This window comes from Microvirga ossetica (assembly GCF_002741015.1).
Lineage (GTDB): Bacteria > Pseudomonadota > Alphaproteobacteria > Rhizobiales > Beijerinckiaceae > Microvirga > Microvirga ossetica.
Window position 1 is genome coordinate 288,357 of record NZ_CP016618.1, and the last position, 57,671, is coordinate 346,027.

Here is a 57,671-nt window from a genome sequence, read left to right on the forward strand (position 1 = left end):
CTTCATCCCTCACATATGTCAGGATCCCGTCACCTCCGGGTTAAATTGACGGTGCCCCCTGTCGTCGTGGCGCTCCCATGGAGAACCTGGCCCATAGATGGAGTATTCGGCCTGCCATCCCATGGCTTGGGCTAGAAAGGCGCGCGCCGCGGGACGATGATGAAACCTGGTCTGTTGGATCAAGCACAAGCATCAGGAAAGGAAGCCTAGCATGAAGCACTATGCTGGACTGGACGTCTCGGTGAAAGAGACGTCGGTGTGCGTTGTGGATGAAACGGGTAGGATCTGTCGCGAGACAAAGGTGCCGAGCCACCCAGACGATCTCGCGCAAGTCCTCCACGATCCTGCTTGGCGGCTCGAGCGGATCGGCCTTGAGGCTGGCCCTTTGTCGCAATGGCTGTTCAGTGGGCTTGCAGAAGCCGGTCTGCCTATCGTCTGCATCGAGACCCGCCATACGAAGGCATTCCTCAAGGCACAGGTGAACAAGAGTGACCGCAACGACGCACGTGGCATTGCGCAGATGATGCGGGTGAATCTGTTCCGACCGGTTCATGTAAAAACCCTGACCAGCCAAAAGCGGCGCGCCCTCCTGACCGCCCGCAAGTTGCTGCAGGAGAAGGCGATTGCATTTGAGAATGATATTCGCGGCCTGCTGCGCAACTTCGGCCTCAAAGTCGGCATCGTTGGCGCAGCCAAATTCGACATCCGCATTCGCGAACTCCTTGACTGTCTGCCTGACCTGGCAGAGATCATAGAGCCGCTGCTGGCCAGCCGGCGAAAGCTTCGAGAGGAGTTCGAGCGTCTTCATCGAAAGCTGCTATCGATTGTCCGCGACGACGGTGTTTGTCGACGCCTGATGACCATTCCAGGGGTCGGTCCCGTTGTCGCTTTAGCCTATGCCAGTACTATCGACGTTCCGGCTCGCTTCCGGAACTCCAAAGCCGTGGGTGCCTCCCTGGGGTTAACGCCGGTGCTTCATCAGTCGGGTGAGAGCAACCGGATCGGCCGCGTCTCCCTCTGCGGGGATGGCATGATGCGAACGCTGTTGTACGAAGCCGCTCAAGTCATGCTGACGAATGTTCACGTGAAGTGGTCGTGGTTGAAAGCATGGGCGATGAATATCGCCAAACGGCGTGGTGGGCGAAAAGCCATTGTTGCGCTGGCCCGGCGTCTGGGCGTGATCATGCACCGCATCTGGAGCGATGGCACCGTATTCCGCTGGACGAGGGAAAGCATACCCGCAGCTGTCTAAGATGCCATACCGGAACGGGCAATGAGATAACTCGAATTCCGCCAGAAGGCGGAAGAAAGACGTCCTTCGCAGGACGATGGATCAGGCGAGCTCGTGGATGCGCTTGTATCGGCCGCGCTGCCGCGGCCAGAACGCCCCATAGATTGAGCCACCTCATCCTACGAATCCCATGGTGGGAGGGCAAATGTGCCGATCCCGGAGAGAAGCAAGGCCCTGCGAGAGACGACTGCCTGGAGGTGGGATGGCCGATGCCTTAAAAGCGCTTGACTTGGAGGGGCCGAATAGAGAAGCGCATCCCTCCATTCCGGCGATAAGAATGCACCATCAAACCCTGGGATCAAACATCTAGCCATGGCGCTGCAGCCTAAGCTTGGCACCATCTAAGATAAGACATTCATGAGCCACTGGAGTATGATGAGTATGGGCTGGATTTGAGCAACCCGCGAGCGTGGCAAGACGCACAGACTGGTAGTCACATGGGCAATCCCATTGTGCGCAGACGATTGGCCGCCATCCTCGCAGCAGATGTAGTGACCTATAGCCGCCTCATGGACTTGGATGAAACAGGCACTCATGCGGCATGGAAGTCCCATCGCGCAGAACTGATCGACGCCAAAATCACCGAGCATGAGGGCCGTACCGTGAAGCTCGTTGGTGACGGTTTTCTGGCGGAGTTTCCAAGCGTCGTGAATGCAGTTGCTTGTGCGGCTGCGGTTCAACACGGCATGAGGGAACGCAATGCGGGGTTGCCGCGAGACCGCCGGATGGAGCTTCGCATTGGCATCAACCTCGGCGACGTGATTGTCGAGGGCGACGATATCTACGGCGATGGCGTCAATGTGGCGGCACGGCTTGAAGGCATTGCCGCGCCGGGCGGGATCGTGGTCTCTGGAGCTGTGCGGGACAATGTCGGCAATCGGCTCGATCTGCGGTTTGAAGACATCGGCGAGCAGAGGCTCAAGAATATCGATAGGCCAGTGCGCGCTTATAGCGTCCTGCTCGACATTCCCTCAGCACTCATAACGAGCCGGTTGGATGTAGGCTCACAGAAGACTTGGAGCATTGAGAAGCCGTCCATCGTCGTCTTGCCCTTCAACAACATGAGCGGCGACCCCGAGCAGGAGTATTTCGGTGACGGGATCACCGAAGACCTTATCACCGACCTGTCGAAGATCTCCGGCCTGTTCGTTGTCGCACGCAACACATCCTTCACCTACAAGGGCAAACCTGTGAAGGCGCAGCAGGTGAGCCAGGATCTCAGGATCAACTTTATACTGGAAGGCGGTGTCCGGAAAGTCGGCTCGCGCGTGCGCGTCACCGCGCAGCTTGTCGACGGCAGAGATGGCGGTCATCTCTGGGCTGACCGATACGACCGTGACCTCACCGACATCTTCGCCATTCAAGACGAGATCACTCATTCCATCATTGAGCAGCTGAGAATCAAGCTGCTGCCGGAGGAGAAGGAGATCATCAGCCGGATGCCGACGGAGAACGTGGAGGCGTATGGATATTACCTGAGCTGGAGTTTGGCCCTTTCAGGTGGGGAAGCATGCAGCCTCGGTAAGGCGATTGAGCAGAGCCCGTGGGATTTTTACCTGGTCCCGGTCCTGTCGAGACGTTTCAAAACTGGTGCTCCACAGTTTGGCCCGTACAACCGCCAGAGCATCGCTGAAGGTCAGGCGCGATTTCGCATACCAGGCGGCCTGCCGTGGCTTCCAGCCATCCTTGAGAGCCTCATTGGACCACACCGTCACCAACGAGAACAGGCCGAGCAACGCAGGCGTGGTGCGGGCAATCGCTCTGTCCGACCACTGGCGCTGCGTTTCCACTCCGAGATGGCGGCGCACTTCCGCGAACGTCACCTCGACCGACCAGCGCCGCACAAACCACCGCAGCACATCCACCGGATTCGCCGTCAGATCCGTGCACAGGAGAGCCCGCGGCTCGAACGCGCCCGCTTCATCCCGCACCAGCACCCAGCGGATCGGCACACTCTTGCCCGGGTGGTACCAGAGCGCCGTGCCGGAGGCGATCGCCAGCCGTCGATCCTGTCCTCCGTACCAGTGTGGGACAGTGATCCGCCGCCAGCGCGTGGTCGGATCGCTCAGTCGCTGCGCCAGGGTGGGCTGGCGAGGGCCCGAGACCCGCGGCCGTCCCTTCTGGCCGGGCGGGCGCACCGGGGGCGGATCGAATAGGCGCGCATCGAGCCGCAAGCGGGTGATCACCGTCAGGTGCCGCCGCACCGCTTCGAGCAACTCGATGGCCGCATAACTCATATCAGCCACAACGATGACCTGTCGCTCAGGCAGCCAACGGGCGACCTGGAGCAGCAGCTGGCGCGCCCAGTCCGTCAACAGCTTGTGCCGATGCCGCCTCTCGTGGGCATAGCGTTCCGAGGGCGCCAGGATGGTGAGGAACGGCAGTGCCCACACGCGGCCAGCCCAGGGGATCGGCGCCAGGAGCATGAGGCTGATCCAGCGCAGGCCCGACGTCTTGACGAAATGACCATGGGAAGAGCGGACCGGATCGCGATAGATGCCACGCGCCCGGATCCGGGCACCCCAGCGCCGCTCGATGGTCTCGTCGATGGCGATCACCACGGGTCCTTCGGGCACGAAGGTGGTGATGAGCTGATGCAGCAGCCGACGGGCGAGATCGCGCGGCGCCCAGCGGTTGCGGTTGAGCACGCGATGGAAGGTTGTAAAGGTGGCAATCTCGCGCAGGCCCAGGATGCTCAAGGCGGACGTGACGGTCCGCCGGCCGGGAGCCAGGATGGCGCCGGTCATCAGGATGAGCACGCCCCGCAAGGTCGGCGCCGTAAAGGCACTCGCGAAGGGTGCGAACCAGCCGGTGAGGACAGGAGCGGGTGCGGGAGGTATCATGGCGCGCTCTGACGGACGTGATGACCGACAGATCAACGCCTTTCTGCGGAGCTGGCCTGTTCATGGGACAACGCGATCGCATCCTGGAGGGGCTCGAAACCCTCTGCCAGGCCCATGATGTTGTGGTGGAGAAGCGAGGCCGCGGCTACTCGTTGCTGAGCCGACGCACCGGGGCGCCGGTGGCACGGCTGCGTCCGACCGACGATCCCGAGAAGGTTCAGGTGTTGTGGTGGAATGGCGAGCGCTGGAAGGACCCTGGTCCGTTCGGCAGGCTGACGATGCCGGTCGACCAAGCCGTCGAGTACATCGCCTCAGAGCCCGCTTTCTGGATCCATGTCTGATCCTCCAGCACCCTCAAAAATGGCCAAACTCAAGCTGAGAGGCCGACAGTTTCTGCACCGGCATTCAAAATCTTACTACGTTCTCGCAAAGCGCATGTTCGCTAAGGCGGTCGAACTCGATCCGCTGTATGCGCGGGCTTATGCCGGATTAGCAGACTGTGATTCCTTTCTCTTTTTGCACTATAACGCAGACGTCTCGACCGACGACATTCTGGCGGCGAGCGCCAAGGCGCTGGATCTGGAAGGCGGCCTCGCCGAAGCCCATGCGTCGCGGCTTGGCGCTCTCATTGCGTGAGCGGTATCCAGAGGCAGTGGCAGAGTTCGATCAGGCGATCGCATGCGATTCCAATCTGTTTGAGGCGCATTATTTCTATGCCCGCGCCTGCTTTGCTCAAGGGAGGCTTGAGGAAGCGGCCCGGCTTTTCCAGCGTGCGGCAGAGCTTAAGCCAGACGATTATCAGGCCTTGCTTGTACTCACCGGGATATACCGATCGCTCGGGCGCGAGCAGGAAATGAAGGGGGCGGCACGGGAGGGGGTTGAGCGTGCCGAGCGCGAGCTCATGTTACATCCGGGAAACCCGAGACCTGCCTACTTGGGAGCTGTGGGACTCGCGGTTCTTGGCGAGTTTGCTCGGGCCAAAGAATGGGCGGAACGGGCTCTGGTGATTGATCCTGACGACGGCCTGACAAAGTACAATGTGGCCTGCGTCTGTTCTCTCTTGGGTGAGCATGAGCGAGCCATCGACTTACTGGTGGACCTTCTCCCAAGCGCCACTCAGGAAAGAAAAAGGTGGGTGGAACACGACTCCGATCTCGATCCGATCCGCAGTCATCCGCGCTTCCCGGAAGTGCTTGAACTTCTTATCTAGGAGGTGCTGATCTGGACACCGGGTGTTCCGCTGCATCGTCATGCATTATCCTATCCTCGCTCAGTCTTGCCGACTTTCTTCCATACCAAGCCTTCGATTACGAGCAATTTTGCGCTCTCCATCTGGGAGACAATCTCCGAGTACACGATGAACGCAAATCGTCCAAAGGCATTGGGGTGGCCTTTGCTAAAGATTTATTATTCAGGCTTTTTCGCTGGTCACGCATTGATGCGGGCGGTGGGCCAAGCGATCATTCGTGTTGAGCCTCGCCAAGCAAAACGATTGACCGAAATAGGACAGCTATTCTGCGGGAATTCCTTCTCCGTCTCGCCAGGAAATTATGAGCTTCGAACAGAGCAAGCCTCTGATCGGTATTGTCAACTTGACGCCCGATCGGCACAGCTGCCGCAAGTGCTGCCCTCAAGCCCGTCCAGATCAGCCTACGAGGGCAGCCCCGGTTGCATCGCGCCAAGAAATGAAAGCGCAATCGCGGGCCACGCGGTACTCACTGGCGGAAAGACGGTGACGGCGGAGTTGGAAGTGGTTGTGGATCGGCGTGTGAGTAGCGAGGAATTGCTGTGCGTGCCGGACGGACTTGAACCGCCTCATGTGACGCTCGCGCCTTCGCGTGGGCTGGTGCGAGACCTCACAGCGATTGTTGAGATACCGGCTCTGGCGATGTTCAACGCCCGGCAGGATCTCGCGTTTGGCGGCGCCATAGGATCCGAGTTTATCGGTCACAATCACCCTGGGCACATAGCACAATTCAGTAGCTTACGGAAGAAGCGCTTGGCGGCCGTCTTGCTGCGGCGACTCTGGACCAGGATGTCGAGCACGTTGCCATGCTGATCAACGGCTCGCCAGAGATAATGCAGTTTGCCTCGGATGCGAACGAACACCTCGTCCAGAAACCATTTGTCACCGGGCTGCGGCCGCCTCCGCTTCAGGGTCCTGGCGTAGGTGCGTCCGAAGCGCAGGCTCCGCTCGCGGATCGTCTCGTAGCTCACCACAGCTCCTCGCGCTGCGAGGATCAGCTCGACTTCGCGCAAGCTCAGGCTGAAGCTGTGATACAACCAGACGGCCTGATTGATGATCTCGGCCGGATAGCGGAAGCCCCGGTAGGGATTGGACGTTGTGCTCATGCCTAAGACCGTGCCACAGATCGCCGCCTCTCGCCAACGTGACAGTACCCCGTCGACACCCTGGTCATGTGACCTCAGGGGGGCAACCTCGCGGTTGGAGCGCCGTGCCGTCTGGTTGCGTCACTGATAGATGGGGGCTGGCGTCCTTGCGCGTCAGGAAACATTCGGACAAGTTAACCGAGCATTAGTCCTTCGCGTGCCGCAGTGGAGGGCGACACCGCCGATTGCCCGCTTCACTGCCTGTTCAAACGGCATCATGGGAGGACTGGACGATGCGGCAAGGTCTGCTCTTCGCTGTTGCCTACGGCATTCTCGGCTTCGCCATGGCAATGGGACAGGAGGCTGTCGCTAAAACGACCTGCACGGTACCGCCCAATTCCAATAATGGTGTGGTGCAGAACGGGCCGCCACCTTGCATGGTCGGAGACGTGACGGTCGGGTATGGCACTGCGGTGACGGCGAGGAGCGGTGCTGATGTGACCGTTAACGGGGCGGTCACCGCTCATGGTTATGGCACCGGTGTCGATGCCAACACGAACTCGCTCGTGATCATCAACAACTCGGTCAGGACGACGGTCGTCGGCGTGACCGGGCCGATCACGGCAAGTGGATTAGGACTCAGCGCAAGCTCCTCAGCACGAATCGAGGCCAACGGAATCAGACTGAGCAATGACGGTGGCGGAGGAGCGGTGGCACTGAAGGCCGACAACGGCACAATTGTCGCACGCGCGATCACAATCGACTGGCCGAACGGCGGGGGGCAGAGCCTGATTCAATCGCTGAATGGCGGCCTGATCCAGTTCACACCCGGCTCTTCGATCAGCAACGCGAACGGTGGCGTCCCGTCGGCCCTCCTGGCCGATGGGATCGGAAGCCGCATTGAGGCGGTTGGACTGATCACGTCGATGGGCAGCGCCGGCGGCATCACCGGCGCGAAGGCGCAAAATGGTGGCAGTATTACCTTCTCCAGCGCGAGCTCGATCTCGTTCACAGGTGGCGGCGGCAACACGGGGGTGTCGGTTTCCGGATCGGGAAGCGTCGTTTCCACCGATGGCCTGGTCATCACGGCGACAAACGGTGGCGGCAATGATGTCGGCGTCAATGCGGATAACGGGGGCCGCGCCGTTCTCACTGGTGGCAGCATTAATATTGCCGGAGCGGGCGGTGGCGAGCGGGGCCTTCGGGCGACAGGCACAGGCAGTGTCATCGCCGCGACCGGCACGGCGATCACTGTCACGGGGCGAAGCGGCAACGCCGGCGTGAACGCGCTCAATGGCGGGCGGATCGAGACATCCGGTGGGTCGGTGTCCGTAACGAACGGCGCAGGCGGCCTGTTGCAGAGTGGCAGCACCACCATCATGACTGGCACGAACGTGACCGCCTCCGGCACGGATGGCATTGGCTTCCAGTTCAATAACGGCGGCAGCAACACGCTCGACTACCAAGGCGCGACGATCGAGGCCAACGCCGCCTCGTTCTCCGTCCAGGGCGCGATCGCGAATATCGATTTGACCGACACGACAGCCGTCGCCAACAACAATACGTTGCTGGAAACCCGCAATGGCGGAAACACAACGTACAACGCCCGTAACTCGAACCTACAAGGCGTCGTCACCACCCCTGCCGGCAGCACCAGCGCGTTGTCGCTCACGCAGGGTACCGTCTGGACGATGACCGGCAATTCGAAGGCGACATCGGTCGCAAACGACGCCAGCCAGATCATCTACACCGCACCACTTGCGGACCCATCGCAGCTCGCGAGTTACAAGACCTTGACGGTCACAAATTATGTCGGCCGCGGCGGCTCCGTTGCGCTCAACACCTATCTCGGAGCGGATGGCTCGCCCTCGGACCGCCTTGTGATCGACGGCGGCAGCGCCAGCGGCCGTTCGGGTCTGCGCATCACCAACACCACCGGACCGGGCGACTTGACGCTCGGCGACGGCATTCTCGTCGTTGAGGCGATGAATTGAGGCACAACGCAAAACGGCGCCTTCGGCCTGAGCGGGATCGTGGCGGCGGGTCCTTACGAATACCTGCTCTATCGCGGCGGCTACTCGGCCGGCACGCAGAACAATTTCTATCTACGCAACGCCCTCGGCCCCGATCCAGATCCCGACCCGGATCCGGGTCCCGAGCCCCCAGCCGCCGATCCCCGATCCGCAGCCACCGGTGCCGGGACCCGTCCCGCCGGCGCCCGTTCCTCCCGCTCCGGTCCCGCCCGGCCCTGCGCCGATCCCGTTCTACCGGCCGGAGGCGGTGGTCTATGCCGGGCTGTCGGGGCTCGCCCGCTTCATCGGCCTGGAGATCCTCGGCACCTTCCACGAGCGCCAGGGCGAGCAGAGCCTGCTGACCAAGAACGGTGGCTTTCCCATCGCCTGGGGCCGGGCCTTCGGCTCGAAGACCGAGTTCCGCCGCGGCGGGCCGCTGGCGCCGGAATTCGACGGCCATCTCTTCGGCTTCCAGGCCGGCATGGATCTCGGCGCGGCCGAAACCTGGCAGGGCCACCGCGACCATTTCGGTCTCTTCGTCGGCCATGCCGAGGCGGACGGCGACGTGCGCGGCTTCGCCATCGGCCAGCGCCGGGCGGCGAGCGGCTCGGTGCCGATGGACGCCACCAGCCTCGGCCTCTACTGGACCCATGTCGGGCCACAGGGCTGGTACCTCGACGGCGTGCTGATGCATTCGTGGCTCGACGGCGAACCGCGCTCGAACCGTGGCGTCGGGCTCGATCTGGAGGGCCATGCCGCCACCGCTTCGCTGGAGGGCGGCTATCTGTTCTGGCTCACGGAGAAGATCTCGCTCGAGCCGCAGGCGCAGATCATCTGGCAGCATGTGGCGTTCGATCCGACGCAGGACCGCTTCTCCTCGGTCTCATTCGACGCCGACGATGCCTGGACCGGTCGCCTCGGGGCTCGCTTGCAAGGTACCTTCCAGGATGATTCAACGACATGGCGCCCGTATCTCAAGGTCAACCTCTGGCACGGCTTCGATGCCACCGACTGGACGCGGTTAGCCACGGTGGCGCTGCCGGCCTCGTTCGGGGCGACCTCGCTCGAGGTCGGAGCCGGCGTGGTGGCGACCCTGTCGGAGAATGTGAGCCTGTTCGCCGTCGCCGATTACACGACCAGCCTCAATGGGCCGCACCGCGAGACGATCGAAGGCAATCTAGGCATGCGGATCACATGGTGAGTGGTCCCATCCGCGAGGATCCCGACCGCTTCCGACGGGTTGCCGAACGGGCACGGATGACAGACATCGAGATGTAGAAGCATTTGGTAAGCGGGGCAGATTGGGAGCGAGGATCAAGTGTATCAAACGATCCCGGGATAATTAACGAATCCTTTGAAAATGCCGTCGAACCGGACCTCGCGCCGACCGTTTCCCCCTAGCGCTCGTGTCCTCACGGATGAAGGCCGATGAACTGGACGTCGAAGCAGAACGGGATCGTCCCGGTTCCCCCTGCGCAGCACATCCTGGACGCCCTCACGGGCCCGGTAGCGGTCCTCGACCAAACCGGCGCCATCATCGCTGTCAACGAGGCCTGGCGCACCTTCGGCGAGGCCAACCAGGCCAAGGAGGTATCGTCCGTTGGGGTCAATTACCTCGACGTCTGCGACCGCGCCACCGGAGGGGACGCCGCCTGCGCGCGCGCGGCGGCTGCGGGAATCCGCTCGGTGCTCGCGGGCACGGGCAGCTTCTCGCTCGAATATCCCTGCCATTCGCCTTCCGAGAAGCGCTGGTTCCAGCTGCGCGCCTCCCGTCTCGACCATGAGGGCGCGATCTATGCGGTCGTGGCCCATCACGACATCACGGACCGCATCCTGGTCGAACAGGAGCGGCAGGGGCGGCTGGCGCGGGCGCACCGGCACCAGGAACAGCTGAAGGCGCTTGCTGCCACCTGCACGCGCATCGCCGCGGTGGGTCTGCCCGAGATCATCTTTCGCGAAATCACCGAGCAGGCCCGCCTGATCATCGGCGCCCATTGGGCCTTGACCCACACGATTCCCTACGTCCTGTGGCCAGAGAACCCCGTCATCGTGTCGGTGTCGGATAAGTATCGCGAGTTCCCCACATCGGCGATTGCGCAGAGCGGCACCGGCGTCTACACGCACGTGGTTCAGACCGGCCAACCCGTGCGGCTGACGGCGGCGGAGCTGAGCCGGCTTCCGGACCTCCAGGGCGTGCGCAATGCAGCGTCCGACCTTCTCGTGATCGAGGGGCTGCTCGCGGTGCCGATCACCGGCGTGCAGGGCGGCCTGCTCGGCGTGCTCATGCTGTCGGACAAGGATCACGGCGCGTTCACGCCCGACGATGAGGCCATCCTCGCCCAACTCGCCCAGATTGCCGCCGTCGCGGCGGAGAATGCCGTCCAGACCCGGGCCGAGCGGGAAAGCCGAGAGCGCCTGTGGACCACCCACGAGCACGCCAGCGTTGGCATCGGCGAGACCAACGAGCATGGGAAGTTCGTGACGGTGAACAAGGGCCTGTCATCGATCACCGGCTATTCGCGCCACGAATTGCTGGGCCTGAGCCTGTTCGATCTCATTCCGCCGGACGACCTCGAGACCGAGAAGGCCCTGTACGAGCGGCAGATCGCCGGCGCGTTGAAGACCTATTCGCTGGAGCGGCGCTCCATCCGCAAGGACGGAGCGAGCGCTTGGCTGCAGATGTCATCAACAGCGGTGTTCAACAGCGAGGGCCGGTTCCAGTACAGCGTGCGGGTCATCCAAAACATCGACCAGCGCAAGCGGTTCGAGCAGCGGCAGGCGCTGCTCGTGCGGGAACTGCACCACCGGGTGCGCAACACGCTCGCGGTCGTCGAGGCCCTGGCCGGCGCCACGGCCCGGGCGACGGCCAGCGTTCGGGACTTCAAGCGCACCTTCTCGTCGCGCATTGCGACGCTCGCCAAAACGCAGACGCTGCTGACGGAGGATTACTGGCAGACCGCACTCCTGCGCGAGATGCTGCTGTGCGAGCTCCAGCCGTTCCACAACAAGCGGCATCAGCGCTTCACTCTGGAGGGGCCGGAGGTGAACCTGACGGCCGATCTCGCGATTCCGCTCAGCATGGCGCTTCACGAACTGACCGCCAATGCGGCGCGGTATGGCGCGCTCTCCGTCCGTAAGGGTTGCGTCGCCGCGACGTGGGATGTGGTGACGACCGACGGCAAGCGCGCGCTTCACCTGCAATGGCGTGAACGCAACGGACCGCCTGTCGACACACCGACGCACCACGGCTTCGGCGTCACCCTGCTTGAGCGGGTTCTTCAGACCCAGTGCCAGGCGCAGGTGCGCCTCGCCTTCGATCCGGCAGGGCTGCAGGTCGAGATCGAACTCCCTCTGATGACACACCGCCTCTTGCCCGATTATTGAGACGCTTTCCGGAGGGCATCGTCAACTTAACGGCTTGAGACAAGCTGACCTTCCCTGAACCGTCAAATCAGAAATCCGCAGCGACGCCAGTCACCTCAGCCCAGGCCACAAAGGCCGACGCTCGGGTCTCTCTATGCTCAGCGGCGTTGGTGTTGGCGGGACGGCGGAAGAGATCTGCAACCTGGCCGTGAACTGAAAGAAAACGTTGCGCCTGCCCGGCTGATTTGAAGCGCTTCATGATGCGCTCCCTTCGTCGGGTCGGCTGATGAGAGTTTTCCGCGCGATTGTTTAAGCCCGGATGTTGGCGATGCTCCGCCCTCTGCCGGACAGCTCTCTAGCTCGCTACCGCCCGCAGCTCGACTGGCCTGCCATGCGACTGCAGCCGATGCACCATCACGCTCCCAGACGGAAGGGTACTGAACGCCGCATCCAACACGTGGCGGTGATGGGTGAAGAGGATGACCTGTGTTGACCGCCCGAGCTCCGCCAGGGCGGCAAGTCCTGGCACAACGCGCTCGTCATCGCTGGTGATGAAAAGATCGTCGGCAAGGAAGGGGAGTGCCTCGTTCTCAGCCACGTGCCGCTCAATGGTTGCAATGCGCAGGGCCAGGTAAAGCTGATCACGGGTGCCCTCGCTCATTCCTTCGATGTCGCATTCGGATCCGTCGGCCCGGAGGCCGATCAGCGCCGGCGCATCACCATCCCGGTAGCGGACGGCCAGCCGCGCGAACGGATTGGCACCGGTCCCGGCCACCAGACCGAAGATCTCGCTCGCCCGGCGGACCAGCGGGTGCTCGTTGGCGGCGCGGTAGCGCTCCATCGCCCGCTCCAGAATGCGCCGGGCTGCCTCCAGGCGCATCCAGCGCTCGGCGCAGACGCCGATGCCGAGGGCGGCGTTCTGGGCCTCCTGGGCTGCTTCCGCAGCGCCTTTCCGCCCGGCAAGATCGCGAAGCAGCCGGTCGGCCTCGGTTTCGGCCTGGGCGGCAGCCTGGCTGTCGCCGACGAGGCGCTCCTCGTCCTGCTCCAGCGCCAAGAGTTCGGCAGCGTTCTCATCGGGGGAGATGGAATCCGCCTCCTGACGCAGCGCCTCTTCACCAAGTCCGTCACCGGCCCGGGCGAGTTCGTTCCGCTTCTCGGCCAACTCGCCAACGATCATGCGACGGTCCCGCGCCTCCGCAGCGGCGGCAAGCGGATCGGCAGCCGCATCCAACCCGTACTGCCGCAACAGATGCTCCATCCGCTCATTCGCGACACGAGTGGTCTCAACCGCGTCGGTGTGGGAATGGCGCGCATTCTCGACGCGGCGGGCAAGCTCCGCGAGCTTTTCGGTCTGGAGCATGTCATCCCGGAGCCGCTCGTACAGCATCCGAACTGCCTTCTCCGGGTCGGCCGTTTCAAGGTCAGCCGCTATCACGCCGAGCGAGGCGTGCAGAGAGTGCAATCCATCGCGGAACTGCTGCAGATCCTTCCGCAGCCCGTCGAGCCGGCGCATCGTTTGGGACCGGTTTGTCGAACGGTCCCGGATCGAATCCCAGATCGACAAGGCGGCTTCCGCCTCCGCGGGCGAAGCGTCGGCAGGGAGCTGCAGGCGGGTGACGGCCTCCCCCCATTGCTCAAGCCAGCCTGCGCGCTCGGCAGCGGCGCGGACCACATCTTTCTCCAGACGGGCAACGCGGTGCTGCATGTCCTGCAGGGACGTGACGAGGGCTTGGCGCTCCGTCCATGTCTTCAGGGCTGACGCGTGAGCCTGTCGTACTCTGCGGAGAAGTGCGGAGAAGGCCTCATCATCGCTGACGGATACGCCGAGCAATCCTGCCGCCTCGGTCACATGACAGTGCGCAGTTGTGGAGATGGCGCGCGCCTGGTCCAGAGCCTGTTCGCTCTTTCGCGAGGCCGTCAGCAAGCGGATAACATCATCCCGCTGCCTGAGCCAGATCAGCATTTCAGTCGGCGTGCCTGGATCGGTGTCGCAGTCGGCCCAGAGCGCGGTCCATCGGTCCTTGAGCGAGCATAGTTCCGCCTGTGCACGCTCCTCGTCTATCCGCAAGGCATCCAACGCGACGGTAAGCCTCTCCTTCTGTGCGGAAAGGTCGGCGAGGCGCACCACACGGTGCCCCTCGTGTTCACGCCGGTCGACGAGTTCATCCGCGTGGCGCAGCGCAGTCTCAAAGGAGCCAGCAAGATCGCCACTCGGGGCAAAGGCGGTCAGATCATCAATGACCGAATCACGCCCGTCAACAAGGCGCGTACGAACCAGCCGCCAACCGATGTCACGATGGTCGCGGGCGGCTTTGACGGCAGCCGGGGAGGGCACTTCGCCGGTGGCCGCCAGTCCGATGATCTCGGCCTTGACCTGCTGCAGCTCGTTGTCGGTCTCAGCCAGCTCGCGCTCTGCAGACCTATGGTCGTCGACGGCCTTGCGCCAGGCCTGCTCATACTGCGAAACGAGTTCGATCGCCGGAACGGGCCGTGCTGCCAGATCGTCGGCCGTCCCGGTCCAGCGGGGAACCCGGCTCAGGGCCTCAGTGAGATCCCGTTTGGCGTTCGCATTGGCTGCTTCCGCCTGGCTAAGCAAGCTCGAGACATCTCCTTGCTGGAGGACCTCGTTCAAGATCTCAGTCGCCTCAGCAGGATCGACCGTCGAACCGGAGAGGGTCTGGAGCTTTTGTTGCGCGGCCTCGCAGGCTTCCCGGGCCTCCTTGAGATCGACTTCCAGCCCCTCCAGTCTGCTCAGGACGGCTTGCCCGCCACGAGCCAATTCGCGCAGCCTGGCGATGAGCGGAACTGAGGGCATCTGTGTCTCAACAGCGGCAGGATCTAGGGCCAGCCCGAGCTGTTGCAGATGCCCGGCGATTTGGCTGTCGTCATTGGTCTTATCGCGTATGAGCTTTGGCTCATCCGCGACCTTCTTGCGGTAATCTCCCAATGCCTCGTTGAGGGCGGTTATCTCGTCGGCGTGTGCCAGAAGACCCCTGGGCTTCGGCTCCGCAGCGATCTCCGTTTCAAGCTGCCGAAGGAGATCCTCTGCCCGCTTTGCTCCGGCGGCGGCCTCGCGCACGGCACTGTCAAGACTGCGCCACTCCCGTTCGAAGCTCTCAGGCAGCATCGCCGCTGTCGGACTGAACGTCGTCAGCCGATCTTCCCGCTGCTGCATGGCCGCCAGGATCGGACTGATGCGACGAATGCGCTCCAGCTGCGATCTTTTCCGCCGCAACTGGGTCATGGCCTCGTCGAGACTGTCTCGCCTCTCACGGGCGGCCGCCAGGGCAGCCTCGGCCTGCCGCCACTCTTCGGTCCTAAGGGCGTCGGATCGCACGGCCTGCTGCGCCTTCGTGAAACGGTCGATCTGCTGCCAGATCGGCTTGCCCGCCGACTTGCGCTGATCGAGAGCTCCGAGTTTGCCGATCTCCTCTTCGATCCGCCGGAGGGCATCGCCGACCCGTGTGAGGCCGCTGCCGGCCTCGAACAGGCTGGTCGTCAGATCGCCGCCGTTCTCCAGCATCTTCTTGCCGCCTGCACGCAGCCGCTGGTGGTCAAGACCGAACATCCGCTCGAACAGCTCCCGGTCGGCCGCTCCGAGAAAGCGGGTGAGAGCATGATCGGGGAGCGTTGCCTCTTGTTCCGACAGGAGCGTCCCGGAGGTGCCTCTGCCTTTTCGGCGTTTGAACGAGAGACGGTCGCCGGCAGCGTTGGCGATGGTCGCTCCGACGCGCATCTGGCTGTAATCGAACCGAAACCCGTAAGGGGATCGCAGCGGGATGCCGAACAGCAGGTCGGCAACCGAGGACAGCAAGGTCGACTTGCCGGCCTCGTTCGGGCCGAACACGATGTGCAGTCGAACATCGTTTCCGGTCAGATCAAGGGTCAGGTCTTCGAAGCGCCCATATCGCTCCAGGGTGAGCGTCTCAAGTTTCATGGCTGAACCGGCTCGCTCGTGAGGTGATGCAGGAGCAGCGCTTCCGCATCGGCGAGGATGCGTGCCATCTGTTCGGGAGCAAGGTCATCAAGGCCTGACTTCGAGCGGGCGCCCGCGGGAAGCTTTCCAAGGCCCTGCTCGAGAGCGTCCCGGATCACGGCGCACTCGTCGGGATCGGTCCTGACCTCGTGCAGAAGTTGGACGAGATCGTTGAACCCTTCGCTTGGGGCGTGCGCTGCCTCGGGGAGTACTGTCTCGACTTCTACGCGCTCGATCCAGACGTCGCCCTGTGCCTGAAGGGCGAGGGAGGAGCACTCGGCTTCGAGGCGCTCCGGATCACCGGCGAGAACCCGGTGCGCCGGACTGGCGCCGGTCAGGACGAGGCGGATGGCGAGCATCCGGCCATCCGCCTCGTCAACTGCTGCTTTCAGGGCACGTCCGATCAGCGGGCAGGTATCATTCAGGGTCGATGCGGACGACACGTCGATGGTGACGCGGGCCCAACGCACGACGTCGACCGGGATCGGCTCGACCTGGCTGACGCGCCCACCCTCGACGGTCACGAGGGTAAAGCCCTTGGCTCCCGGCTCATTGACATGCCGGCCCTGCAGATTTCCCGGGAAGATCACGTGCGGTGCCTCGCACAGCACCTCGCGGGTGTGCACATGGCCGAGGGCCCAGTAGTCGTAGCCTTTAGCGACGAGATCGCGCAGCTCGCAGGGCGCGTAGGTGTCATGCCCCGGACGGCCCATCGCGGAGGTGTGGAGGAGGCCGATGTTGAAAAGACCGGGGACCGGCTCCGGATAACCGGCCGCCAGATTCTGCGGGATCGCACGGTCGGCAAAGCTCTGCCCGTGGATGGCCACATTGAGGTCGGGGAACGTCCAGGTCTCAGGTGTCCGGCTCGAGAACTCGCGGACATTGCCCGGCCAGCTCAGCCTCCGGCTGATGACGCTGGCAGCATCGTGGTTGCCTCGGATCATGGCGACCGGGATGCCGGCGGCGTTGAGGCGAGCGAGCGTCTTCACGAAGAACAGGCCCGTGCCATGGTCGGGCCAATCGCCATCGAACACGTCACCAGCAATGACAACCAGGTCGACGCGCTCATCGACAGCGAAGTCGACCAGCTTCTCGAACGCGCGCCTGGTTGCGCCGATGAGCTTTTCGGCCTGCTCGCCGGCCCGCTCTCTCAGGCCCGACAGCGGGCTATCGAGGTGGAGATCCGCAGCATGAATAAAACGCATGTGCCCCCGCACTGGGGCGTGACACTTGTTGCTGCCCCAACGCTCAGCTTGGGGCAGGCGTGAGGGCAGCGACAAGTGAACAAAGAAGGAACTGTGCCGCTGCCCAAGTGCGAACCCGAGAAGAGTGATCTAATGGTGACACCGCTTCCCATTGATTGGCATCGCAGCACTTAGGATGCCCACTCAGCATCGGGTTAGATGGGCGGCAACCAGACGAATGTGGCGTGTATTTAGCGCAACTCTGCGAGCGCCGGCTGGTATCGATCGACCAAGGAGCAAAGCAGGTGCGATGATATACAAACGCATGCCGCGCGCCAACTCGGGAGGCTTCCAGAGTCTATTTCAAATAATCAAGGGCCTTAGCAGTTCGGTTAACAGTTATTAACCGAGGAGCGTCCCCGTCGCCGAATCGTAATTTGAGGTCGCCTGTTGAACTTCAGGGCGAATACTACGGCACTGCGAATCAAGTGTGTAAGTATGAATCGCCCGGAACCGGGCTTTTACATGCGAATTGACTCGGCCGTTTTGGCTAAATGATTCTTGCCAAAGAAGTTTCCCACCGCTGAATCGATCTATTGTGAATGGATTCTTGACGCGCGACTCCACAGCCAACTCAGAATCGGTCATCTCTCGAAACGGCACGAGTGTAACTGGTGGATGTCATGCCTGACGCTAAACGAGCCGAGCGCGTTCAACGCTTCCGTAAGTCTCGCCGAGAACGGGGAGACAAGGAGATGAACGTCTGGGTTCCTGGGCTTCTAAGCACTGCTATTGACGAAGCCGTCGAGAGTGGCCGCTTCAAGTCGCGTGAGGCCGTCATCACCTATGCCCTCGAGGCCATGTTTGCCCAAAAGGATCGAAATGTCGTGACGTAAACCAGGCAAAGCAAAAGGCCCACGAAGCTGGAAACTTCGAGGGCCTTTGGAGACCACCGCGAGGGTGGGCATTCGGAATTGGTTGCACAATCCTTATGCCATCCCGACAAGCTGCGTGTCAAGAGCATCGGTTTCGGTGAGCGCTCCAGCTTTGCCCTCAACATGGAGGGTACGATGCAGATCGCATCGTCAGGAGGCCGGCGGCTGAGACATGCTGCTTTGGCCGCGAGAGAACTTGTGCTCGAAAATGGGCGCACGGTAACGCGAAAAGAACTATCTGCGGCAGCGCGTGAGGCTGCCAAGGCCCTGGAATTGCGGAACGGACCCCGATCGGTCCTGTCCGAGCTCGTCGCCTGCTGGGGCGAGCAGGAATGGGAGCGGCTGCTGGTGTGGCCGTCCAACGATTACCTGATGAGCCGGACCGGTCTCTCGGAGCGCTCCGTCCGGTATGCGTTCAAGGTCCTTATCGAGCAGCAGCTCATCGTCCCGAAGGAATCTCCGAACGGAAAGCGCTACGCGGTCAAAGACTTGGCCGGAGAGCTGGTCGACGCCTTCGGCTTCGACCTGACCCCCGTGTACGCCAGGCGAGGGGAGTGGGCTGAGCGTCTCATCGAGATGAAGCAAGTCCAGGAAGCCCGTAAACGCGCCTTTGACGAGATCACCATTGCCAGGCGGGCCGCCGAAGAGGCCCTACGTGCTTTGGCCGAGCATTATCCCGATCTCGATCGCTCCGACCTGGAAGAACAGGTTAAAGGCCTGAAAGCCCGCACGCCTGTGCGCAGCACGAAGGCCATGCCGCATGCGATCCTCGATGAGTGGATAGCGCTGAGGATGGCATGCGAGCAAGCTTTCTTAAAAGCGGGCAATGGCGGCAAGGACTGCCGTCACACTAATAACAACAACGGATCTCCTAGTGAGTCTTGTAACAAAGGCTTTCCGAAGAAAGCTGAGGCGGTTCGTCAAAGCGAACAAACCTCAGAGCACCTATCACCGGAATTGATCCTTGAGGCCTGCCCCACCCTCAGTGACTACGGTCAGCCGGTACGGGATCTCGCGGACCTCGTCTCGGCCGGCCGCTACCTGCGAGCCGCGCTCGGGGCGCACGAAAGCGCCTGGGCCGAGGCGGTGGAGGACATCGGAACCGTCAGGGCGGCCATTGCGGTGATCTACGTGCTGCAGCTCTATGAAGACGATGTTGCCAAGAACGGCGGGGAGAGCCGGATCAAGAACCCAGGGGGCTACTTCCGGGCCTTGGTGCGCATGATCAAGGCCGGAAAGCTCGACCTCGGCGTCGAGCTGCTCGCCATGCGCAGACGAAGGATGTCGTAAATGACCTGATCGTTCCTCAAGACGCCGTGACCCGCTTGCGGAGGCTTGCCACCTGTCTGCGACGCCAGCCCTCGAGTTTGGCTGCGGATCGGCGGGGCAAGTCAAACGCTGGCCCGTTCAGGATGTGCCGAGATCACGCGCGAGATTACTCACGAAGGGAAACTTGATAGGGGAGGATAGGCCATTTTGAGGCATAATGGGATTTGTATGCCTGCCAGGAAGACAGTGAGCCAGCAGGGTACATCACGAATGTGAATCGTTGCGGCGTAAAGGATTCAGCACTTTGATTGGACCTCGTCGAGGCCCTTGCGCAACATGGATGTATGTCTGAATACGCGATCCAGTACCTAGTGCTCGACAGGTTTGATCCCGCCTGCAACATGGCTCGCTACTATGTCCTGGCGATCGAGCCGAGCCTGTTTGGCAACCCAACGCTGATCCGCGAGTGGGGCCGGATCGGACATCAAGGGCAGAGGAGGGTAGAGCTTTATGACAACCAATCATGCGCGGCGGAGGCCCTTGAAACATGGCTCCAGCGAAAGCGGCGGCGTGGCTACCAGCTCAGAAGTGGATAGGAGGGTCGACATGATAGACGCAGGTTGTGTGCGCGATCTCTTCCTCTGAAATCGGAGGTGCAAAGGCTGACCGGCTATGCCGTGGCAACGGTGAGTCTGCTTGCTGATGAGTGGCGCCTGCCGTTCGATCATGTTCATGACGCACTATCTTGCCGTCTAGAACATTCCAATACTCATGCCTACCGCGAGTGCGGCTCCGAGTTCTTCGCAGCGCTTCAGATCGTCTGGGCCTATGACTTTAGGGGCCAAGATCGCTTCTGCCGTCTGCGCGTGCGTGCAGACAATCAGCGGATCAGCAATGGCCTTGAGCCGCCACCCGGTCGCAATCCGCGCAAGCTGACGTGCTGCGCTGTGACCGTCGCTTCCGGCGCAGATCAGCGTCGCGTAGGGACGCCCGCTGATCCGGTCGAGCGCCGGATAGTAGGTTCGATCAAAGAAGTCTTTCATCAGCCCGGCGATAGCCGCCAAATTCTCGGGAGTGCCGAAGATATAGCCGTCCGCCTCGAGGAGGTCGACTGCCTGAGCCGCCGGTGCCGGAAGCAGGTGAACGCGAACGGTCGGCTCTGAAGCTGCACCACGGGCAGCAGCCTCGACCATCTGACGGGTACCACCGGTCATCGAGTGATACACGATCAGAAGCGTTTTCGTCGTGCCGGTATGCAGCATGTCCTCCGTCGGTTGAAATCCTGAACCTCATAGCGAGTGGCACCTGGGGAATGAACCGGCTTAGGGTCCAGGAGTTCACGGTCATCCATAAAGCCAAGCTTAAGGCTGAACGGCACAACTTGACATTCCCGCAACTCATCCCAATATCTCAGATAAGTGGATTGGGGGTTGTCCCCGGTCGGCGCTGGGCCTCGGTTTACCGGGGCCTTTCGCTTTTCTCGGGGAAAACCTTCCGGTCCCACACCTTCGGCAGGATGGTGTCATAGGCCCGGTTTTCCTGATCCGGACGCAGCGTCTTCAGACCGATGGGCCGCGCAATGAGGTCAGCGATCTGAAGCCCGACCGAATTCGCCTTCTTGTCTGCGAAGAGGATCTCGAAGCCTTCTATCGGCCCGCGGCTTAGGGGATTCGCACCTGTCGCAATACGGCGGAACTCAAGTTCGAGCTCTCGATCCTCCTTGCCCCCACTGCCGCCCCGTGCTTCGCAGACGATGTGGGTCAGCCCGTCTGTGTCCTTCGCGATGTCATCGAGGTACTCACGCGCCCGTTCCATACAAAACAGGAGCGCCAATTCGTAGGGGCTCTTGGGATCGGTGTAGCGGCGGGCCAGCACATCCTTCCTGATCGTGGACGCCACGACGACCATTGGGCATTCGTCAATGATCTTTGTGAGTTCCCGCATGAAACGCCATTTCTTGTCTTTGTTGCCAAGAAACACGAACGGGGCTTCGGCTCGCCGGATCTCGTGCTCATGCAGAATTGCGCAGTCGTGCCCAAACCATCGAAACTTGAACTCCTGAACAGCGGGAACAAGCCGATGGATGTAGTCGTCTTTGCGAATGATACAGAAGGCAAGGGCGAAGATTGGATATTGAGGATCGATCGATTTGAGCGAGTGATCACCACTCTCGTCAACGAAGATGATGTGATCGGAAAAGAGCAAGATTGCCTCGGCTGAAGTTTTGACGGCGACAGAAGTCACACTAACAGGAAGGGCCATACTGACCCATTTGAATGTTCCAAAGCCAAAGAGTGAGTTGCGGGTTGTATCAGGATGACCTTACCCATCAGCTGTCTGTAAATCATTCAGAGGGTGGAGATCTCGGACCATGTGGTGGAGGCGGGAGGTGTCCAGGTGAGTGTAGATCTGGGTGGTCTCGATGCCGGCATGTCCCAGCAGCTCCTGCAGAACCCGCAGGTCGGTGCCTCCGGAATGCATGTGGGTGGCAAAGGCATGGCGCAGCACATGCGGTGACACCCGCTCGGGGCTCGCCAGCCCAGCGGCCACCGCCGCCTCCTTGATCTCAAGCAGAGCCGCCTGGCGCGTCAGCGCCTTGCTGCCATTGCGGACCGAGTGGAACAGCCAGGGGGAGGGCGCCCCGGCGGCATAAGCGCGGGCCATCCTCTGCCAGAGGGCAATGGCCGCGATCGCCCGCTCATGCAGCGGCACCAGCCGCTGCTTGTCGCCCTTGCCGCGCACCAGCAGCATGCGGGTGCCGGGAGGCGCCGCATCTGCGGGCAGGGACAACGCTTCGCTGATGCGCATGCCCGAGGCATAGAGCGTCTCGAACAGGGCCGCCCGGCGGGCATAGCCAGCTTGGCGATAAAGGCCGACCGAGAGGTCGGCTGCCAGCCGGTGGGCGGTCTCCAGCAGCGCTTCGGTCTCGGCAATCGACAGGACGAAGGGCAGCTTGCGGGACCGCTTCATGGCCGACAGATGGGCTGTGGGATCGCGCGAGCCGAGTTCCTCGGCGATCAGGAACCTGTGCAAGCCCCGCGCCACCGTAATGCGTCGTGCCATGGTCGAGCCGGCATAGCCGCGCTGGTCGAGCGAGGCGATGTAATCCCGGATCTGCTCGAGGCCGACCTCGTCCAGGCCCAGGCTGTTCTCGTCGAGCCAGGCGAGATAGCAGCTGAGATCGTCGGTGTAGGTGCCGATGGTGCCGGCTGAGGCTCCGAGCTCCGTTGCTAGGGCGTCGAGCCAGAGCTGGGCCAGCCGCTGATTGGTCCGCATGCGATCCTCCTGTGGGAGGATACTGGCACAGCATCGGTTACAGACTTCTTGTCAAAACTCTCCAGGCCGGCGATCAGGTGCAACCTAAGTTACAACCGCGGTGTCCAAGCAAATTGGCCGCAGTTCTCCCTGATGCTATAATTCAGGGCATGACCCAGATGGCCGACGAGATCCGCACCCTCATTACAGATCTTTACGATGATCCTGAGGACTTCCTGAGGAAACCTCACCAGTGGTTCGGCGGGCGTTCGCCGGACGAGCTCATGGCGACTGAGGCAGGCCAGTTCGTGCTCCTGAAGTTCCTTCGCGGGGGAGACCACATGCCGCCCATTGAAACTGATCGAGACTTCAAGCCCTACACCGCCGCGAACACCGACCGCGCCATTGACCAGACGATTGCCCGTCTTGAGGAGCAAATCGAGCAGCTCAGGGCTCTGAAAGGATCTGGACCAGAGATCGCCAGCGTCATCGGAAGAGCACGGGAGGTATATGGCGATGAGGGCCTGCTGTGGCTCCTTGAGTATAACCAGGTTCTGCAGACGACACCTTTGGATCTCGTGCTCAAAGGTAAGGCCGAGCGTGTTCTCACGCAGCTTGGACGGATTGAGCACGGCGTGTACGCGTGAGCGTCGCCAACATGCTTGTGGGAACGACGCCGGAAATCTTATGTGAGTGCAGCTGGAAGGCTTTCTGCTGAGAAACCTGGCGGCCGACGAGGTCGCGAGCTTTGCGGATCATCTGAAGCGCAGAGGCCGGTTACAATACCCTGGAGCCGGGCGCCTGCGGACCAACAAGGCTTGCGTGGAAATGACGGAAGAACCGATTGTGAGCGATCCCAAAATCCTGGGCGGCATGTCGGTCATCAAGGGCACACGGGTCCTAGTTTATGACTTGGCGGCATCCGTTACAGCAGGCATCCCGCGGGATAGAATTCTGGCGGCCTATCCCACCATCGAGGAGCACCATCTGGATCTGGCTGTCGCTTACGCAGGGGCCAATTCATTGCCGCGGCAGATCCGTCATAAGCTTCCTCCACGGCCCGGAGCAACGTTGGGAAAGTCGGGGCGGATACTGCGGTGGAAGGAATGACGGCCGACGAGTTTTTCGATTGGATCGAGAGGCAATCCGAGCCGCATGAACTCGTAGATGGCATGCCAGTTCGCATGATGGCGGGGGCCAGGCAGAGCCACAACGTGGCTATTACCAATATCGTGGTAGCACTAGCCCCGTCAGCCAAAACGAAGGGCTGCCGCACAACATCGAGCGATACGGCGGTCAGAACCGGCCAATTCGGAGTCCGATACCCGGATGTCGTTGTCGATTGCAGCCCGCCTGATCCGTCGGCGAAGGACGCGGTATGGCCCACAGTCGTCGTGGAGATGTCCTCACCCGGCACCTTGTCCATAGACCTGACTGATAGGATCGATGAGTATCAGGCCCATGACGACATCCAGGTCATCATGCTTGTGGAGCCGGATGTCATCTCGGTGAAAGTCTATCGACGCGACGTGCATGGCCTCTGGACCATCGAGAAGTACGATGAACTCGAGCAATCCATTGATCTTCCCGAAGTAAACTCGTCCATCCGGCTGCGGGACATCTACGACACTTTGGAGCCGAAGTCGCGGCCGCGGTTGCAGGTGGTGCAGGAACCAGAAAGCAAACGCAAGCCATAACTGAACAGAGAGCTGGAATGCGAAAGCCGGAAAGCTGAGATACCAGCGTTCCCGCGACAGGAGGGAGAGTAGTCCCCATTGAAGGCTCTGGCCTTAGGACACCATCGAGGACGATGCAACATGCTGAGTTCCCGTACCACAAGGAGCACCTTTGTGCTGCCATTCTTGAGCCCGACAGGAGACTTCTTGTCAAAAGAGTTGTTACACGACATTTCTCCGTCAGAGGTTGGATTACACTTTGGAGTTCGAATTCTATTAATGGATCGGTCTGCCTGAAAAGGCTTACGGCTTTTCATTGGACGTGGTGACGTGTTGTCAGCAAGGATCGGCAGATAGTTGACATCCAACCCGCAGCTGGCAAGGAAGTCGAGGCCCTGGAAGGCTTGCTTCACCGCCAACAGCGTCGTGGTTGCTAAGTGCGGAGCACGCCAATCACGGGTCATACGGTAGCTTACGTGCGGTGATCGCATTGGGCAGGCGAGGGCGATTATCACGTCATCAATGGTGTGCTGCGCCCCGGCTGAGAGAATCTCTCGGCCTCAGCCGGGGCGCCTGCGATGCCGGTTGCAACACCGCATTGACACGGGCTGGTACGCCACGCGCCCGATGAATCACATGATGCCCGGTCAAGGTAAACAATCAGTATTTGCCCGACGCCTTCAGTGAATGTCGCAACGCGCCATCATCAACCATGGCGCTGATGGCTTTTATGGCGAGAGGGAGAAGACCCCAGAAGATACAATCCCAAGGAAGAAGAATGGGACGAGCATCAGACGGTGAAGGACAAGACGAGACAAATCCCAAAAAGGACACCTCACGCTTCGCGCAACGCCGAACCAGAGCGCTTCGGCCTGGCCGAGCCTGACATCGTCGCCTTCTGCAATAGGCTGGCCCTCACGTCAGCAGCGCCAGCCACACTCCCATCATCCTTTCCCCAAGAGACACACTTCATGTCGACACGTTCCCTCACCGTTGACGAGGCCATGCGCGAACTCGTCACCCAAACCCGAGAGCTCCTGATCGGCCAGGATGCCGCTGTCACGGCCTTTGCGGCAGAAATCTGCCGGCACCTTGCCCTCAGCCCGCTGCAACGCAGGCCCGGCATCTTCCTCGTCGCTGGCCCGAATCTCGACGATGACCATCTCGGGCTGCCATTGGGCCTTGCCGCCACCCTCAGGAAGACCGGCGGACGGTATGAACTGGCCTCCAGCCAGGGAGAAGATCTGGCCCATATTTTTGCACCTCTCTCCAGTGGAACTGAGGTCCACTCTCTGCTGCACTCGGTGAAGGACAATCCCAACGCCCTGTTCGTATTGCAGGATATCGACAAGGCCCAGCCCGGCCTTCTCAAGACCCTCATGACCGCTTGGACCCAGGGGTTCATTGTCGATGACGGTGGCGAGAAGATCCCGTTGGCCGAGGCGATCTTTGTCCTGACCACCGAGGTGGCGCAGGAGAAGATTGGGCAGATCGCCCGCAGCGAGCCGGATCCCGACCGGCTGCATGTGGCGTGCCTCAAGCTCCTCGTCGATGCAGGCTTCCCAGCCTCGCTCCTCAAGAGCATCGATACCGCGTTTGCCCTGAAGTCGCTGACGCCGGGCGAGACGGTGCTGGAGCACCATCGTAGCTTTTCCGAACAGGTCACCTCCCATGGTCTGGTTCTGGAGGAGGGCGGGATCGATGGTCGGATCCTGGCTCATTCCATAGACTCATCGATCAAGCCCAGTATCGCTGATGCCTTGTTGCCGCGCGATGAGCTCGATGCGCGGTTGGCGCAGGCGAAAGCCGCGGGCGTTCACACGGTGCGGTTGGTGCTGGGCGAGGAGATCATCAACGTCGTCCCGGTTGACGAACCGCGGGTGCATACGGAGGCGCTCCCTCCTGCCAATGCCGTTCCACTTTCTTCGCCAGAGGGCGAGACGGCAGGTAACTGACAGAGTGGGCGTCCGAGATCGCTCGTGGCAATCGCAGACGCGTGATCTCATGTCCGTCAAGTCTTACCTGCTTCTATGAGCGTGAGACGTACGGCCGCTTGAGATGCAGATCTCGTTTTAGACTTTCCTGACGCCACTGGTAATCCGGATGCCGCTCGCCCAGGCCCTCCTCACTGTTCGTTGGTAGAGGCATTTGAGACGACAGATGGATGAGGGTGAGAGCAAGTGAAATCCCAAGAAAGGATGTTCCAGCGTGCTGCGCCGCCAACCGGCGCAGCACGCGACGGTCCAACCTCATCACATGAGCCCAGTTGTTCGCTGCTGAAAGAGCGCGGGCTCATCTCCGATCAACCCATCAACGAAACGACCCGTATGACGACTGATTTGAATACCGCAACCTGCGAATTCTGTGACTTTAGTCACAGACGACGTCTCCTGCAAAAGCGATTGTCAACCTGGCCTGCCGGTGCGTGCACAGCAGGATGCAGGAGAGCGGGATGACGCAGCCGACGCAAAGCGCTCCTGAGCCCAATCAAAATGCCGTTAAGGACCATGTGAAGGCGATGTTGAGGAGGCTCCTTCGGAAACCTCAGCCAAATGAGCAAGCTCATCAACACATTCCCTGAGATTACGCAGGCTCTCACGGCGCGCTCAAACGGCAGTAGCGAGCCATCGGCCATTGGGGCAATGAACTTGTTCCGCTTGCCGCCACGTGCGCCACTCTGCTCGAAGCTGGCAGACTTCTCCCGCCATCATCTTCTGACTGGGTAAAGCGGAGTCTCGCCGTAATGACGGAACTGCCTTGGAGGGCCCTGGCAGCGGTCACAAGGCTCTCCATCTATGGAAGCAAGGTGATCTGCGCGACTACGCTGCCATTACGGGACTGCCCATCAGCAATGCGTCCGTTAGCTTCGGCTGTGGCCTATCCTTGATGATCTTTCCTGCGGCCGAGCGAGTTCTGGCCTCCCTTGCGGCCAGCTTTTGAGGCAGATGCAGTGTTCTGGGAGAAATGGCGCTTCTCAGCCGGGACGCTTTTGCCGCCTTTGCTTGCAATCTCGCGACGCCTTTCCTCACTCATTGAAGCAAAGCCGCGCTTTGGCGGGTTTCCATCAGCGCCCATGACCGTTCTCCGAGACTCCCTGGCCCTAAACCGAGAACGACCGGTGCTGGTAGAAGTTCGGGCAGTTCATGAACATATCTGGATATGCCGCCGTCGGGCAGCCTGTTGGTTCAGATTGCGCTACTCGTTCTGATTACTTGCGAGCGGCCATGAGATCGTGGGTGAGGACGGTGAGTTTGCCGATCAGCGATGCCATATCGCCCGGATCGCAAGACCACTGAGTGCCAATGGCGGATCCGTCAGCGGACACGGACACCACGGCGAGCGAGCGCAGCTGGCCTTCACGGGCGAGCCGCAGATGGTCCTGCAGCAGATCGATCATCGATGCGGTGTTCTCATCGATCGGCGGCGTGCTGACGGGATGGAGCTTAGCCACCGATCCACTTTGATTTGCCTGCTTGTCGCTCATGGTACACCCCGCAATAATTCCCAGGCTCTTACGGCCTTCTGAATAAGGATTCGCACTAGACATGAACCATGCGTCAACACTAGGCCGGTGCTGCAGAAATATTGGCCGTGTCGTATTTCGACAACAGGACCAAGTAAGCTTGGCCAATACCATTGGCAGCGGCGCTAATGAAGATCCTTTATGGACACGCTGCAGCAATTGCGCGGCGGTGGACACGGATGAATGATGGCTCAGGTAACGAGGTTGCAGGCAGCAGAACGGGGTTCGAAATCATGAGGAATCAGGTTCTGCTGGACCTCGGTCAACCGCTCGACCGCATGCCGGAGGCTGAGGTGGCCTTGCGGCTGGCCGAGTTCATCCTGTCGCTCCCCGCCTCCGGAGCAATGGCCAGCGTCGCGGTTGACGGGGCCAGCCTTAGGGTCGGCGACGGCATCATCTTCGACATCGGCCGCTTCATGGCCACCACCGGCTGGCAGCCAGTCAAAGAGGCGCAGGCCGGTCGCAACGTCTGGACTGCCGCTTACCGGCGCGGAGACAAGACGATCCGGGTGCATTCGCGTCCCGGCGAGGGCGACGTGGTCGCCCAAGTCAATGGTCGCCGCATCATCGCAAAATGCAGCAAGGGGCCGCTGGCCAGGAAGCCGGGACGCTCCGAGCATTCGCTGCTGACGACAGCGCTCGCAGAGGCGATGCTGTTCGATATCGCCGCCGACGACATCGCCGTTGCCGCCGTGCCGGATACGCCCGACTTCCGTACGCTTGCGGAGACTTGGCGGCGCCGACCGCTGGTCAGGCGGGCCGGTATCCGGATCGCCCTCGTGGCGTGCGACGGCGCAGTATCGGGATTGGCTCTCTAGCCAGTCCCTATTTGCAGAGGATCATCACGCTCATCGCCTTCGCGTGATCCGCAATGTCGGCTGGAGCGAGAGCCAGATTGACGCCTTTCGTCCCCACGCGAGGAAACTTGTGGTGAGCGTCTCTTCGCCCGTCCAGAGCCGGGGTAAGCAGCCGAGCCACTGATGCGGCTGCGGTCATTGTAAACATGAGAGCCTGCAGTGCGGCGTTCCTCCCGCAAATCGCGGCGATCTCAAAGAGCAAGGCACTGCCGCATGTCCCTGACGATCATAGGGCAGACTGCTTGCCTTCGACAGGGTCAGCTTGTGCCAGGCACGGCGCGACGAGAGGTGAAGCAATCCCAGGAGAGAATGACGGGAAGATCATCGAACGGGGGAAGGAAAGAAGGGACAAATCCCAAAAAAGGACACCTCACGCCTCGCTCAAGGCCGGTCCGAAGCGGCGCAGCGCCTGAGACGAGAGTGAGATCGTCGAGCCTTCAGCAGGCGGCCCGTATCACGCAGGCCGGCCCGCTCATCCCATCAATCCGTTCAGTAGGAACTCCATGTCCACACCACGTTTCCATCCCGAACAGGCCGCGCGGGATCTCGCGGCACTCACCAAGAAGCACATGGTCGGCCAGGATGCCGCCATCGAGGCCTTTGCAGCAGAGGTCTGCCGCCATATCGCACTCAGCCCCCTGCAGCGCGGGCCCGGCGTCTTCCTCCTTGCCGGCCCGAACATCGAAGACCACCATATCTCAATGGTTGCCGGCCTCACCACCTCGCTGAAGGGCAGGGGCGTCCTATACAGCATGGCCGCCATCGACGGTCAGGATCTGGCTCAAATCTTACCATCCTTATCCCACGGGATGGACGCGCGCCCGCTGGCGCATATTCTCAAGCACCGGCCCGATACCGTGTTCATCTTTCGGGACATCGACCAAGCCCGCCTAAGCCTCCTCGAGAAGATGAAGCGGGCCTGGAGCCAGGGCTTCGTTACCGGCGAAGGGGGCGAAGCGATTCCGTTGGCCGATTCCTTTTTCGTCCTGACCACCGGGGTCGCGCAGGAGCAGATCGGCCAGATCGCCCGCGAAGAGCAGGATCCGGACCGGCTGCATGTGACGTGCCTCAAGGCGCTGATCGATGCCGGATTCCCGGCCTTGATCATCAAAAGCATCGACGGCGTGTTCGGCCTGCAGCATCTCGACGCGGCCGAGGTGGCTCATGCGCACTACCGAGGCCTTGCAGAGCAGGTCGCCGCGCATGGCTTGCTCCTCGAGGAGGGCGGCATCGACGCGCGCATCCTTCTCCAGGCCATAGACCCAACCATCGAACCCCATGTCCCGAATCTCCTGTTGCCGCGGGATAACCTCGATGCGCGCCTGGCGCAGGTCAAAACCGCCGGCGCTGGCACGGTCAGGCTCGTCCTGGACTACGAGGCCATCCGTATCTTGCCGGTGGAAAAGGGGACACCTCAGTGGGTGATAGACGCATTCGCCGCTGTCGATCCGGTGCCCTCCGCTGATGGGGAGGCCAAGGATGAGTGAGAGCGTGAGCGATCACGAACTGACCGTTGAGGCCCGGCTCGAGGCGCATGCGCTGCTCGATCGCCTGACGAGGGATGGGCAAACCTTTGCCCGCGAGGATGCAAGGCGTCTGATCGCCCTGCTTCCAGTCACAACGCGGCGGCGGTTCTCGTTCACCGGCCTGTTCCAGGGCCGCGGGCCTGGCTTTCGCGGGCGGGCTGCCGGTGTCGGCGACGTGGAGTTGGACGGGGAGGGCAGGGAAAAGCGGGTGTCCTGGAACACCCCACCCGTTCACCGCATCGGCGGCTATCTGGTTACTCATACGCCAGGGCAGGTTGTGATCGAGCTGCTGTGGATCGCGACCCGGGAGGACGCGTCCGGGCAAAGCTGTCAATTGCTCTATGATGCCGACACAGGCGAGCCGCGAGCGATGGAGATCTCGATTCAGCGAACACTCACGCTGTTGTTCGTTCGTCTAGCCTATATCACCTATGCGGTCTGGAAGACGCCAGACACTAGGACGGCTGATCATCCTCGTTAACGCTCGCCAGCGGCAGGCCTGTTAAAGTCGGGCCTGCCGCATGGTGCCTTACGCGAGGTTATGCAGTCAGCTGGAGCCTCTCTGACGGTAGATCCTGCCGTGGAGTCGAACGGGTCCACCTGATGTTGCCTGCCAGTGGGGAGTTCCAGATTCGGAAATAAAGAAGCTGAAATCGACGCGACCACCGATACAATAGCCATTCAAATATAACCCAGTGCTGCTATAGCTTTGCTCGTTCCGTTCTAATGACGGTTTTGTCCAAGGAAACGCCCGAACTCTCTGCGATCCTCCTCCTCGATTATTGCCTCCTCATCCAGCCACTCGGATGGAATCGGCCTGACCCGCCAACCGGCATTTTCGAGTTGTTTGATCTCAGACGCTTCATCGAGTGTGGAAGATCCTCCAACGGGGTAGATCATCGCGCGATATTGACCTTTTTTAGTTTTAACGCAGAGCGCTCGACCGAATTGATCGAGAGTGACAAGCTCTTGAATAGCATGCGATGTCAGGGGTCCCTTGTACGGCTTACCAGCATAGGCCCGAGATCCCTTCTGCGCATTTTTGATAATGATGCGTAGTGCCTCAATCCCGGCGTTGGCCGTCGGGGGCCAGTCCGTGTAGTTGAATGAGGCGAACACTTCCGTGCGGCATCGGGAGCGCGTCATCATCACGTTGACTCGTTTGTCACCGCTCGGCGTTGAGATCGGCCCTAAATTCGGATGCAGTTCGCCTCCTGGCGTGCGTCCGTAGGTCAGCGAGACAAGAATGATGTCCCGTTCCTCGCCTTGGACATCAGAAATCGTTTTGACAAACAGTGGCTCGTCGGCCGGAAGAGTGTCGACTCCGGAGCAGTCCTCCAGCAGCGAGGCAATCAGCCGCCGTTGCGGCTCGTTCATGGCGATGATGCCGATGGATTTCGGCCACTCTCTTGCCGTCACAGGCTTGTTTTGAGCGTCGCGGATACAGCGCCGCACGGCGTCAACAACCTGCGTTGCTTCCTCAAGGTTGTTCCGAGAGGTAGGGTCATAGAACCCGCCCGCAGCATGGAATTTCACACCGTAGTATTCGGCCGGTAGCGGCGATGGCACGATCCGCAGGCGATTGCGGTAAAAGAGACGGTTTGAGGCCTCGATCAGGGCAGGGTGGCGCGACCGGTAATGATACTCCAACATCCTTGTCGGGAACGAGGCTCGTTCAGCCGCTGTTAGAAGGCTGGTCACCTCGGCGGCACCTTTGCCTGGATCCATCCAGAGCGGCACATCTGGTGGCATCTGCCAGCTGTCGCCACAGACAACAAGTTGCCGCGAGGCCGCTATGGCCGCTCCGGCTGACGACAGAGGCATCTGGGAGACCTCATCAACAACGAGGGTATCAAAGGTCCAATCCTCGGGAACACACAGCGCGAAGGCCTCTGGAGAGGTCAGGATAGCCTTGGGGCGCATTTGCGCAGGGCATGACTGCAGGATGTTGATGATGCCCGATAGCTCCGGGACGCCAAGCGATTCCGCGACCCTTGTGTGGTTCAAGCCCTCGCCCTGTAACATGAGAACTTGGGACGCCTCCGGAGACAATCGCAGGTGCTTCCATATCGCCTCGATTGCGTTCATCTTCTCCGCCATGACCAGGACCGACTTGCCGTCCTGGATTGCGTTGGCGATCACATTCACGATTGTCTGGGACTTCCCGGTTCCAGGGGGACCCTGGACGATGAGCTCGGGGCAACCGGAGCGTGTGTCGGTGATAATGCTGTCCTGGAAGGAGTCGGCCTCGATCCGATGCAGATTCTTCGCGTCAGGTGCCCGGCGGGTTTCGAGCGCCTGTGGCCGGATGGATTGTACCGCAGCTTCATCTCCGCGGCTGGCGAGAACAAGGCGCGTAAGCGTGGCGTGGTTCAGGAGGCGTGGATTGCGGTAGGGATCGAGCCGCGACGCCATCAGCCGACGGGTCTGATTGAAGAGCCCCACAACAAGCCGGTCCTCATAGCCAGCGATTTTGGGATGAATGTCGGCTTCCGGATCGTCTGGAGGGACTTTCGGCACCTCGTCTTTGGGAATCCCGAGGCGGACAAGGAGTGTCTCGTTGAGTTCGGGTGCCGCCCCAGTGGACCTGACCCGGATACTCTCACGGGAGATATCCAGTTCGATCGACTGGAGATAGAGCGGGGCAAAGCAATAGGTCTCGTCGGCTTCTTCCCAAGCAACAATGCCGAGGCCGAGGTTAAGGGCCGATAGGCCCTGCTGATCCCGCAGCTTCCGATCTTCTGCAGCAATCTCTTCTAAGATCGAGCGTGTTTCCGCCAGAGGAGTTGCTGCCTTGAGGTCTTCACCGATCTGCAGACTCCGCATGGAAGCGAGAGCTGACCAAGCAGAATAGGCCGAGCCCTCCAACGGCAAGATCCGCCTGCTGCCGCTTCGTGGAAGGGTCATCAGCGGGTTCTGGTCTGACACATGGAAGACTGAAGCCCGCATGGCCTCGAGATGAGCAGAGATATCAGGATACGGCATGGTAGACTTACTTATGAGATGGGTAGACAGGCCTGCGTCGCAGACACGAATATCGACGTACCCCGGCAGCGGTTTCATATCATTCTCGAGAGAAGAGCTCGGTGATCTACATCAGCTTGTGGCGGAGCTTGTCGGGGCTCTGCCATGCTGAAACCCTCTCGAGGGGATCGTCGAAAGGCGAGTAGGCCGCCAGCACATCCGGATCGCGCTCGGGGTGTGCCCATAACAGGATCTCGCGGCGGGAAAGGTGTTCTGGCCATTGGAGGGCATTGACAATCCTGACATAGGCCTCGCGAAGTGTGGGTCTCCAACTCTCAAGGGCATTGTCAGTGGGATAGCCTTCGGCGAGTGCAGCCTCGATCTGGTAGTCAAACTCGGCGAGCTCAATTCGAACCTTCGTCAATTCACATCCACTCTGAAGCTCAGCACTGAGCAACGCTGCACGATACATGCGCAGGTTTACCCAGCACCATGCCTCCCGGCGTAGACTTTCTTCTATTATGTGTCTCCCACTATACCCCTTTGTATACTCTCTGGGTCCTCTATACACGCGGTTCAGGTATTCTCTGGCCTTATCTTCGGGCCAATCCTTGTGCAGTTGGCGGTCCTGCGCGACGGCTCGAATCCATGCAAACAAGACATCGTCCGACAGTTCCAACAGGTCGGTGGCCGCCGGAAGTCTGTGAGTTTCCGCAAAGTTCGGATACAGAGCCAAAAGCACGTCTGGCATCGTTGTGGGATCACATGGGTCTGACAGATCGTAGGGAAGGGAGAGGCCCTGCCGTATCTCGGCAGCTTTGGTGATTTCATTAGCTCGACGCTCGTAATCGACGAACGCGTCTTCCCGGGCCGCCTTCTGCTTGCGTTGCGCTTCCTCGTACGCCAGTGCCCTGTCAGGACCTTGATAGGTGGCGAATTTCGGCGCGACCTTCTTGGGCGGTGCCGGCTCAGGCTGGGGCAGGCAGTTGTCATTGGCAGGCAAGCCGGCGCTCTTCGGTAAGAAGACCGTAGCGGCCCGAGGAAGTGCCTCCTTGCTTGGCATAGTCGGCATCTGCTCGGCCGTTAGCACGGGCGCCGGGACGTTTGCCCGTGCCCGCGCCGACGAACGGTGGCCACTGCGCCCACCGGCCTTTGCGCGCGACTTGCGTGGGGGTGGGGGATCGCCGGGAAGATTTTTCCTCGGCCGTCCACGGGGGCGCTTAGCAGGAACCTCATTCGACTTCCAAGGGCCCGGCGATACTGCCTTCGCCAGGTCAGGATCATACTGCCCGGTTGCGTCCAGGCAGCGCTCGATCTGGCGGCACTCATGGAGCAGGCTGGTTTGCCGTGCTCGGATGACGGCGACGTTCTTCTCATACACGGCCCTGGCTGCTTGGATTTCAAGCTCGGTCTTATCTGCAAGACGCTGCAGGCGCCCCATGCGCGCATTCGGGCGCTCCTCGCCCCAAGCGTATGGATCTCTTCTGGCCATCGAACCCCCAAGGTCGCTTCACTTTTTGGAGGGCAGGGCCCTCGTGTCCGCGATCCGAATATTATACCGGATGGGTCTGAGCGCGGTCAATTTTTCCACCCCAGTCGCGAACAGAGTTGGCGCCCAGAGGGGGCATCCGGAATGATCAAGATCGTGCATCGCCATCGGGCATAAGGTGGAAATCTGCGGGTGGCCTTCGATTTTCACGAACGTCACTCCTGGAGGAAGTCCTGGAGGAAGCCCGCAATTTCCTCGCCGCGGTGAGTGGTGACAATATTCGAGCCGCAGGAGATTCTCACCTCTTTCGCTGCCACGATCTGAAAGGGGGCTTGAAGGAGGCCGTGCAGGGGAGGCTCAATACCTCAAACTGCCCGCAGAATGGCTCTGCAAGGCCCCTGCGGAGGCCTAGGAGCGGCTTCTAAGCGTTTAGAGAGGTCTTGGCCATGGCTGAGCGGCTGAGCCAGCGGCAGGCTCAATACTGTACTTCCGACGCAGCAACTTTGTTGCGCGCAACATAGGAATGGTTGCATGCGGAAGCCAAGGCTCAATACTGTAAATTTTGTGCGATAATTTTACCCTGTGTTTTTCCAGCTCAATCCCTAGAGCATCGGACGGTTAAACGGACGCATATCCGGCAGCCTTAAGGTAGTTCCAGCACTCTTGTGGTTCGAACAGGTTGCAGATCTCACCGAGCGCTCGCCAGAGCGCGTCGAACGTTCGGGCCTCGGCCTTGCGCAAGTGCGCTTTGATCTTGGCAAAGGCCTGTTCAATTGGATTAAGATCAGGCGAATAAGCAGGTAAAAACAGGAACCAGGCTCCGCGTTGCTTCAGACACTGAGCGGCCTTCTCGCTCTTGTGGACAGCCAGGTTGTCGAGGATCACCACATCGCCTTTGCGCAGCGTCGGCGCGAGCTGCGTCTCAATGTAAGCCTCGAACGCCAACCGGGTGATCGGGCCATCGATGATCCACGGCGCGCACAACTCGTTGCACCGTAGCCCAGCCAGAAAGGTATGGGTTTTCCAGTGTCCAAAGGGAGCTTTCATGCGTAGGCGCTGGCCCCTGCGGCTCCGCCCGCGCAGGCGCGTCATCTTGGTGTTGACATACGTCTCGTCCAGGAACACCAGCCGGTGCGTCTCCTGGCGCATGCGCGGCTGGCGCTGGGCATGCCAGACCCGGCGCTCATCCCGCACATCGGCGCGTGCGCACTCCGCCGCCATCAGGCATTTTTTTATATGAGAAGCCGTGCCGGCACAGGAAGCGCGAGAGCATCGCGGGAGCCGCAACGATCCCATGCTCAGTCAGCAGCCTTGCGGCCAGCTCGGGCATGGTGATGGCCGGCTCGGCCTCGACCGTCTGGATCAAGAAGCTCTCATAGGGCACCAGCTTGCCGCGTCCGGGCGGACGGCCTTGCCGGGCCGGTGCCGGCGAGCCGAACCGCCGCTTCCGCTGCACCAGCTTGATGGCGAAACTCTCGCTGACGTCAAAGTGCTGGGCTGCCGCCCGGCAGGAATGACCTGCATCGACAAAGTCGGCGACGCGCACCCGCAGATCCAGGGAATAGCAATGACCCATAATCCACCTCCCAGTCCAGGCAGTGAATCACAGCTCGGCCTCGCACAGAAGCCAGGAGTCTCATTTCCGGTCCGAGGCTCTAGGACGATGGACGCCCACCTCGGGTCTCGGAATCGGCGTTGAGCCTGAGCTCAGTAGCAGCCTGTGACCCAGCCCCCGCGTTGCCCCCACCCCGTCGAGGTGAAGATGGAGCCGGAGCTTCATGTCTGCTATCAGCCAGCAGGCATGAGGTGGAAATCTGCCGGGGGCCCTAGATTTTCACGAGAGCTGCTCCTGAAGGCGGCCGGCGATCTTCGCCCCGTGTAAGGGTGTGGGAAAAATTCGAGACGCAGAGATTTTCACCAGCGACGGCTCCGAGGCCTTTGACGGGCGTCCGAAGGGCGAGATCAGAGCGAGGCTCAATACCGCAAACTGCCCGCAGAATGGCACGCCAAGGGCCCTGCGGAGGCCAAGGAGCGGCTTTGTCGGGTTCCGGGAGGCTCGGCCTGGGCGGGGTGATCAGGGTGCCTGTAGGCTCAATACCGCAGTTCCGACGCAGCAACGCTATGACGTGATGTTTTTAGGAATATTTCACGAAGAGGACCGAGGTCTCAATACCGCAGTTTTTATGCAGGAATTTAATCCAGGGCGCCTGAGTCCGTTTCCTCGACCGCTATGGCACCTGGCCCTGGCGCCCAGGCGCGCTAACGTAGCGCAAGCGCCGCCCCTGATCCAGCTCACGCGGGACCTCCTTGCTCGAAAGGGGAGCGGAGCCCGACGTACTGGCGCTGGCTTCGATCCAGCCCGCAGGCGCGCGCTAGAAATTGAGGCATGAAAAATCAACGAAACTCTTCGCTTTTCGCTCTCGCCGGCTTGGTGCCGGCAGCTACATCCCGGCAAATTCTGGGACCTGCAAGCTCGTATTTTTCGTGCCCCAAAGCGTGATTAAATACGGCCGCCTCGGGGGCTCGATCATATCGTCAATCACGTTGCCAAGGCGCTCGATGAGGCGGCCAGACTCGGTTGAGATGCACCGATTGTGAGCGATTATTTTCACCTCCAGCGTCGCTACTCCGCACGTCCTCAAAGCGCGGTGGGCATTATGTTCGCGGTCTGCCGGGATTGCCGTCAGGTCCATGACTGGGGCTAGGGCGTCGGGGAAGTAAGGGTCTCGTCCGATCATTGTGGGATGCCGTAATGGCAAACGCGCACCTGCGCCAGGTCCGCCAGCCGGTCAGGTTTCAGCGGCTCGCATCAGGCGAACGTGGAAGAGCGCGTACGCGGCGCCGGCTGTGTCAGGATCAGTCCTACCGGCTAACGCTGGTTGCCCATCAAGCGCAGGAAGCCGTCCGTGCCGCTGACCCTCGGCTGACCGAAGTTGAGATTGCCCAGTTTCCAGGACTGAAGCACCACGGACGTGCGACCGACCGACTTCGGCTTTACGCCGCCCTCGGTCGCCCGCTCAACACTAAGAGCCGAGCCGGTCCAGTCGAGCAGCAGGCTATCCTCAGGCCCAAATCCCGCCTCGTCCCAGAGCTGCCGCGGCAGGCGGATCGCGGTGTAGAAGCGGTTTTTGCCCTTGGGATCGGCAATCGACTTCACCACGATATCGGCGGACTCGCGCACGATCGCGTCGTCCTTGGCCTTCCGGCTGACCTTGGTCCTCCGGGATGGCTCTTGCACCGACGCTTCCGCAACAGGTGCCGGCTCGGCATCGACGGCCTGCATCTGCGCGGCCTCAGCCCTGGTTCCGGAGGCCTGGTCTGTTACAGGGCGGGACCGATGCGGGAGCGCCTGGATGGCATTGGCCACCTGCCGAAGTTCGCCTGAGAGGCCCTCAGCCGATTGGGCGAGGGCAGGGGGCAGACTGGCGAGGGCTTCAGTCTGTCGGCTGCCAAGCGCCACCAGTTGGCTCAACTGGTCAGCCATGAACTCAACGGCGGAGCGCAGACTCTTCAGGTCCGCCGCCATGCTGGAGAGGGCCTGCTCAGCCTCGGGTGAAAGAGCCGGCCCGGCGTTTGCTGTCTGCGGCGCCTGGGGGGCAGGGGGCTGCATAGGCTTTGCCTCCTTGGGCCGGAAGACCTCGGCTGCCAGCTCCTCCGGCTTTCCCATGTGGCGGGCCAGAATGTCGGCTGTCTCCCGGTGCCGTTTGTCCAGGGCCTTGGTCTCGCGGCGCTGACCAGGGGATTGCGTCTCCTGAGCATGGCGCGGGCGAGCGAGGCAGGCCGGACAGAGGTCGAAGGAGGGAGCTCGGCCGAGCAGCCAGCCGCGATCCTTGAAGTAGCCTCGAACGGTGTCGTTGCCGGTGGGCCTGGTTGCTTCGTAGGTGTCGGTATTCGCACAGTCCGAGCAACGGACGGTAAAGTGGAATTTCGACGGAGTGCCACCACTGCGGGTAATCTGCGGCTCGAACTGACGTGCGATACCGTTCATTGAGCAATCCTGATTGTTGAAAATCAATTTCAGGCGGGGAGACGCAGCGTCATCGCTCCGCACAGAAACAAGCGTTAAGGGATGGCACGAATTAACATCCCTTCCGCCAAATGCCAATCGGACAAAGCCCAGCGGTCCGTTGACGCCTTCTCGATCAAGAAGAGGACCATGCCGCTTGCTAGTGCTACCAATGGGGAGAGATGCTTGCTAGCAAAGACCGTTGGCTCTACGACCTCGACCTCTAAGCGGTGAGTTTGCGCACATCAATTCGATATCCGCCAGCCGGAACGCGTATTTCGAAATGATCAGCCTGCGTTACATCGAGAACATTCGTGGGCCGATGTGCAACGATGTTGGTTCCTCCACGGCGCCGCAAACTGTCGTAGATGATGCCAGCCTCACCTGCACGACGGATCGCTTCTCCCAATTGCTGCGAGGCGTCATAACGATCAGGCGCATAAACATCGGCGCGCTCGGCCTGTTGGCCGCGAATGTCCATGTAGACACCATGCAGTCGCGCTGAATAGCTTCGGTAGACCCGTGTTAGTTGTGGAACGCTTCGTGCCACTGCCTCGCGTCGGAGGTGATGTCCGACCTCGGCTACCGCCGTTTCGATTTCGCTGGCAGCATACCAAGCCCCGAGGTCGGGCGAGTTGAACCGCATGCCTGTGGGACTGACGTGCAGGAAGGCCGCCATCACGATGCTGGCGTTCGGCCGGCCATAAACCCATTCCTGTTGAGGAAGGCGAGCAATGCGGCTGGCCACGAGCCGGTCATTGGTCCACCCGACCAACTCCATCACCGCCGACAGATCGGCAGGCGTTGCCACCGTGTCGAACAGGCCAATGGGCGGAAACTGGGACGGGATCAGACGGTAGGTCGGGTAAGGTGCTTCAGCGACGTTGGTCACGAGAAGTGGATATCCGTATCTTCATAAGGGATAAAGTTTCGGTCGACCTCGTTGGGCTCCATGTAGAGGCCACCACGGGCCGCATCGAGGAAGCGCCGTACGATCATGAGACTGTCCTGGGTGCCATCAGTCACGAGTTCAATCGGCGGATGACCTCCGAACACCGTGGCCTGGTGAGGCCCGCGAAGCCATGACAAGCCTTCCTGTTCCGTCTCGAAAAGGACTCGCAGCGCCTGATAGATCCCGAGGACTGCCGAGATCCGGGTCAGAACATCGGCGTCTAGGGTGAACTCGACATGTTCACGAGCCTGTTTGGCCCACTTGTGATAGGTGGAACGCGGCGGGTACCCAAGGATCCGGAGGCGCTCCTGCTCGGTTAAAGCCCATAGGTCGGCAATGGCCAGGAAAGTGCGCATGCCGGGAGCGCTCAGGCGCCTCCGATTGGCGGGCTCAAAGCGCGATTGCTCCAGGTGAGGGAGACCCTGTGATGCCGCTTCCGTTTGGTTCTTGAGAGGCCGTGCCATGGCGTCACCATTGTGTCTCGATATGGACTATATCTCTTTCAAGACATAATGCCAATCCCAGCGCGGAAGTTCATTGCGGCTAAGGCAATATACCCATATAACATGACGAACAAAGGGACTTTCGACAAGAAGTCTGCTGTCGCTCCGTAGGATGGCGGCACAGACCCATCTGTCAGGATATCGGTCCGGCGCGCATCAAAAGCTAGGACGATATCGGGGGAACGGGACCCATTAAATTGCCACGGTTGATAGGCCAAGGTTGGCTGATGCGGTTTCAGCCTCCTTGAGCCGCAGACATCCTGGTCGAGGATCCAACCGATTTCGTCAACCAGGGCTCCAGCCGCCCTCAGCCGGAGGTCTGTAACGACCCCTCGGTGAGGGCGTTTTGCTGTCTGCCAAGCGATAAGGCTCTGTTAACCATACCCGCGCGACGATGCATTGCCTGATCAAGACTGGGGGACTGGCATGAATGTCGTGGTTTTTGCTTCCCGCAAGGGAGGTTCCGGAAAGAGCACCCTTGCCGCGCATCTCGGTAGCTATATGGCCGAGCACGCTCGGCCGACGCTCCTGATTGACGCAGACCCTCAGGGATCGTTGGCCCTTTGGCACCGGGTTCGGGGCTCGCGGAATCTGCCGCTCCATGTTGGCACCAAGCATCTCGCGGCCACCCTGGCGAAGGCGCGGCGGGCTGGGGCGGAATGGGTCTTGATCGACACGCCACCCAACGCGGAAGCTTCCGTGACCGAGGCGATCTGGCACGCGGATCTTGTTGTGATCCCCATGCGCGCCGGGCTGTTCGATGTCGACGCCGTTCAGGCCACGATCAAAATGTGCCGTGATCTCAAGAAGCCTTATGCAGTGGTCATCAACGCTGCCCCGGCCAAGAACGGCTCGGAGGATCCAAGCGTTGCGGATGCACGCGGGGCGATGCAGGCGCTCGACGTTCCGACTTGGAGCGGTCAGATTACACAGAACCCCGAACTGTCGCTCGCTCTGGCCCATGGAGCCGGTGTGAGCGAGTTCAACGTCGGGTCGCCGGGATCGAAAGAGATCGGCAGCCTTTGGCGAGCGCTCACGCGGAGCTTTGAGGCAATCGAGGCGATGACCGGCAAACAGGATCAATCCGCTTAACGAGTTGATGTTGTCTGCCGGAATGGCCCCCAGTTACAGGATCTTGTTGTAGGGAAATTTTTCGGACGCACCTATTAGCACCGCTTTCCAGAGCGCTTAGCTATAATTTACTGCCACAGCGGAAGTTGATCCCAATTCGCCGGGAAGCCACTCGCCTGGAGAGAAATGTGAGGGCTCTGAGGGAACGTTTTCAGGTGCTCTCGTAGGCGCAACGGCCATTGAGACCGAGGATTGACAACATGCAACATATAACGTGCCAGGGCACAAGCTGCGTATAGCCTCGTATTGCGGTAGGGGCTTGTCATGAGGTGATCCAACACTGGGATCTCGCCAACGTTAGGAGGTCTCGGTTGGTCAACCAGCGGCTTATTCCAAAGCCGCGCGTGATGAGCGCAGACATTTCGAATCACGGATAATGATCGTATCCAACTGACGAACAGATCTGGCCTAGCACTACAGTTGCACGCTGCACAGGCGCCCTAATTACCTCCTGATCTGATACAGGAGGCTGCCATGTCAGGCGTGGCCATCGAGCAGATGCTCGAACTCTGGTGTGTGGAGTTGCGTCAGGTCAAAGCTGATCTCAAACTCCAGTTTGCTCATCCCAGTGTCGCGGCCTCTGCGGCCGCCTTCCTCGACGGTCTGCTCGGGCCGGAGCGGCGCAAGACCGGCTGGATGCGGGCGGAAGCCGCCGGTGATCCGGGACCATGGCGCCAGCAGGCGGTGCTCGGGCGCAGCCACTGGGACGCGGATGCTTTGCGGGACATGGTGCGCGACTATGCGCTCGAGACGCTCGCCTCTCCCGGAGCGGTACTGGTGATCGATGAGACCGGCTTTCTCAAGCAGGGGCAGAACTCGTGCGGGGTGGGACGCCAGTACACTGGGTCAGCCGGCAAGATTGCCAGCTGCCAGATCGGCGTGTTTGCCGCTTACGCGTCGGACAAGGGCTGCGCCTTGATCGACCGCCAGCTCTATCTGCCCAAGGACTGGACGACGAAGCCCGAGCGCCTGGCCACGGCTCACGTGCCCGATGCGATCCGCTTCGTCACCAAGCCGCAGATCGCCGCCGCGATGATCGAGCGGGCCCTGGCGGCCGGCGTACCGTTTGAGTGGGTGGCCACCGACACCATCTATGGGGCCCTGGCCATGCAGCTGCGCCGAGCTGGCAAGGGTTACGTGCTGGGCGTTCAAGCCACAGACCGCTTCAATTCCTGGGACAAGAGCCCGCCGGTGGCCGGCACGGCCGCGACGATTGCACAGGGGCTTGCTCCCAAGACCTGGCAGCGTCTGTCGGCCGGGATCGGCACCAAGGGGCCGCGCCTGTATGATTGGGCCTATGTCGCGTTGGCCGATCTCGAGGCCGAGGAATTCAACGAGGCGCTGACCGGCCTGTGGACGCGCGGCCTGCTGATCCGGCGCAGCATCAGCGATCAGGATCTGGCGTTCTTCTCAACCTGGTGCCCGGCCGGCACACCGATGGAGACCCTGGTGCGGGTGGAGGGCCAGCGCTGGGCGATTGAGGATGCGTTCGAGACCGCGAAGACGGAGTTGGGGCTGACGCACAATGAGACGCGTTCGTGGCACGGTTGGCATCGGCATGTGTCGCTGGTGATGCTGGCGTTTGCCATGATGACGGTGGTGCGTGAGCACGCCAACCGCCTTACCTCACCCCAAAAACGAAACGACGAAGCCCGACTGCAGCGCTGGTATGCTGGTCTGTCCAGGAAATCCGCCGGGTCGCCACACGTCTCCAGCAGCGCCGGATCGAGCCTGCCTTCGTGATCGCCTGGTCCGCGTGGCGACGAGCGCATCAGGCCATGGCGCAAGCCTCACATCGCAAACGAAAGGTGCAACTGTAGTGCTAGGTTGGGCATATTCCACCGGGATGTTCTTTTCCTGGTGAGCCGCCACGGCCGTGGGCGTCAGCGGGAAGATCGCGGCTTCTCCGGTCTGTACCATCTCGGAAATCTTCGCCGAGCTGGGGATATACTCAAGCACGTTCGGGCCGATGGTGTCCTTGAACTTGGAAAAGCCCGGCTCGACGTTCTTCTCGTCGCCGCCCTGGATCCGGTTGAACATCAGGAAGGCATGCAGGCCAAAGGATGAGGCCGCGGCGGATTGGAATACGACCGCTTCCTTGTACTTCGGATCCGCGAGATCCATCCAGGAGGTTGGCGGGGCCCAGCCCTTCTCTTCAAACATCTTCTTGTTGTAGGCGAGACCCGTCATGCCGAGGTCGATGCCGACGGCCATGTCGTTCTTCAGCCGGGCTCCCGGGGTGAGATCGGCCAGAGCCGGCGTATCCTTGATCTTCTCGCAGAGGCCGGCGCCGATGGCGCGCACCATGACGCCGTCATCGAGGAACATCAAGTTCATCTGAGGATTGCCTTTGGCCGCTGTAGCCTTGGCGAGAATATCGGACGACGTGCCCGGCACGACGACGACCTTCACGCCGTTTGCCTTCTCGAAATCCGGAAAGACATTCTGCGTGTAGGTTTTTTCGAAGTTGCCGCCATTCATGCCGACATAAACAGCCGCAGGCTCCACTCGGCCCTCGGCTATCTGAGCCCGAACCAGTTTGAGGATCAACACGTCCGGCAGACGGTCAAACCCGCTGCATGATCACTGCCCACTTTGAAGGGCGCACTCCATGGAACGTCAATGTTTGACCCACTGCGGACCATCCCGTGGTTGGAGCATATACCCGGACGCAAATCGCAATGTCATCAGCGCCGGTTTCCATAACGCCCAGACGGTGAATTCTCCTGAAAGTATTTTCAAGTAATCATCGACAGGCTGTGGCTCTTGTCAGGGCGGGTTAAATTGGATGTTTACAGGGGTCGAGTGGGTTCCTCGAAAATCATCTTGCGAATACGTTGAAAAGACACGCTATCCGGTTCCATATAGGCACTTCTTGGAATTTCCGCTTTGTGCTCCAGTGCATACGTGTCATCCTTACCGAGGTCTAGAGTACACTGAGACATAACTGGGCGCATAACACCCGAGTCGGTAGGTCAGAGACAAGTAGAGAAAAGCATGTTGGGAAACACGCTCTAACCCGGAGCGAGAACAAGGGGATCCAATGCCAAATGATGTAACGGCACCTGCGTCAAAGACCCCTGCGGGCAGGGCAGCGGCTACCCCAGCAAAGGAAATTCTCAAAACAACGTCTATGTCGGCCGATGCCGTGAAGGTCATCCCCGGGCATGGCATCGCTGGTCGTCATCCAAAGCGAGAACATCTTGATACCCTGTCCGGCCACAAAGATCCGGGCATGTTTGGTCGTATGTTCCCAAGGCTCCCACCGCTAGAGGTGAGTGATGCCAAGCTGCAGGCGCTTGCTGCCGCGATGCTGGATCCTGATCCGACTGATACCACTCGCGACAACCCTCATGTCCCTGCAGGCTTCACCTACCTGGGACAGTTCATCGACCATGACATCACTCTCGATCTGACTTCCCTTTCCGAGAAGGACAAGGATCCCCTCGGCATTGAGAACTTCCGAACCCCAAGCTTGGATCTTGACGCAGTATATGGCCTTGGGCCGGACGGAAGCCCGCATCTGTATGCCCGCAACCCTGAGAATACGAGCAAGCACGGCCCCAAACTGCTCATCGGCAAGAACATCAATGTCGATTTCGGCGGCGTCACTGGGAACTTCCGCAACGATCTTCCCCGCAGCCCTGAAGGCTTCGCTCTGATCGGCGACCATCGCAACGATGAAAACCTGCTCGTCGCTCAGACGCATCTCGCCTTCCTGAAGTTCCACAACAAGGTTTGTGATCTGATCGCGGGATCTCCCACACCGCCAGCCGATATCTTTGCCGAGGCACGCCAAACAGTAACATGGCACTATCAGTGGATGGTGCTCCACGATTTTGTGGAACGTCTCACTGAACCCGGGATCGTCGCGAGGATCCTTAACGACGGGCGTAAGTACTACCGTTTTAAGAAGACGCCCTATATGCCGGTCGAGTTTTCGGCTGCTGCCTACAGACTCGGCCATAGCATGGTTCGGCAGACCTACAGCCACAACCGGGTCTTTCATAATCCCCCTGCTGATTTCAGCCTGATTTTTGGCTTTAGTGGCCTCTCAGGCCAAATCATCGGTGATCTTGCTCCGAACCCGCCCACAGCCCCCCTGCCGGTTCCTGTGCTGCCGAGCAATTGGATCATTGACTGGCGCCGCTTCTACGATCTCGCCACCCCGGAAGGCACACCCGATTTCACCCTCAACCATGCACGGAAGCTGGACCCGTTCCTTATCCCAGAACTGCACACCCTGCCTGGCGGTGGGGGCAATCTAGCGTTCCGGAACATGAAGCGCGGCGTCAATCTCGGATTGCCCTCAGGCCAAGACGTTGCCAAGGCAATGAGGATCAAGAACCCACTCACGCCCCAAGAGATCGCGAGTGGTCCGGAGGGACAGGTGGCCAAAAAGCAGGGCCTCGATAAGGCAACCCCGCTTTGGTACTACATCCTGAAGGAGGCGCAGGTCCGCCATAACGGCGAGCGCTTAGGTCCTGTGGGCTCGATCCTCATCTCTGAGGTGTTCGTGGGTCTGATCCACGGAGACACAAAATCATTCCTGTGGCAGGCAAAGAACTGGAAGCCGACGTTGCCGGCAGCAAAACCTGGTACGTTTCTGATGACCGACCTGCTTCGTCTGGTGGATGAGATCGATCCGATTGGCTAGCGTTAGCAACCAAGGAAGGCGGGAAGTTCTCATTCACGCCCGCCTTCCCGCTTCAGCTGATTGTCTTTGTGAAGGGCAAGCAGCACTCGCCCGTACGGTCATCCGGGAGGGCACTACAAGGGCTTTCTGCGAAATTCGCGGCTCAGTTGATAGTCTCGATCGAGCGATCGTGTATGCTTCTCTCAAGCTCAAGCATACCGTTGGTGATGCTCGCCCAGCGTCCAGCCATCAGCACTGTGGCCGAGACATTCACGAGAGCCAGGATGACCACCAGGACCATAATAAGGCGGGGAAACTCTTTGCGGCTGTTGACCGCGATCCCTGGACCAGGGGACCCGCCGGTGAAGGTTGGAGGCAATCATCGGGCCATTCCTCAAAGGAAGTCCAACCAAGTCTGCCGTATGATGCGCGTGCAGCGCCAATGGTGAGGTGCGCCAGAGCACTTGGAGGGATGCGAATTACGTGGCCCCGCGTGCGGCCAGATGTATTCCATACTGCGTGGTATGCGAAATTCGCGGTGATTATCCCAACCGTGTAGAAGCGGTTTCAGCCACGAATGTGTCGGTCAGAGCAGACGCATGGAGGATCGCCAAAGAGCCGCCAGTAGCCGATGCCAACCCGAGGGTTGAGGGTCCAATATCCCACGGCCCGAGGCCGCTCACGCGCGGTATCCTCCTCGGCCAGCCAGAGGATCACGGGTGTGCCGTCGCGAGGTGCAGTGGCAACCGGGGCCCAGCCGCCACTCATGATCGTTCTCGACATGGTGGAGGGACCTCACCGTGCCTATCAACGATAGGCAGTAGCCTTTGTTCGCGGTTCCATACTGGGTATCCCGCGAAACTAGAGATCGGTCCTATGCTTTGTCCGATGTTTGCTCTTCGGGGGCCAAGACACGGGCGAGTTCCTCCCGGATCAGTTGAGCCATCTTCGACCCGATCCCGACAAGCTGTTCAAGCCGATCCGCGGCAGCCTCGAGTTGGTCAATGGTTGTGATGCCTTCCTCCTGCAGGCGGTTCCATGCCGCAAGTGGCAAACGAAGGTCTCTGATCGGACCTTCCCAACGCTCACAGTACTGATTGGGCATGAGGGTGCTCCTCTGCCAGCAGGCGGGAGCACACGGATCTCTCTGTCACTGACGCCTGGATCATCCATGCCAGCGATAAGAGTCAACGGCCTTTCGACCCTTCTGTTCGCATCGGCTCTTGGATAGCGGTCCATTCCATAAATGACCTTATCCGAAATTAAATTGTAGAACCCCGTTAGAAAGGTCACTCCTCTCCCCGTTACAAATGTCACTCTCCCTGGGTGATGGTGCTGGGGAGATTGGGTCTGATGACGGTGATCGGGATGAGCCGGCCGGAGATCGATCGGGTTCACATTCTGCGGGACGTCGTGGCGGAGCGAATTACGGTGCGCGAAGCTGCCCAACTGCTGCGGATCACACGGCGCCAAGTGTTCCGATTACTCAAGGCCTATCAGACCGGTGGTCCCACGGCCTTGGTGTCGCGCCGGCGCGGCAAGCCCAGCAACCGCTCCTACCCGGCGGCGCTGCGGACCGAGGTGCTGGCGCTGATCACAGCCAACTATGCCGATTTCGGCCCGACGCTCGCCTGCGAGAAGCTCGCCGAGCGGCACGGCATCGATCTGGGTGTCGAGACGATCCGGCGCTGGATGATCGCGGCGGGTCTCTGGCAGGAGCGCCGGCAGAAGCTCAAAGGGGTGCACCAGCCGCGCTATCGGCGCGACTGCGTCGGCGAACTCGTCCAGATCGACGGCTCCGAGCACTCCTGGTTCGAGGATCGCGGCCCACCCTGCACGCTTCTGGTCTACATTGACGATGCCACCAGCCGGCTGATGCACCTGAAGTTCGTCGAGACCGAGTCGACCTTTGATTATTTCCGATCGACCCGGGAGTACCTGGAGGCCTACGGCAAGCCGGTGGCGTTCTACTCCGACAAGCATGCCGTCTTCCGCGTCAACGGCAAAGGAGCGGTGGGCGGTGACGGCATGACCCAGTTCGGGCGGGCGCTGCATCAGCTCAACATCGACATCATCTGCGCCAACTCGCCCCAAGCCAAAGGCCGCGTCGAGCGCGCCAACGGCACCTTGCAGGACCGCCTGGTCAAGGAGATGCGACTGGCTGGGATCTCGACCCTTGAGGCGGGCAATGCCTTCCTGCCGGCATTCATGGCGGACTTCAACCGCCGCTTTGCCAAGGCGCCCTACAGCGACAAGGACCTGCATCGCCCGCTCAGCGAAGACGATGAGCTGGATGACGTGTTCGCCTGGCGCGAGGAGCGGACGGTCTCGCGCAGTCTGACCCTGCAGTACGACCAGGTGCTGTTCATTCTCGAGCCGAACGCGATCACGCTGTCCCTCGCCCGCCAGCGGGTGACCGTCTACGACTATCCGGATGGGCGCTTTGCCATCAAGCACAAGGGCCTGGAGCTGCCGTACAGGCCCTTTGACCGCCGTCAGCAGGTGGATCAGGCGGCAGTTGTCGAGAACAAGCGGCTGGGCCCGGTTCTGGCCTACATTGCCGAGCGGCAGAAGGAGCTCGACATGAGCCGGAGCAACAGCGCCCCGCGGCGGCGCGGCCAAGGCAAGAGCCTGTTCAAGGTGGGTTGAGCTCTCAGCAGTCACTCCCCGGAGGTGACATCTCTAATGAGGACAATCAGAGACTTGTCTAACGAGTTCTGACATAAATTGTAGAACCCCGTTAGAAAGGTCACTCCTCTCCCCGTTACAAATGTCACTCTCCCTGGGTGATGGTGCTGGGGAGATTGGGTCTGATGACGGTGATCGGGATGAGCCGGCCGGAGATCGATCGGGTTCACATTCTGCGGGACGTCGTGGCGGAGCGAATTACGGTGCGCGAAGCTGCCCAACTGCTGCGGATCACACGGCGCCAAGTGTTCCGATTACTCAAGGCCTATCAGACCGGTGGTCCCACGGCCTTGGTGTCGCGCCGGCGCGGCAAGCCCAGCAACCGCTCCTACCCAGCGGCGCTGCGGACCGAGGTGCTGGCGCTGATCACAGCCAACTATGCCGATTTCGGCCCGACGCTCGCCTGCGAGAAGCTCGCCGAGCGGCACGGCATCGATCTGGGTGTCGAGACGATCCGGCGCTGGATGATCGCGGCGGGTCTCTGGCAGGAGCGCCGGCAGAAGCTCAAAGGGGTGCACCAGCCGCGCTATCGGCGCGACTGCGTCGGCGAACTCGTCCAGATCGACGGCTCCGAGCACTCCTGGTTCGAGGATCGCGGCCCACCCTGCACGCTTCTGGTCTACATTGACGATGCCACCAGCCGGCTGATGCACCTGAAGTTCGTCGAGACCGAGTCGACCTTTGATTATTTCCGATCGACCCGGGAGTACCTGGAGGCCTACGGCAAGCCGGTGGCGTTCTACTCCGACAAGCATGCCGTCTTCCGCGTCAACGGCAAAGGAGCGGTGGGCGGTGACGGCATGACCCAGTTCGGGCGAGCCCTGCATCAGCTCAACATCGACATCATCTGCGCCAACTCGCCCCAAGCCAAAGGCCGCGTCGAGCGCGCCAACGGCACCTTGCAGGACCGCCTGGTCAAGGAGATGCGACTGGCTGGGATCTCGACCCTTGAGGCGGGCAATGCCTTCCTGCCGGCATTCATGGCGGACTTCAACCGCCGCTTTGCCAAGGCGCCCTACAGCGACAAGGACCTGCATCGCCCGCTCAGCGAGGACGATGAGCTGGATGACGTGTTCGCCTGGCGGGAGGAGCGGACGGTCTCGCGCAATCTGACCCTGCAGTACGACCAGGTGCTGTTCATTCTCGAGCCGAACGCGATCACGCTGTCCCTCGCCCGCCAGCGGGTGACCGTCTATGACTATCCGGATGGGCGCTTTGCCATCAAGCACAAGGGCCTGGAGCTGCCCTACAGGCCCTTTGACCGACGCCAGCAGGTGGATCAGGCGGCGGTCGTCGAGAACAAGCGGCTGGGTCCGGTTCTGGCCTACATTGCCGAGCGGCAGAAGGAGCTCGACATGAGCCGGAGCAACAGCGCCCCGCGGCGGCGCGGCCAAGGCAAGAGCCTGTTCAAGGTGGGTTGAGCTCTCAGCAGTCACTCCCCGGAGGTGACATCTCTAATGAGGACAATCAGAGACTTGTCTAACGAGTTCTGACATAAATCGGGCTATCGTTTCACTTCTCATACGTGCGCGAGGCTGCTAGGCACGTGCCGTGTGCGGAAGTAATTCATGTTAGTCGACGATGAAAAGTAGCATAAGATCAAGGCCATTCAGGATCACCTGTCCGAGCAAGAAAGCAGAACCACAATCATAGTGTCTCTTCTGCTAATCTGGATACTCAGCATCCCTGGCGTGGTGTTGTTTCACCTTCTCGAAATTCCATGACGGGTGAGGATAACCCAACCTAAGTCCAATTAACATATGTTAGTCGAGACATTTTCTCTGAGAACTGCCATTTACCCGACAGACGGCAGATTTGTATTCGGCTATAGAAACATCTGACCCTGTTATTTTGCCCCTACAGGGCGGACTTTGGAGCGCCCCTTGAGACGACGGGCGCTTTCTTTTTGCTGGTCTGAGACTCTCGTTGTCTGCACCCTTTTCCCTAAACGGCCTTGTGCGAACGTTCGCTCATGTACCCGGACCATCACCAACGGCCACCTGAAACCTAAAACCGACGGCAGCAGACCTGCTCCAACCCGACCTTCTGAAAGGGCGGGGAATTTCACTGCCTGACCCAACCGGCCATGGCTTGATCAGCTACAGGAGCTGGCACGAGCATGTTCGCCCGAACTGCGATCGCCGCTGTCTCCGACTCCCGTTAATCTATGTTAGACTATGTGGCTGATTGGACGCGGATCGCCGTGCCGCGCATGGCCAACGGCCCGACGGGGATATTCCCGTCGTCCGGTTGTACCTTCGTCTTGGAGCTGAGCCATGGATGACGCGTCCTCGCCGCGGAACGCCTCGGAGAAATGGCCGCGGCGTAGCCTCAGGAGCCGCACGCAAGCAAGCTCCGCAGGCGCCGAAGACGCGAACGAGCGGCTCAGGGCAGTCCTGGCCAGTGTCAGTGACTGCTACTTCACGCTGGACCGGGCCTACCGCATCACCGATCTCAATGAGGCGGCGAAGGACTGGGTCGGGCCGGATCCGGACAGGGTCCTGGGCGTATGCCTTTGGGACCTGTGCCATCCTGAGGCCGAGTGCAGCCGCGTCATCAGGGAAGGCATGCAAGCGCGCCAAAGCATCCGGCGCGAGGTGATGTCCGGCCTGCGACCAGGCCACTTTCTCGATCTCCACGTCTGCCCCTCGACGGATGGCCTGAGCGTCTTCTTCACCGACGTCACGGAACGTCATGCCGCCAAGGCAGCGTTGAACGAGCTCGCCGGACGCGTCCTGAGCCTTCAGGACGAGGAGCGCCAACGGATCGCCGAGGAGTTGCATGACTCGACGGCTCAGCATCTCGCGGCCCTCGTCCTCCACCTCATGCGGCTGAGGCCGTTTGTTCTGCCCGAAGGCCACACGGTGCTCGATGAGGCGGCTGACTCGGCCGAGGAGGCCGCAAGGGAGCTGCGCGCCTTCACGTACCTGCTGCATCCGCCGGGCCTGGAGAACGGCGGTCTTGCCGGAACCGTGCGGGCCTTTGCGGCGGGGTTCGCGCGCCGGACGGGCCTGCAAGCATCCGTCTCAATGCCGGACGCGGCCGACAACCTGCCCTTCGACATCCAGCGTTCGCTGCTCAGGGTGATCCAGGAGGCACTGACCAACACCTACCGGCATGCCGCCGCCTCCCGGATCACGATCGACCTGCGGGTCGGGGCCAATGCCCTGAAACTGCGGGTTCGCGACGATGGCTGCGGGCTGTCCTGCGGCGTCCGGAAGGCGGCCGAGGGCGGCGCCTTGCTTGGCGTCGGTGTCACCAGCATGCGGGCGCGCATGCTGCGGTTCGGCGGCAGCTTGCGGCTCCTGAGCGGCGCCCGCGGAACGCTGGTCGTGGCCATCCTGCCCCTCGGGTTCAAGCCCGTGGGTCACGGGGTGCAGGCAACCTCCGGCCCGCAGAATGTCGAACGTGAACGGGCTGGGGCAATCAGTTGACGCGGCGATCGGTTGGTGGGCCCGCCCTCATGAGATCGCATTCCTGTGCGAGAGCGAGCAGCACCGCGCCCCAGCGTTGCTCCGCCCGCGCCATTTGCCAAACCGTCTCGTCGTAGTCCTCGAGCGCCATCTCCTCGCGCCGGAAGAGATGCTCGAGCGGGGCGAAGGATTGCCGCCGGAACGCCTCGTCGAGGACGTGGTCCAAGGCCTCGCGAATCGTCATCACCCTGTTCCTGGCGATTCTACGATGGCGCCGTGCCCTCTCGAGCGCCGTGAACGCCTCGCCGAGTTCGGCGAGACTGACGAGGTCAGCCAGGCAGATGGGCTGGGTCACCACCCCATGGCAATCTCCCGGTGTGATGCAGCGTCGAGAGGTGATGAGTCTTGCCCCGCACCGTCCGGACGCTCGTCGGTTCGGTAAGCCGCAGGACAGTCTAGCAGGCCGTGGGTGGTTGTTGTATCGGGCCTTTCCCTGAGACCGCCGCGGGAAACTCCTGACCTGCACGTGGGTAGGATCGGCCCGAAGCGACCGAAAGGCTGAGCGGATGGGTCTTCGGCGTCTGTTCACTGCGTCAACACCACCTGAATTGAGCGCTCGCGCGGCCTCGCTCTCTGAGTGGCAATGACACGCGTCCCCATCAGGATCTCGGCCGTTTCTCGAGTGTGAAAGTTTGACCCAGAAGTGACCTTGAGGGCAGAATTGCCATCTCGGAACTGAAGCCCAACCTATGGTCTCGACAAGCGTCATCTGGTCGTCGATCGTGAGCTCTGTGAGGCTGGATCTCCTGAACCTCCCGCGCATGCAAAAAGAAAGCGCCCTTATCGCAAGGGCGCTTCAAGTTCCGGCCCGTAGGGGCAAAAATCGCGGTACCGGTAAGACAGCAATATTCAGACAAACGTGCTTCGTCATGTCGGTATATTCCGACGGAGGAATACGGAACGTGCCATCGATCAAGCCGTTCTCCACGTCGAGCGATGGGAGCCATACGCCGGGTGCGTAAAAGACAGCCCAATATAGCCAAGATTGGACTGTCATAATCAACCGTAAAGTCAGGAGGTCTACGGCTTGAGCACCATGCAGTTTCTGACCGGTGGCGGCATCATGGGCGCTCGCATCCAGGCCTTCGACTGGTCAGCCTCCCCACTCGGATCCCCTGAGACCTGGCCACCCTCACTCCGCGTCACGCTCAGCAACATGCTGCGATCCAAGATGCCCACCTACCTGTTGTGGGGGCAGCAGCTGATCACCTTCCACAATGATGCCTGTCTGCCGCTGCGTGGTCTCAGGGCGGAGGCCCTCGGGCAGCCCCTGCCGCGGGTCTGGGCCGAGATCTGGGATGTGGCCGCGCCGCTCGTTACGCAGGCGCGTCGCGGCGAGGCAGCGTACGTTCAGGACGTGCCGGTCTGGATCGTGCAGCGAAAGGGTTATCCCGAGGAGACATGGTGGAACGCCTCCTTCAGCCCAGTCATGGCCGAGACTGGCGACGTGGGAGGTGTTCTCATCATCATCCATGAGACGACTGAGCGGGTGTTTGGTGAGCAGCGTCTCCGGTTCCTGGTCGATCTCAGCACCCGATTGCGCGGGATTCCCGACGCCCGTGGGGTCATGGACACGGCAGCCGAAATGCTTGGCCGGCACTTGAAGGCCAGCCGCGTCGGATATGCCGAATTCAGCAAGGCTGGCACATCCTTCACGGTCGAGCGCGACTGGACTGAGGGCCCAACTCCGACCTTTGCCGGCCAGTACCGCGTGAGCGACTTCGGGCCGCTCATCGAGAGCGAGTTGCAGGCGGGGCATACAATCCGCATTGATGATGCCTTGACGGATGCTCGAACCGAGGAGGTGAATACCGCGGCTGAGTCCCTCCACACCGGAAAGCGCGCCAGCATCATCGCGCCTCTGATCCGGGACGGTCGCCTGGTCGCGTCGCTCTTCGTCCATCAGGCTGAGCCCTGTCACTGGCGTGACGATGAAGTGACGCTGGCGCAGGAAGTGGCCGAACGCACCTGGACATCGGTCCTCAGAGCCCGGGCGGAAACGAACCTACGGGAGAGCGAGGCACGCTTCCGGCAGTTCGCCGAGCACTCGACCGACATGCTCTGGATCATGAATGCCGAGACGTTGCAGATGGAGTATGTCAGCCCCGCCTTCGAGCGCGTCTGGGGCTGGTCCCCGGAGATCTTCCGGCACCGCGACCAATGGGCCGAAACGCTCCATCCGGATGACCGCGAGCGCGCGCTCCAGGCCACCGATCGCGTCTTGCGCGGCGACACTGTTGTTGAGGAGTACCGCATTGTTCGACCGGATGGGAGCATGCGCCACATCCACGCCACCGGCTTCCCGATCTTTGACGAGGATCAGAAGATTCGACGGATCGCCGGCATTGCCAAGGACATCACCCAGCATGATGGCTCGACAGTCTACGTGGTCGATAGCAATGAGGTCTCCCAACGCGATCTGTGCCTTCTGCTCCAGGGGGCCAGCTACGAGGTGAAGACGTTCGCCTCGGCGCAGTCCTTCCTGGACGTGGCACCGGTGCTGGTGCCCGGCTGTGTGGTGCTCGATATTCGCAATCCGGAGGCGGGCGGGCTGACGATCCCCAGAGAGCTGAAAGCCCGGCGTGCGGGCCTACCGGTGATCGTAATCGGTGAGGCCCGCGGGGACGTTGCGGTTGGTGTCCAGGCAATGAAAGCAGGAGCGGTCGATTTCCTCGATGTGCCGTATCGCTCCGAGCAGCTGCTGGATGCGCTCGCCTCGGCCCAGGCGGCCATCCGGGAGAGGGCTGAGCGGGATCAGGCCACCGAACGCGTGAAGGCGCTCATTGCAGCGCTGCCGCCGCGTGAGCGGGAGGTGCTGGACGGGCTGCTGGCCGGGGGCACGAACAAGACGATTGCACGGGAGCTTGGGCTGAGTCCGCGGACGGTTGAGGCACACCGGGCTCGCATCATGGAGCGGCTGAGCGCTCAGAGCCTGCCCGAGCTGGTGCAGATTGCGGTTGTGGCAGGCTTGCAGCCCAAACTGCAGGATAGGCGAGGGTGACCACCCAGGTGACAAGAAACGGCACGCCCAACATCTTCAGTGCGGCCGGAGAGTGTCCGAGAACGGCACCGTCAGGACTGTTTCGCCGGCTCCATCCGTAATCTCGATGGCTGCATCGCGTCCCAGGTCATCCACTTCGTCCACGAGTTCCCGCGCCACTGTCACAGCTTCCGCAAAGGCGGCCTCAAGATCGGGCAGCTCTGTGCCGTCCGGATCCAGCTCAAGCTTGTCCCCGTTTCGAATGTGGAGATAGTACAGAGGCATCATGACAAGAAACCCGCGTGGATGAGGGATTTAGGCCTCAAACCGCCAATGCCCAGCCCCGGCTGGGAGGCAGCAGAGTAAATCTGGACTGCCCTGACCATCCGCAAAGGGCCAAGGCATTGCAAGCTGCAATCCTGCTGCGGCGCCACCGCTCAACCGACACCAGACGGCAGATCAAGGCGGCGGATGAGGTGTCGAACACCCGACGTTTGCATTCTGGACTCTCATAAACGCCCACGCTCCCGGCCGATGAGCCGGGAGCGTTCTTGTTGAAACCAGAGATGGTTATGCCGCGCGGTTGAGCCGCTGGGCAGTCTGCTCAGCCTGCACGGCCACGGTGCGTGTGGCCTCCTCAGTCATCTGGAGCGTGAGCTCGGCGATGCGCCGGCTGTTCTCGATGGTCTGCTCCAGGTTGTCGCGCAGGAGTGTCGTTTGCACCTCCACGAAATCTGCCAGCGTGTGGCAGCGGGCGAGGGTCTGCAGGCCATCGAGGTTCCGCTGCAGGCGCTTGTGGCCGCGCTCGACCACCTCACGCGAGACCTCCTGCAGACCGCGCGCGAGTGCAGTGCCGGATTGGGCCACAGCGCGCAGGTTGTGCGCCGCCTCTTCGCTCAGCCCAAGCGCGGCCCTATCAGGACGGTCCACCGTCAGCAAGCCTTGGCGCGTTGAGTGGCGGGTCAGCTCAGAGAATGTGCTGAAGCTGGTCTCCACCATCTCCTGCATGGCTTGAGCCATCGTCTGGGCGCCGGCGACGCTGGCCCGCAGCGTGTCGGCCACATCCTCCGTCACCCGCTGCACGGCTTCGCCCTGCTCACGGGTCCGTCGGCTGTCGGCGCGCTTCATCTCATCAATGTTGGCCATTTCATCCTCCACTGTCTCGGCGATGGCGTTGGCTTCCTCGTCACTCAAGACCTTGAGCACGGCGGGAAGCAGCTCCTTCCGGTCGTCGCGGATGTGGTGCTGGAAAATGCGTCTCAGTTCAGCGATCTTGCCGAGGAACTCGGCGCCGTTCTTTCGCATGGCCTCGAGTTCGTCCAAGAGCGCACTGGTTTGCTCGTTGTCGGTGCTGGCCTCGTGCAGGAGATCGCCCATTCCGTGCCGTCTCAGCACCGGGAAGAGGTGCTCTTCCTGAAGGGTAGCCAGCAGTTCCAGTTCCCGCTTTAGATCGGCGAACAGGCGCTCACGGGTTTTGACCGCATTATCGGAGGTGGCGAGCAGCTTATCAAACAGCTCGTTCGCCTTGTCCGGTGGCGTTTGGCTGAATCGTCTGGCGGCGGACATCGGTTCTTCCTGCAAGAAAAAGGGACTTTAGATGGTTGAAACGAGATTTCGCGAAGTGACATCAGCCGCAGGTCGAAGCGGCACTCACTCGCAAAAACGCAGAAACAACAGGGTTGTTCGCATGAGACCCCTTGCTGACGTGGACATCGGCGATGCAACGCGCCGATTGTCCCGAGGCGTTCCCAACTTTTTCCCGTATGTTAATCATTCGACGGGTGGAGCTTGGCAGTACTCTGCGAGCTGTGCGCGCAGCATTCTGTTGGCTAGCTCATCGGTCATGAGAGAGTTGTTGGAGTTCCTGCCGGTGCTTGTGGGCCCTCTGGAGCGCCTCGGCGGCGCGCCGCTCGTGGAACGAACGCTGGAACTCGGTGTAGGCCTGTCGCGCATCGGCAATGTGCGTCTGGGCCGCGGCCTCGCAGGCTCTGATGAGGGAGCCTAGTTTATCGCGAACCTCGATCATTGTTCCTCCTCCCGGATTGCCCCTGCCAATCTCTGCAGGCTTTTGAGAAGGGCTCACGGTGCCTCTCTCGAAGGTGCGCACAAGCAGGGCGATTTGAGATGTGTTTTACGGGTTACTCGGCCTAGCTGCGCTGCCTTCAGGCCGCGAAGGACTGGCGATGCTGCTGCCGCCGCAGCGTTTCCAGGAGGTCCACATAGGGCTGGCGTTTCTCCCAATGGGCGGCTCTGATCGTACTCCTGATGTGCTCTTTCAGCTTTGGCTCGAGAGCTCTTGCCTCGACGTTTTCCAGTTCGACCTCGGCAGCAAAGTCAATGTCGCCAAGTCTATGGAGGACCTCTCTCATCATGGCGTCAAGGCTCGGCGAGTACACGGGATAGGTCTGGTGAGACTTACTGGGCATGGTTTCCTCTTGTTGTTCTTGCTTCTTGGCCCAAGAAATGACGGCGTCACCTTGGATTAACAAGTGCCGAAGGGGTGGGTAGGATTACGACGGATTTTTACCTACTCCCTTCGAGAGCGCTCAGTCGAAGCGCTCGCCACCCCTGCTGGATGTAGCCATTTGGTGCGCGTCACCGGGGCGCGATTGAGGCCACATCAGCCAGCTGTGCAGAGGACGTGAACGGGATTTACCGAACCAAGCCTAACCGGACTGCGCAACAAGCTAAGTCGAGTGTGGGCAGTTGCCTTCTGGACCCTTGCGGAACAATCCGTGGGGAATTTCCGACTGGTGCCCGTTAGAGCCAGACGGTAACTCAGGCGACTGGCAGGCAGCGACAGCGCCT

At 61.1% G+C, this 57,671-nt stretch carries 45 protein-coding genes and 5 pseudogenes (1 of these 50 only partly in view); 25 read left to right on the top strand and 25 right to left on the bottom strand.

What is annotated here, in order from left to right; genetic code table 11:
- A protein-coding gene (locus tag BB934_RS35820) for an IS6 family transposase (RefSeq protein ID WP_099514539.1) crosses the window boundary here: on the bottom strand, window positions 1-6 show its start. 705 nt of this gene lie to the left of the window's left edge; only the first 6 of its 711 coding nucleotides appear in the window; the start codon lies at window positions 4-6; its stop codon lies beyond the left edge, outside the window.
- Between the two features lie 205 nt (window positions 7-211).
- Between BB934_RS35820 and BB934_RS35825 the strand changes: the two genes are divergently transcribed.
- Window positions 212-1,252 carry an IS110 family RNA-guided transposase gene (locus BB934_RS35825; protein ID WP_099508092.1) on the top strand — a complete coding sequence of 347 codons (1,041 nt, stop codon included), beginning with the start codon at window positions 212-214 and terminating at the stop codon, window positions 1,250-1,252.
- Between the two features lie 476 nt (window positions 1,253-1,728).
- A pseudogene (locus BB934_RS35830) lies at window positions 1,729-2,769 on the top strand (adenylate/guanylate cyclase domain-containing protein); the annotation flags it as partial.
- 18 nt (window positions 2,770-2,787) lie between these two features.
- Here the strand turns inward: BB934_RS35830 and BB934_RS35835 are convergent.
- Complete coding sequence (locus BB934_RS35835; RefSeq protein WP_099513884.1) at window positions 2,788-4,134, bottom strand: IS701 family transposase; 1,347 nt, start codon at window positions 4,132-4,134, stop codon at window positions 2,788-2,790.
- Between the two features lie 62 nt (window positions 4,135-4,196).
- Between BB934_RS35835 and BB934_RS35840 the strand changes: the two genes are divergently transcribed.
- Genes BB934_RS35840 through BB934_RS35845 form a run of 3 tightly spaced genes read left to right on the top strand, consistent with a single transcriptional unit; the run spans window position 4,197 to window position 5,344 of the window.
- Window positions 4,197-4,475 carry a hypothetical protein gene (locus tag BB934_RS35840; RefSeq protein ID WP_157934446.1) on the top strand — a complete coding sequence of 93 codons (279 nt, stop codon included), beginning with the start codon at window positions 4,197-4,199 and terminating at the stop codon, window positions 4,473-4,475.
- Between the two features lie 19 nt (window positions 4,476-4,494).
- Complete coding sequence (locus BB934_RS49665; RefSeq protein WP_237050593.1) at window positions 4,495-4,770, top strand: hypothetical protein; 276 nt, start codon at window positions 4,495-4,497, stop codon at window positions 4,768-4,770.
- A 16-nt stretch (window positions 4,771-4,786) separates the two neighbouring features.
- On the top strand, window positions 4,787-5,344 hold the full coding sequence (locus BB934_RS35845; RefSeq protein WP_237050594.1) for a tetratricopeptide repeat protein: 558 nt from the start codon (window positions 4,787-4,789) through the stop codon (window positions 5,342-5,344).
- A gap of 435 nt (window positions 5,345-5,779) precedes the next feature.
- Here the strand turns inward: BB934_RS35845 and BB934_RS35850 are convergent.
- Window positions 5,780-6,486: pseudogene (locus BB934_RS35850) on the bottom strand (IS6 family transposase).
- A 272-nt stretch (window positions 6,487-6,758) separates the two neighbouring features.
- Between BB934_RS35850 and BB934_RS35855 the strand changes: the two are divergent.
- The 3 genes from BB934_RS35855 to BB934_RS35865 all read left to right on the top strand — a co-directional run bounded on the left by BB934_RS35855 (window position 6,759) and on the right by BB934_RS35865 (window position 11,861).
- Complete coding sequence (locus BB934_RS35855; protein WP_099514540.1) at window positions 6,759-8,459, top strand: hypothetical protein; 1,701 nt, start codon at window positions 6,759-6,761, stop codon at window positions 8,457-8,459.
- Between the two features lie 199 nt (window positions 8,460-8,658).
- Window positions 8,659-9,678 (top strand): autotransporter family protein, encoded by a 1,020-nt coding sequence (locus BB934_RS35860; protein WP_157934529.1) that lies wholly within the window; start codon window positions 8,659-8,661, stop codon window positions 9,676-9,678.
- 227 nt (window positions 9,679-9,905) lie between these two features.
- On the top strand, window positions 9,906-11,861 hold the full coding sequence (locus BB934_RS35865) for a sensor histidine kinase (protein ID WP_099514542.1): 1,956 nt from the start codon (window positions 9,906-9,908) through the stop codon (window positions 11,859-11,861).
- 67 nt (window positions 11,862-11,928) lie between these two features.
- Here the strand turns inward: BB934_RS35865 and BB934_RS35870 are convergent.
- From BB934_RS35870 to BB934_RS35880, 3 genes and pseudogenes are all read right to left on the bottom strand, one after another.
- Window positions 11,929-12,180: pseudogene (locus BB934_RS35870) on the bottom strand (DDE-type integrase/transposase/recombinase); the annotation flags it as partial.
- A gap of 15 nt (window positions 12,181-12,195) precedes the next feature.
- Window positions 12,196-15,777: a YhaN family protein gene (locus BB934_RS35875; RefSeq protein ID WP_099514543.1), complete on the bottom strand. Its 3,582-nt coding sequence runs from the start codon at window positions 15,775-15,777 to the stop codon at window positions 12,196-12,198.
- On the bottom strand, window positions 15,774-17,021 hold the full coding sequence (locus BB934_RS35880; RefSeq protein ID WP_099514544.1) for a metallophosphoesterase family protein: 1,248 nt from the start codon (window positions 17,019-17,021) through the stop codon (window positions 15,774-15,776). The genes BB934_RS35875 and BB934_RS35880 overlap by 4 nt, the downstream gene beginning before the upstream one ends.
- Window positions 17,022-17,755: 734 nt before the next feature.
- On the opposite strand from BB934_RS35880, the gene BB934_RS48635 reads away from it, so the two are divergent.
- The 3 genes from BB934_RS48635 to BB934_RS35890 all read left to right on the top strand — a co-directional run bounded on the left by BB934_RS48635 (window position 17,756) and on the right by BB934_RS35890 (window position 19,800).
- Window positions 17,756-17,896: a ribbon-helix-helix domain-containing protein gene (locus BB934_RS48635; protein WP_173909555.1), complete on the top strand. Its 141-nt coding sequence runs from the start codon at window positions 17,756-17,758 to the stop codon at window positions 17,894-17,896.
- 174 nt (window positions 17,897-18,070) lie between these two features.
- A complete protein-coding gene (gene repC, locus BB934_RS35885) occupies window positions 18,071-19,225 on the top strand; it encodes a plasmid replication protein RepC (RefSeq protein ID WP_099514860.1) in 1,155 nt (384 codons plus the stop codon).
- Window positions 19,226-19,512: 287 nt separating this feature from the next.
- Window positions 19,513-19,800 carry a WGR domain-containing protein gene (locus BB934_RS35890; RefSeq protein WP_237050595.1) on the top strand — a complete coding sequence of 96 codons (288 nt, stop codon included), beginning with the start codon at window positions 19,513-19,515 and terminating at the stop codon, window positions 19,798-19,800.
- Between the two features lie 156 nt (window positions 19,801-19,956).
- Here the strand turns inward: BB934_RS35890 and BB934_RS35895 are convergent, their stop codons facing one another.
- The 3 genes from BB934_RS35895 to BB934_RS35905 all read right to left on the bottom strand — a co-directional run bounded on the left by BB934_RS35895 (window position 19,957) and on the right by BB934_RS35905 (window position 22,480).
- Window positions 19,957-20,466, bottom strand: a complete 510-nt coding sequence (locus BB934_RS35895; protein ID WP_099514546.1) for a flavodoxin family protein — start codon at window positions 20,464-20,466, stop codon at window positions 19,957-19,959.
- 196 nt (window positions 20,467-20,662) lie between these two features.
- A complete protein-coding gene (locus BB934_RS35900) occupies window positions 20,663-21,466 on the bottom strand; it encodes a DUF3800 domain-containing protein (protein ID WP_237050596.1) in 804 nt (267 codons plus the stop codon).
- 60 nt (window positions 21,467-21,526) lie between these two features.
- The gene (locus BB934_RS35905) at window positions 21,527-22,480 is read right to left on the bottom strand and encodes a tyrosine recombinase (protein WP_099514548.1); all 954 of its coding nucleotides are present in this window, start codon (window positions 22,478-22,480) and stop codon (window positions 21,527-21,529) included.
- 149 nt (window positions 22,481-22,629) lie between these two features.
- Between BB934_RS35905 and BB934_RS35910 the strand changes: the two genes are divergently transcribed.
- The 4 genes from BB934_RS35910 to BB934_RS35925 all read left to right on the top strand — a co-directional run bounded on the left by BB934_RS35910 (window position 22,630) and on the right by BB934_RS35925 (window position 26,090).
- Window positions 22,630-23,106, top strand: a complete 477-nt coding sequence (locus BB934_RS35910; RefSeq protein WP_099514549.1) for an antitoxin Xre/MbcA/ParS toxin-binding domain-containing protein — start codon at window positions 22,630-22,632, stop codon at window positions 23,104-23,106.
- A 46-nt stretch (window positions 23,107-23,152) separates the two neighbouring features.
- A complete protein-coding gene (locus BB934_RS48475; RefSeq protein WP_099514550.1) occupies window positions 23,153-23,569 on the top strand; it encodes a DUF433 domain-containing protein in 417 nt (138 codons plus the stop codon).
- A complete protein-coding gene (locus BB934_RS35920; protein WP_099514551.1) occupies window positions 23,566-24,156 on the top strand; it encodes a Uma2 family endonuclease in 591 nt (196 codons plus the stop codon). The genes BB934_RS48475 and BB934_RS35920 overlap by 4 nt, the downstream gene beginning before the upstream one ends.
- Window positions 24,157-25,106: 950 nt before the next feature.
- Window positions 25,107-26,090 (top strand): P-loop NTPase family protein, encoded by a 984-nt coding sequence (locus BB934_RS35925; protein WP_099514552.1) that lies wholly within the window; start codon window positions 25,107-25,109, stop codon window positions 26,088-26,090.
- 922 nt (window positions 26,091-27,012) lie between these two features.
- On the opposite strand, the gene BB934_RS35930 is transcribed toward BB934_RS35925, so the two are convergent.
- Complete coding sequence (locus BB934_RS35930; protein ID WP_099514553.1) at window positions 27,013-27,210, bottom strand: KGG domain-containing protein; 198 nt, start codon at window positions 27,208-27,210, stop codon at window positions 27,013-27,015.
- 133 nt (window positions 27,211-27,343) lie between these two features.
- The gene (locus BB934_RS35935; protein WP_099514554.1) at window positions 27,344-27,619 is read right to left on the bottom strand and encodes a hypothetical protein; all 276 of its coding nucleotides are present in this window, start codon (window positions 27,617-27,619) and stop codon (window positions 27,344-27,346) included.
- Window positions 27,620-27,891: 272 nt separating this feature from the next.
- Between BB934_RS35935 and BB934_RS35940 the strand changes: the two genes are divergently transcribed.
- The 3 genes from BB934_RS35940 to BB934_RS35955 all read left to right on the top strand — a co-directional run bounded on the left by BB934_RS35940 (window position 27,892) and on the right by BB934_RS35955 (window position 30,522).
- Complete coding sequence (locus BB934_RS35940; protein WP_099514555.1) at window positions 27,892-28,476, top strand: hypothetical protein; 585 nt, start codon at window positions 27,892-27,894, stop codon at window positions 28,474-28,476.
- A 542-nt stretch (window positions 28,477-29,018) separates the two neighbouring features.
- Window positions 29,019-30,002 (top strand): P-loop NTPase family protein, encoded by a 984-nt coding sequence (locus BB934_RS35950; protein WP_099514557.1) that lies wholly within the window; start codon window positions 29,019-29,021, stop codon window positions 30,000-30,002.
- The gene (locus BB934_RS35955) at window positions 29,995-30,522 is read left to right on the top strand and encodes a hypothetical protein (RefSeq protein ID WP_175608898.1); all 528 of its coding nucleotides are present in this window, start codon (window positions 29,995-29,997) and stop codon (window positions 30,520-30,522) included. The genes BB934_RS35950 and BB934_RS35955 overlap by 8 nt, the downstream gene beginning before the upstream one ends.
- 242 nt (window positions 30,523-30,764) lie before the next feature.
- On the opposite strand, the gene BB934_RS35960 is transcribed toward BB934_RS35955, so the two are convergent.
- The 6 genes and pseudogenes from BB934_RS35960 to BB934_RS35995 form a co-directional block, all read right to left on the bottom strand.
- On the bottom strand, window positions 30,765-33,104 hold the full coding sequence (locus tag BB934_RS35960; RefSeq protein WP_099514558.1) for a DEAD/DEAH box helicase: 2,340 nt from the start codon (window positions 33,102-33,104) through the stop codon (window positions 30,765-30,767).
- A 28-nt stretch (window positions 33,105-33,132) separates the two neighbouring features.
- Window positions 33,133-34,446 carry a hypothetical protein gene (locus BB934_RS35965; RefSeq protein WP_099514559.1) on the bottom strand — a complete coding sequence of 438 codons (1,314 nt, stop codon included), beginning with the start codon at window positions 34,444-34,446 and terminating at the stop codon, window positions 33,133-33,135.
- A 666-nt stretch (window positions 34,447-35,112) separates the two neighbouring features.
- Window positions 35,113-36,070 (bottom strand): annotated as a pseudogene (locus BB934_RS35975) (IS630 family transposase).
- A 1,293-nt stretch (window positions 36,071-37,363) separates the two neighbouring features.
- A complete protein-coding gene (locus tag BB934_RS35985; protein WP_099514562.1) occupies window positions 37,364-38,482 on the bottom strand; it encodes a methyl-accepting chemotaxis protein in 1,119 nt (372 codons plus the stop codon).
- A 241-nt stretch (window positions 38,483-38,723) separates the two neighbouring features.
- A complete protein-coding gene (locus tag BB934_RS35990; RefSeq protein ID WP_099514563.1) occupies window positions 38,724-39,392 on the bottom strand; it encodes an RES family NAD+ phosphorylase in 669 nt (222 codons plus the stop codon).
- On the bottom strand, window positions 39,389-39,916 hold the full coding sequence (locus BB934_RS35995) for an antitoxin Xre/MbcA/ParS toxin-binding domain-containing protein (RefSeq protein ID WP_099514564.1): 528 nt from the start codon (window positions 39,914-39,916) through the stop codon (window positions 39,389-39,391). The genes BB934_RS35990 and BB934_RS35995 overlap by 4 nt, the downstream gene beginning before the upstream one ends.
- Before the next feature lie 465 nt (window positions 39,917-40,381).
- On the opposite strand from BB934_RS35995, the gene BB934_RS36000 reads away from it, so the two are divergent.
- On the top strand, window positions 40,382-41,047 hold the full coding sequence (locus BB934_RS36000) for a ParA family protein (protein WP_099514565.1): 666 nt from the start codon (window positions 40,382-40,384) through the stop codon (window positions 41,045-41,047).
- A 107-nt stretch (window positions 41,048-41,154) separates the two neighbouring features.
- Here the strand turns inward: BB934_RS36000 and BB934_RS51225 are convergent.
- A pseudogene (locus BB934_RS51225) lies at window positions 41,155-41,493 on the bottom strand (Abi family protein); the annotation flags it as partial.
- Window positions 41,494-41,560: 67 nt separating this feature from the next.
- Here BB934_RS51225 and BB934_RS36010 point away from each other — a divergent pair.
- A complete protein-coding gene (locus BB934_RS36010) occupies window positions 41,561-42,829 on the top strand; it encodes an IS701 family transposase (RefSeq protein ID WP_237050040.1) in 1,269 nt (422 codons plus the stop codon).
- Here BB934_RS36010 and BB934_RS36015 read toward each other — a convergent pair.
- Window positions 42,713-43,567, bottom strand: a complete 855-nt coding sequence (locus BB934_RS36015; RefSeq protein WP_099514861.1) for an extracellular solute-binding protein — start codon at window positions 43,565-43,567, stop codon at window positions 42,713-42,715. The genes BB934_RS36010 and BB934_RS36015 overlap by 117 nt on opposite strands.
- A 652-nt stretch (window positions 43,568-44,219) precedes the next feature.
- On the opposite strand from BB934_RS36015, the gene BB934_RS36020 reads away from it, so the two are divergent.
- Window positions 44,220-45,743 carry a peroxidase family protein gene (locus BB934_RS36020; RefSeq protein ID WP_099514567.1) on the top strand — a complete coding sequence of 508 codons (1,524 nt, stop codon included), beginning with the start codon at window positions 44,220-44,222 and terminating at the stop codon, window positions 45,741-45,743.
- 853 nt (window positions 45,744-46,596) lie between these two features.
- On the opposite strand, the gene BB934_RS36030 is transcribed toward BB934_RS36020, so the two are convergent.
- Window positions 46,597-46,827: a helix-hairpin-helix domain-containing protein gene (locus BB934_RS36030; protein WP_099514569.1), complete on the bottom strand. Its 231-nt coding sequence runs from the start codon at window positions 46,825-46,827 to the stop codon at window positions 46,597-46,599.
- Between the two features lie 248 nt (window positions 46,828-47,075).
- Here BB934_RS36030 and BB934_RS36035 point away from each other — a divergent pair, with 248 nt between their 5' ends.
- The 3 genes from BB934_RS36035 to BB934_RS36045 all read left to right on the top strand — a co-directional run bounded on the left by BB934_RS36035 (window position 47,076) and on the right by BB934_RS36045 (window position 51,844).
- Window positions 47,076-48,371: an ISNCY family transposase gene (locus BB934_RS36035; protein ID WP_099514570.1), complete on the top strand. Its 1,296-nt coding sequence runs from the start codon at window positions 47,076-47,078 to the stop codon at window positions 48,369-48,371.
- Window positions 48,372-48,535: 164 nt separating this feature from the next.
- Window positions 48,536-49,831 carry an ISNCY family transposase gene (locus BB934_RS36040; RefSeq protein ID WP_099511638.1) on the top strand — a complete coding sequence of 432 codons (1,296 nt, stop codon included), beginning with the start codon at window positions 48,536-48,538 and terminating at the stop codon, window positions 49,829-49,831.
- Window positions 49,832-50,686: 855 nt separating this feature from the next.
- Window positions 50,687-51,844: a sensor histidine kinase gene (locus BB934_RS36045; protein ID WP_099514571.1), complete on the top strand. Its 1,158-nt coding sequence runs from the start codon at window positions 50,687-50,689 to the stop codon at window positions 51,842-51,844.
- Here BB934_RS36045 and BB934_RS36050 read toward each other — a convergent pair.
- Window positions 51,837-52,181, bottom strand: a complete 345-nt coding sequence (locus BB934_RS36050) for a hypothetical protein (RefSeq protein ID WP_099514572.1) — start codon at window positions 52,179-52,181, stop codon at window positions 51,837-51,839. The genes BB934_RS36045 and BB934_RS36050 overlap by 8 nt on opposite strands.
- 738 nt (window positions 52,182-52,919) lie before the next feature.
- Between BB934_RS36050 and BB934_RS36055 the strand changes: the two genes are divergently transcribed.
- The gene (locus tag BB934_RS36055; RefSeq protein ID WP_237050604.1) at window positions 52,920-54,884 is read left to right on the top strand and encodes a PAS domain S-box protein; all 1,965 of its coding nucleotides are present in this window, start codon (window positions 52,920-52,922) and stop codon (window positions 54,882-54,884) included.
- A gap of 36 nt (window positions 54,885-54,920) precedes the next feature.
- Here the strand turns inward: BB934_RS36055 and BB934_RS36060 are convergent, their stop codons facing one another.
- From BB934_RS36060 to BB934_RS36075, 4 genes are all read right to left on the bottom strand, one after another.
- Window positions 54,921-55,151, bottom strand: coding sequence for a DUF6894 family protein (locus tag BB934_RS36060; RefSeq protein ID WP_099514574.1), 231 nt, complete (start codon window positions 55,149-55,151; stop codon window positions 54,921-54,923).
- A gap of 282 nt (window positions 55,152-55,433) precedes the next feature.
- The gene (locus BB934_RS36065; protein ID WP_099514575.1) at window positions 55,434-56,429 is read right to left on the bottom strand and encodes a phasin family protein; all 996 of its coding nucleotides are present in this window, start codon (window positions 56,427-56,429) and stop codon (window positions 55,434-55,436) included.
- Between the two features lie 268 nt (window positions 56,430-56,697).
- Entirely contained in the window at window positions 56,698-56,889 is a 192-nt protein-coding gene (locus BB934_RS36070; protein ID WP_099514576.1) for a hypothetical protein, read from the bottom strand.
- A gap of 136 nt (window positions 56,890-57,025) precedes the next feature.
- Complete coding sequence (locus tag BB934_RS36075; protein WP_099514577.1) at window positions 57,026-57,289, bottom strand: hypothetical protein; 264 nt, start codon at window positions 57,287-57,289, stop codon at window positions 57,026-57,028.
- Window positions 57,290-57,671: the final 382 nt, after the last annotated feature.

What these genes read in the sequence shown, in the direction of transcription:
- BB934_RS35825 (WP_099508092.1), top strand. Translation starts at nt 212, where the DNA reads ATGAAGCACTATGCTGGACTGGACGTCTCGGTGAAAGAGACGTCGGTG.
- BB934_RS35835 (WP_099513884.1), bottom strand. Translation starts at nt 4,134, where the DNA reads ATGATACCTCCCGCACCCGCTCCTGTCCTCACCGGCTGGTTCGCACCC.
- BB934_RS35840 (WP_157934446.1), top strand. Translation starts at nt 4,197, where the DNA reads ATGGGACAACGCGATCGCATCCTGGAGGGGCTCGAAACCCTCTGCCAG.
- BB934_RS49665 (WP_237050593.1), top strand. Translation starts at nt 4,495, where the DNA reads ATGGCCAAACTCAAGCTGAGAGGCCGACAGTTTCTGCACCGGCATTCA.
- BB934_RS35855 (WP_099514540.1), top strand. Translation starts at nt 6,759, where the DNA reads ATGCGGCAAGGTCTGCTCTTCGCTGTTGCCTACGGCATTCTCGGCTTC.
- BB934_RS35865 (WP_099514542.1), top strand. Translation starts at nt 9,906, where the DNA reads ATGAACTGGACGTCGAAGCAGAACGGGATCGTCCCGGTTCCCCCTGCG.
- BB934_RS35875 (WP_099514543.1), bottom strand. Translation starts at nt 15,777, where the DNA reads ATGAAACTTGAGACGCTCACCCTGGAGCGATATGGGCGCTTCGAAGAC.
- BB934_RS35880 (WP_099514544.1), bottom strand. Translation starts at nt 17,021, where the DNA reads ATGCGTTTTATTCATGCTGCGGATCTCCACCTCGATAGCCCGCTGTCG.
- BB934_RS48635 (WP_173909555.1), top strand. Translation starts at nt 17,756, where the DNA reads ATGAACGTCTGGGTTCCTGGGCTTCTAAGCACTGCTATTGACGAAGCC.
- repC (WP_099514860.1), top strand. Translation starts at nt 18,071, where the DNA reads ATGCAGATCGCATCGTCAGGAGGCCGGCGGCTGAGACATGCTGCTTTG.
- BB934_RS35895 (WP_099514546.1), bottom strand. Translation starts at nt 20,466, where the DNA reads ATGCTGCATACCGGCACGACGAAAACGCTTCTGATCGTGTATCACTCG.
- BB934_RS35900 (WP_237050596.1), bottom strand. Translation starts at nt 21,466, where the DNA reads ATGGCCCTTCCTGTTAGTGTGACTTCTGTCGCCGTCAAAACTTCAGCC.
- BB934_RS35905 (WP_099514548.1), bottom strand. Translation starts at nt 22,480, where the DNA reads ATGCGGACCAATCAGCGGCTGGCCCAGCTCTGGCTCGACGCCCTAGCA.
- BB934_RS35910 (WP_099514549.1), top strand. Translation starts at nt 22,630, where the DNA reads ATGACCCAGATGGCCGACGAGATCCGCACCCTCATTACAGATCTTTAC.
- BB934_RS35920 (WP_099514551.1), top strand. Translation starts at nt 23,566, where the DNA reads ATGACGGCCGACGAGTTTTTCGATTGGATCGAGAGGCAATCCGAGCCG.
- BB934_RS35925 (WP_099514552.1), top strand. Translation starts at nt 25,107, where the DNA reads ATGTCGACACGTTCCCTCACCGTTGACGAGGCCATGCGCGAACTCGTC.
- BB934_RS35930 (WP_099514553.1), bottom strand. Translation starts at nt 27,210, where the DNA reads ATGGGCGCTGATGGAAACCCGCCAAAGCGCGGCTTTGCTTCAATGAGT.
- BB934_RS35935 (WP_099514554.1), bottom strand. Translation starts at nt 27,619, where the DNA reads ATGAGCGACAAGCAGGCAAATCAAAGTGGATCGGTGGCTAAGCTCCAT.
- BB934_RS35940 (WP_099514555.1), top strand. Translation starts at nt 27,892, where the DNA reads ATGAGGAATCAGGTTCTGCTGGACCTCGGTCAACCGCTCGACCGCATG.
- BB934_RS35950 (WP_099514557.1), top strand. Translation starts at nt 29,019, where the DNA reads ATGTCCACACCACGTTTCCATCCCGAACAGGCCGCGCGGGATCTCGCG.
- BB934_RS35955 (WP_175608898.1), top strand. Translation starts at nt 29,995, where the DNA reads ATGAGTGAGAGCGTGAGCGATCACGAACTGACCGTTGAGGCCCGGCTC.
- BB934_RS35960 (WP_099514558.1), bottom strand. Translation starts at nt 33,104, where the DNA reads ATGAAACCGCTGCCGGGGTACGTCGATATTCGTGTCTGCGACGCAGGC.
- BB934_RS35965 (WP_099514559.1), bottom strand. Translation starts at nt 34,446, where the DNA reads ATGGGGCGCCTGCAGCGTCTTGCAGATAAGACCGAGCTTGAAATCCAA.
- BB934_RS35985 (WP_099514562.1), bottom strand. Translation starts at nt 38,482, where the DNA reads ATGAACGGTATCGCACGTCAGTTCGAGCCGCAGATTACCCGCAGTGGT.
- BB934_RS35995 (WP_099514564.1), bottom strand. Translation starts at nt 39,916, where the DNA reads ATGGCACGGCCTCTCAAGAACCAAACGGAAGCGGCATCACAGGGTCTC.
- BB934_RS36000 (WP_099514565.1), top strand. Translation starts at nt 40,382, where the DNA reads ATGAATGTCGTGGTTTTTGCTTCCCGCAAGGGAGGTTCCGGAAAGAGC.
- BB934_RS36010 (WP_237050040.1), top strand. Translation starts at nt 41,561, where the DNA reads ATGTCAGGCGTGGCCATCGAGCAGATGCTCGAACTCTGGTGTGTGGAG.
- BB934_RS36015 (WP_099514861.1), bottom strand. Translation starts at nt 43,567, where the DNA reads ATGAATGGCGGCAACTTCGAAAAAACCTACACGCAGAATGTCTTTCCG.
- BB934_RS36020 (WP_099514567.1), top strand. Translation starts at nt 44,220, where the DNA reads ATGTCGGCCGATGCCGTGAAGGTCATCCCCGGGCATGGCATCGCTGGT.
- BB934_RS36030 (WP_099514569.1), bottom strand. Translation starts at nt 46,827, where the DNA reads ATGCCCAATCAGTACTGTGAGCGTTGGGAAGGTCCGATCAGAGACCTT.
- BB934_RS36035 (WP_099514570.1), top strand. Translation starts at nt 47,076, where the DNA reads ATGACGGTGATCGGGATGAGCCGGCCGGAGATCGATCGGGTTCACATT.
- BB934_RS36040 (WP_099511638.1), top strand. Translation starts at nt 48,536, where the DNA reads ATGACGGTGATCGGGATGAGCCGGCCGGAGATCGATCGGGTTCACATT.
- BB934_RS36045 (WP_099514571.1), top strand. Translation starts at nt 50,687, where the DNA reads ATGGATGACGCGTCCTCGCCGCGGAACGCCTCGGAGAAATGGCCGCGG.
- BB934_RS36055 (WP_237050604.1), top strand. Translation starts at nt 52,920, where the DNA reads ATGCAGTTTCTGACCGGTGGCGGCATCATGGGCGCTCGCATCCAGGCC.
- BB934_RS36060 (WP_099514574.1), bottom strand. Translation starts at nt 55,151, where the DNA reads ATGATGCCTCTGTACTATCTCCACATTCGAAACGGGGACAAGCTTGAG.
- BB934_RS36065 (WP_099514575.1), bottom strand. Translation starts at nt 56,429, where the DNA reads ATGTCCGCCGCCAGACGATTCAGCCAAACGCCACCGGACAAGGCGAAC.
- BB934_RS36070 (WP_099514576.1), bottom strand. Translation starts at nt 56,889, where the DNA reads ATGATCGAGGTTCGCGATAAACTAGGCTCCCTCATCAGAGCCTGCGAG.
- BB934_RS36075 (WP_099514577.1), bottom strand. Translation starts at nt 57,289, where the DNA reads ATGCCCAGTAAGTCTCACCAGACCTATCCCGTGTACTCGCCGAGCCTT.